General features: G+C 71.0%; 26 protein-coding genes and 2 pseudogenes. 15 read left to right on the top strand and 13 right to left on the bottom strand.

The features are described 5' to 3' along the window. Positions 1-67: 67 nt before the first annotated feature. The 5 genes and pseudogenes from CAP_RS53030 to CAP_RS53020 all read right to left on the bottom strand — a co-directional run bounded on the left by CAP_RS53030 (position 68) and on the right by CAP_RS53020 (position 2,342). Positions 68-514: a hypothetical protein gene (locus CAP_RS53030; protein ID WP_044251041.1), complete on the bottom strand. Its 447-nt coding sequence runs from the start codon at positions 512-514 to the stop codon at positions 68-70. A gap of 57 nt (positions 515-571) precedes the next feature. Next, positions 572-718, bottom strand: a pseudogene (locus tag CAP_RS55930) (FG-GAP repeat protein); the annotation flags it as partial. 224 nt (positions 719-942) lie between these two features. Beyond that, a pseudogene (locus tag CAP_RS55925) lies at positions 943-1,596 on the bottom strand (FG-GAP repeat protein); the annotation flags it as partial. Further along, a complete protein-coding gene (locus tag CAP_RS53025; protein WP_044251035.1) occupies positions 1,593-2,120 on the bottom strand; it encodes a hypothetical protein in 528 nt (175 codons plus the stop codon). The pseudogene CAP_RS55925 and the gene CAP_RS53025, both read right to left, overlap by 4 nt. Before the next feature lie 42 nt (positions 2,121-2,162). Further along, on the bottom strand, positions 2,163-2,342 hold the full coding sequence (locus CAP_RS53020) for a hypothetical protein (protein WP_044251032.1): 180 nt from the start codon (positions 2,340-2,342) through the stop codon (positions 2,163-2,165). A gap of 1 nt (position 2,343) precedes the next feature. Between CAP_RS53020 and CAP_RS40415 the strand changes: the two genes are divergently transcribed. Further along, positions 2,344-3,150, top strand: a complete 807-nt coding sequence (locus tag CAP_RS40415) for a phytanoyl-CoA dioxygenase family protein (protein WP_044251030.1) — start codon at positions 2,344-2,346, stop codon at positions 3,148-3,150. 2 nt (positions 3,151-3,152) lie between these two features. After that, a complete protein-coding gene (locus CAP_RS40410; RefSeq protein ID WP_156041590.1) occupies positions 3,153-3,890 on the top strand; it encodes a nucleotidyltransferase domain-containing protein in 738 nt (245 codons plus the stop codon). A 49-nt stretch (positions 3,891-3,939) separates the two neighbouring features. Here CAP_RS40410 and CAP_RS40405 read toward each other — a convergent pair whose 3' ends face one another. The 3 genes from CAP_RS40405 to CAP_RS40395 all read right to left on the bottom strand — a co-directional run bounded on the left by CAP_RS40405 (position 3,940) and on the right by CAP_RS40395 (position 6,857). Next, complete coding sequence (locus tag CAP_RS40405; RefSeq protein ID WP_044251026.1) at positions 3,940-4,662, bottom strand: hypothetical protein; 723 nt, start codon at positions 4,660-4,662, stop codon at positions 3,940-3,942. Between the two features lie 212 nt (positions 4,663-4,874). Further along, positions 4,875-5,360: a M4 family metallopeptidase gene (locus CAP_RS55470; RefSeq protein WP_269325005.1), complete on the bottom strand. Its 486-nt coding sequence runs from the start codon at positions 5,358-5,360 to the stop codon at positions 4,875-4,877. 543 nt (positions 5,361-5,903) lie between these two features. Further along, the gene (locus CAP_RS40395) at positions 5,904-6,857 is read right to left on the bottom strand and encodes a GlxA family transcriptional regulator (RefSeq protein WP_044251022.1); all 954 of its coding nucleotides are present in this window, start codon (positions 6,855-6,857) and stop codon (positions 5,904-5,906) included. A 246-nt stretch (positions 6,858-7,103) separates the two neighbouring features. On the opposite strand from CAP_RS40395, the gene CAP_RS40390 reads away from it, so the two are divergent. Together CAP_RS40390 and CAP_RS40385 are read left to right on the top strand one after the other, a co-directional pair. Beyond that, positions 7,104-7,829: a DJ-1/PfpI family protein gene (locus CAP_RS40390; protein WP_044251019.1), complete on the top strand. Its 726-nt coding sequence runs from the start codon at positions 7,104-7,106 to the stop codon at positions 7,827-7,829. A 115-nt stretch (positions 7,830-7,944) separates the two neighbouring features. After that, complete coding sequence (locus CAP_RS40385) at positions 7,945-8,451, top strand: hypothetical protein (protein WP_044251017.1); 507 nt, start codon at positions 7,945-7,947, stop codon at positions 8,449-8,451. On the opposite strand, the gene CAP_RS40380 is transcribed toward CAP_RS40385, so the two are convergent. Beyond that, positions 8,442-9,470, bottom strand: coding sequence for a hypothetical protein (locus CAP_RS40380; RefSeq protein ID WP_044251015.1), 1,029 nt, complete (start codon positions 9,468-9,470; stop codon positions 8,442-8,444). The genes CAP_RS40385 and CAP_RS40380 overlap by 10 nt on opposite strands. Positions 9,471-9,536: 66 nt before the next feature. On the opposite strand from CAP_RS40380, the gene CAP_RS40375 reads away from it, so the two are divergent. Together CAP_RS40375 and CAP_RS40370 are read left to right on the top strand one after the other, a co-directional pair. After that, entirely contained in the window at positions 9,537-10,172 is a 636-nt protein-coding gene (locus CAP_RS40375) for a Uma2 family endonuclease (RefSeq protein WP_231511989.1), read from the top strand. A gap of 22 nt (positions 10,173-10,194) precedes the next feature. Then, on the top strand, positions 10,195-11,073 hold the full coding sequence (locus CAP_RS40370; RefSeq protein WP_044251013.1) for a methyltransferase domain-containing protein: 879 nt from the start codon (positions 10,195-10,197) through the stop codon (positions 11,071-11,073). On the opposite strand, the gene CAP_RS40365 is transcribed toward CAP_RS40370, so the two are convergent. Genes CAP_RS40365 through CAP_RS40355 form a run of 3 tightly spaced genes read right to left on the bottom strand, consistent with a single transcriptional unit; the run spans position 11,025 to position 14,991 of the window. Continuing rightward, positions 11,025-11,840, bottom strand: coding sequence for a lysophospholipid acyltransferase family protein (locus CAP_RS40365; RefSeq protein WP_044251011.1), 816 nt, complete (start codon positions 11,838-11,840; stop codon positions 11,025-11,027). The genes CAP_RS40370 and CAP_RS40365 overlap by 49 nt on opposite strands. Continuing rightward, the gene (locus tag CAP_RS40360; RefSeq protein WP_063748831.1) at positions 11,840-12,874 is read right to left on the bottom strand and encodes a 3-oxoacyl-ACP synthase III family protein; all 1,035 of its coding nucleotides are present in this window, start codon (positions 12,872-12,874) and stop codon (positions 11,840-11,842) included. Before CAP_RS40360 ends, CAP_RS40365 begins: the two co-directional genes overlap by 1 nt. After that, positions 12,871-14,991 carry a cyclic nucleotide-binding and patatin-like phospholipase domain-containing protein gene (locus tag CAP_RS40355; RefSeq protein WP_044251009.1) on the bottom strand — a complete coding sequence of 707 codons (2,121 nt, stop codon included), beginning with the start codon at positions 14,989-14,991 and terminating at the stop codon, positions 12,871-12,873. The genes CAP_RS40360 and CAP_RS40355 overlap by 4 nt, the downstream gene beginning before the upstream one ends. A gap of 117 nt (positions 14,992-15,108) precedes the next feature. Between CAP_RS40355 and CAP_RS40350 the strand changes: the two genes are divergently transcribed. Then, positions 15,109-15,951, top strand: a complete 843-nt coding sequence (locus CAP_RS40350; protein ID WP_044251006.1) for an SDR family NAD(P)-dependent oxidoreductase — start codon at positions 15,109-15,111, stop codon at positions 15,949-15,951. Further along, on the top strand, positions 15,948-16,712 hold the full coding sequence (locus CAP_RS40345; RefSeq protein WP_044251003.1) for a Coq4 family protein: 765 nt from the start codon (positions 15,948-15,950) through the stop codon (positions 16,710-16,712). The genes CAP_RS40350 and CAP_RS40345 overlap by 4 nt, the downstream gene beginning before the upstream one ends. Positions 16,713-16,727: 15 nt before the next feature. On the opposite strand, the gene CAP_RS40340 is transcribed toward CAP_RS40345, so the two are convergent. After that, positions 16,728-22,097 (bottom strand): trifunctional serine/threonine-protein kinase/ATP-binding protein/sensor histidine kinase, encoded by a 5,370-nt coding sequence (locus tag CAP_RS40340; protein ID WP_044251000.1) that lies wholly within the window; start codon positions 22,095-22,097, stop codon positions 16,728-16,730. 323 nt (positions 22,098-22,420) lie between these two features. Here CAP_RS40340 and CAP_RS40335 point away from each other — a divergent pair, with 323 nt between their 5' ends. The 7 genes from CAP_RS40335 to CAP_RS51565 all read left to right on the top strand — a co-directional run. Then, positions 22,421-22,738 carry a DUF6312 domain-containing protein gene (locus CAP_RS40335; protein ID WP_044250997.1) on the top strand — a complete coding sequence of 106 codons (318 nt, stop codon included), beginning with the start codon at positions 22,421-22,423 and terminating at the stop codon, positions 22,736-22,738. A 44-nt stretch (positions 22,739-22,782) separates the two neighbouring features. Next, positions 22,783-23,043, top strand: a complete 261-nt coding sequence (locus CAP_RS40330; protein ID WP_044250994.1) for a DUF6200 domain-containing protein — start codon at positions 22,783-22,785, stop codon at positions 23,041-23,043. A 278-nt stretch (positions 23,044-23,321) separates the two neighbouring features. Next, positions 23,322-23,444 (top strand): hypothetical protein, encoded by a 123-nt coding sequence (locus CAP_RS55465; RefSeq protein WP_269325004.1) that lies wholly within the window; start codon positions 23,322-23,324, stop codon positions 23,442-23,444. Continuing rightward, a complete protein-coding gene (locus CAP_RS40325) occupies positions 23,438-25,261 on the top strand; it encodes an ABC1 kinase family protein (protein ID WP_052376814.1) in 1,824 nt (607 codons plus the stop codon). The genes CAP_RS55465 and CAP_RS40325 overlap by 7 nt, the downstream gene beginning before the upstream one ends. Before the next feature lie 118 nt (positions 25,262-25,379). Continuing rightward, entirely contained in the window at positions 25,380-26,882 is a 1,503-nt protein-coding gene (locus CAP_RS40320) for a flavin monoamine oxidase family protein (RefSeq protein WP_052376813.1), read from the top strand. Between the two features lie 138 nt (positions 26,883-27,020). Further along, on the top strand, positions 27,021-34,868 hold the full coding sequence (locus CAP_RS40315) for a type I polyketide synthase (protein ID WP_197041559.1): 7,848 nt from the start codon (positions 27,021-27,023) through the stop codon (positions 34,866-34,868). Positions 34,869-35,034: 166 nt separating this feature from the next. Beyond that, on the top strand, positions 35,035-52,951 hold a 17,917-nt coding region (locus tag CAP_RS51565), incomplete at its 3' end, for a type I polyketide synthase (protein ID WP_197041558.1).

Genomic DNA, 52,951 nt, shown 5'->3' with positions numbered 1-52,951 from the left:
GCCCGCCCCCGCGCCGCCCGCGCCACCCGCGCCGCCCGCGCCACCCGCGCCGCCCGCGCCTCCGGAGCTACCCGCGCCGCCCCCACCCGTGCCCGCATCGCCCACGCACGCCCCCTCCTGGCACACGCCCTCCGGGGCACACGCCCTCCGGGCAGGGCACGCCGTCCACCTCGTCGACCTCGATGCACTGCCCGCTCAGAGAATCGCAGGTGGGCACCCGGCACGCGCCGCTCGCGGGCCCTTCGCACACCGTTTCCCACCAGGCGATGCACTCCCCGTCCTGACAGGTGTCCGCGGTCGTGCAGGCGTCGCCGTCATCGCATGCCTTGCCCGTGGAGGGCCCGCAGCTCCCGTCGTTCGCGGCGCCCGCCGCCACGGAGCACGCCATGCACGCGTCGGCGTCGCACGCCTCCTCGCAGCAGACCCCATCGACGCAGTACCCGCTCGCGCACGCATCCGCGCCGACGCAGGGGTCCCCGATGTCGCTCTTCATCACCGCGTCGAACACGTACACGGAGTTCCGGTTCCGGATGAGCGCGGTCTCGCCATCGATCGTGATCGTGGACCCGAAGTAAGCGTCGGGCGCGCTGTCGTCCGGGACCAGCTTCTGTGTCTGCTGCCAGGCGCCGCCGGAGCGCTGGAACACGTAGGCCGCGCCCGCGTCCGTGTCCGTGCTGTCCTGGCCCGACGCCCCGAGGAGGATGGTGTCGCCATGGATCGCGACGCTGGTCCCGAGCCCGGACAGCTCCGCGGCGTCGGGGGGATGAGCTTCTGCGTCTCCACCCAGGCGCCGTTCTGGGGGGTGCTCTGCGAGTAGTCGCCCACGAGCCGCGTGTCCCCGTCGAGCGCGAGGGCGTCGCCGAACGAGTACACGGCCGTGGAGGGCCGCAGGACTTTCTGCTGCTCGACCCAGGTGTCGCCGGAGCGCACGAAGACGTACACGGCGCGGCTCAGCCCGGAGCCCGGGAGCCGCCCGGTCACCGCGAGCGTGTCCCCGGAGAGCGCCACGGTCAGGCCGATCTTCGCCCCGCTCGCCGCGTCGCTCGGGATGAGCTCCTGCTGCGGGGCCCAGAAGCCACCCGCACGGGCGAACACGTACGCGGCGCCTTCGAGCGCGCCGTTCTGATCGGTGAACCGCGTCGCCACCGCGGTGTCGCCCTGGAGAACGAGACCTCTGCCGAAGCCCACCTGGGACGAGCCGTCGGGCTCCAGGAGCTTCTGCTGCTCGACCCAGACCAGCGGATCGACCACCACCGGGTACGTCGCCCCCGCGTCGTCGACGTGGATCGCCACGGTCCCTTCGACGAGCGCGAGCCGCGCCGGGAGCACCTTCCCCGCCGCGTCCACCACGTGCAGATCGGTGTAGCGCAGCACCTCGTGGCCCGACGCATCCCGCAGCGAGAGCGCGTCCCCCGCGCCGCCCGCGCTTGAGACGCCCGCCGACAGGTCCCCCTCGATCCCCACCTCGATCACCAGCCCCTCGCCGGCCTCGCCCCCCGCCGCCTCTGCCGCCCCCGCACGCGCCGCGCAGGGCCGCTCCTGCACCGTGAAGCCTTGCTCGATCCCCAGCGGCCCGTTGACGTACCACTCCGTCATCCCCTCGCGTCGCGCGCGAAGGTCACCCGGTTGCCGTCCACCGCGGGCGCGACGGCGTGCGCGCGGCGAAAGCCCTCCGCGCCTGCTGCACCCTCCTTCCCGGCACAGCCCCACGCGCGCGCCGAGAGCCCGAAGCGCCACTCCCCGCTGCCGCGCGTCGGCGTGCTGCGCGTCGGCCTGCCGCGCGTCGGCGAGAGCCACACGCCCTCGGCCGACAGCTCCGCAGCCAGCCCCTGCGCGGGGTTCAGGGCGCGCGCGCTGCCCGCCGTGGCCACCACCCCGTACTCCGTCGGAGCCTTCGCCTGCACCGCCGCGATGTACGCCGCGCGTCGGGACGCCTGCGCAGGCCCCTGGTCGACGGCAGGCGGTGCCTCGGCGCCCGACGTGGCCCACGGCGCGCCGCGCCCTCGGGCGTCATCGAGGACGCCGTCCCCGTCTCCCGAGGCGCACGCCGCGGTGACCGACAGCGAAACCAGCAGACCGAGCCCCTGCGCCCCCCGGTGCCACAGCGCAGTCGTGTTCATGCTCCCCGTGGTACCACGCTGGCGCCACCGCCCGACATCCGCTCACGCCTCGCCTTCACCTCCTCGACAGGCGATCTCCACGCGGTCGGCGCGGTCGGCGCGGTCGGCGCGGTCGGCGCGGCGTCGCTTCCCCGGCGTCTGGGTCCGCCCGAAGCCGCCCGGAGCCGCCCGGAGCCGGGCCGTCGCCTTGGCCTGCTCCGGTGAGGGTGGTACGTCTGCCAAGGTGCTTCCGCCTCTCGATCACCGCATCTCCTTGAGCCGGGACCAGATCGCTGCCTTCCGCAGCGACGGCTACCTGGTGATGCGACAGGCAGCGCCGCCCGACGACATCCGCAGGTATGCCTCCGCCGTGGAGGACGCCTCGGCGCGCTTCGCCTTGCCGCGGCGCGCGCCGGCGCTGCGCGACACCTATGCGCGCGCGTTCATCCAGACCTTCAATGCCTGGGCGCAGGACGAGCAGGTCCGGCGCCTGGTGTTCGCGCCTTGCTTCGCGCGCGCCGCCGCCGAGCTGCTCGGCGTCCCCGCGGTGCGCATCCTCTGCGACGAGCTGCTGCTCAAGGAGCCCGGGAGCGGACACACCCCGTGGCACCAGGACCACTCGGCGTGCCCCTTCGACACCGACCTCGGCATCGCCGTCTGGATCCCCCTGCACGACGTCCCGGTGGAGATGGGGGGCATGTACTTCGCCCGCGGCTCGCACCTCCTCGGGGAGCTCGGCCCTCACGACATCTCCGACGCGACCGACGTGGCCTTCGAGGCGGTGGTGAGGGAGCGCGGGCTCCCGCGCGACGAGCTGGGGGCGATGCGCGTGGGAGACGTCTCGTTCCACCACGCCTGGATGGTGCACGGCGCCCACCCGAACCGGACGGACCAGATGCGCGCCGTGCTCGTCGTTCACTACATGGCCGACGGCGTGCGCCTCGGGAAGCCCGGGAACCCCAGCAAGGCGCGCCTCGCGGAGATGCTGGCGCCCGGCCAGGCACCCGGCGACCTCGCGACCGGTGACCTCGTCCCCATCATCCCGTTTTGACCATGCGTCCGTCGCCGTTGCCGCCGTTGCCGCCGTTGCCGCCGTTGCCGCCGTTGCCGCCGTTGCCGCCCTCGTCCCCGCCGCCTCTGCCGACGCCCGCGAACGAGCGCCTCTCTCCCCACGAACGCCGCGTCATCGAAGCCCTCGCCGCGCAGCACGGCTGCCACGCCGCCATCCTCTATGGCTCGCGCGCCCGCGGGGAAGCGCGTCCCGACAGCGATCACGACCTGCTCCTCGTGCGCCGCGAAGGCCCCGCCGAGCGCCTCGTCCGCGACCTCGAAGGCCTCGCCATCGACGCCTGGATCGATCCCGAGGCCTCCCTCGACGTCAGCCGAGATCCGGGCCTCCTCCGCGTCCGCAGTGGCCTCGTGATCCGCGACGACCACGGCTTCGCGGCGGCGCTCGTCCAGCGCGCCCAGGAGATCTTCGCCGCCGGCCCCGGGCGCCTCCCCCCGGGCGAGGTGGAGGCGCTCCGGTCTTGGGGCCAGAAGATGCTCACGCGCCTCGCCGGCAGCGCGCTGGAGGCCGACTACCGGCGCGCCCAGCTCCTCGCGGAGCTTCTGCCCGCCTACTTCCAGCTCCGCGGCGCCTTCTACCTGGGCCCCCGCGAGGCCCTCCGTCAGATCGCGGACGAGGACCCCCGCGCCCGCGACGCTTTCGCGAAGGCCCTCGCCCCCGGCGCTTCCCACGACGCCATCGCCCACCTGGTGCGCGTCGTCATCGAGGAAGCGCCGCCCTGATCGCGCAAGCCGAGGCGCGGTTCTGCCTCGCCTCGGCTCACGCAGAGGATCAGCGCGCCGCCGCGCGGGCCTCGCGCCGCCCCGGCTCACTCGCCTGGGTCACCTTCTTCCGCGTCTTGCGCAGGAAGAACGACTCCACGAAATCACGCTGACCGGGGAACGCCGCCCGGAGCCTGCCGTACGCCTGGTCGAGCGCCTGACGCAGCTCGCGCCGCGCCGCGATCTCCGCGTCCGCCGCCTGGTTTTCCGCAGACTCGGCAAGATCGAGCGCGTCGCGCGCCTCGAAGCTCCGCTCCAGCGCGTCGTCCAGGCTGGTGAGCAGCCCTGCCTTCGCGGTGAAGTCCGGCGCCTCCGCGAGCTGCGTCCGCACCCGCTCCACCAGCTCCGGCTCCTCCCGGGGCCGCGCGCTCTTGATCGCGCTCGCCGTCCGCCCCAGCATCACCGACTTGTACAGCGCGTGATCCCGGCTCCGCTGCGCAGGCCCGTTGAGCAGGCCGTCGCTGCACGCCATCACCCGCATTCCCAGCACCACGTCGCGCACGCCGAACCGCGCCCGCGCCCTGCTCGTCGCCCCCTCGGTCAGCTCTGCCGAGGAGTGCCGCGCCTTCAGGGCCTGCGCCCGCGCCGCAACGCTGGCGCCTACTTCCTGGATCACGGCGCGCTGCTCGGCGCTGATGATCTCCGCATCTCGCCACGCTTCCTCGGCGCCCGTGAAGTGCGCCGCGTACTCAAGATGGGACTCGCTGGATGCCGTACTGGAGGGGAGTTGCATGACGTTCCTCTGGATGTTCGTTCAGGGAAGACCTCTCCCGCCGTGGCTTCGCCCACATGGCGATGCCCGGTGGAAAGGGACGCGGACCGCGCCGCGCTCGTGTTCGACGAGGCGCCGCGAATCCTTATGCACACCCTCTGCAAAAAAACATGCGCCCCCTGTGAGGGAGGCCACGGCAGGTGGGGAGCACGCGTCAGGTGGGGGAGGACACGTCAGGCAGGGAGGGAAGTCCCTTCGTGGAGACTCAATTCACGCCGACCAGCGACCAGGCCTGGCCCACGGCTGCCACCTCGGGGCTCCCGGCCCCGTGGATCGCCGTTCGCCGTGAACCCACCGTCCGTCGCCTGGTGCGGATCGGCCATGTAGCGGAGCGCGTTCCCCGGGGTCCCGGGCGTGAAGGCGTCCTCCCCGATCAGCCAGGTGTTCGCGCTCTCGCCCCGCGCGCTCCGCTCCACCATCGCGCCCATGATGTCCGCGATCGCCTCGTTCAGCGCCCCCGACTCGCCCGAGTACGTCAGGTTCGCCGTGCGCTCGATCACCCCGTGCGTCATCTCGTGCCCGCAGATGTCGAGCGTCACCAGCGGCGTGAACGTCGTCCCGTCGCCGTCGCCGTAGGTCATCACCGAGCCGTTCCAGAACGCATTGTTGTACTTCTTGCTGTAATGAGCGTCGCGGGCGGAAATTCCACGGGTACTCAACTGAGAAATCGTCCTCTTCCGGGCGTCTTGTTTCGCAACGGTCGACAGCCAGTGCGGGGGCTGGAGGAGCGTCGGCCTGCCGCGCGTCGGCAGTGGCGGCGTGGCAGGCGGCGCACCCGCGTCAGGGGAGAGCACGGGAAGTAAAAGTTTGAAGGTATCTGAGCGCTCCAGCATGCGCAGAGATCGTCCCGAAGCGCTGCCGAGGTCTCCAGACCGTCAGGAACGACGCAGCGAGACGTCGCTGAGGTGACCCAAAAAGATGTGCGCCCTTGGCGGCATGTCGCCAAGGTGACCCAAAAAGATGTGCGCCCTTGGTGGCATGTCGCCAAGGTGACCCAAAAAGATGTGCGCCCTTGGTGGCATGTCGCCGAGGTGACCCAAAAAGATGTGCGCCCTTGGTGGCATGTCGCCGAGGTGACCCGAAGCGTTGGGTGCGCTCAGTGGCACCGCGCTGCGGTGTTGAGGCGTCGGCTGGTGCGGAGCTGGGTGGCGGCAACCTGCGCCGACCCGCGCGTTTGCTCCTGGAGCCAGCGGCGTGGCAGGTCAGCCCTGCTTCGGGGCGCTGCCGAAGGCGCGCCGGTAGGCCTGGGGGCTGGTGCTGACGAGGCGCTGGAAATGCTCGCGGAAGGCGGTCGCGGAGCCGAAGCCGACCTCGGCGGCGATCCGCTCCACGGAGTGGCTGGTGGTCTCGAGCAGGCGCTGGGCGCGGCGCACGCGGGCGCGGAGCAGCCACTGGAGCGGCGTCGTGCCCACCTGGTCGCGGAAGCGGCGGTTCAGGGTGCGCACGCTGAGCGCGGCGCGGCGGGCGATGTCGTCGAGCGTGAGCCGGGCGTCGAGGCGCGCTTCCAGCCAGGAGAGGAGCGGCTCCAGCGAGGCGCCGTCTGGGGTCGGCGGCGCGTGTGCGATGAACTGGGACTGGCCACCCGCACGTTCGAGCGGCATCACCGACATCCTCGCGGCGTCCGCCGCCACGGCAGCGCCATGGTCGCGCCGCACCAGGTGGAGGCAGAGATCGAACCCCGCCGCCACGCCCGCGGAGGTCAGGATCTGCCCCTCGTCCACGTAGAGGACGGTGGGGTCGACCTCGATGGCGGGGTAGCGCCTGGCCAGGGTGTCGGCCGCGTGCCAGTGGGTGGTCGCGCGCCGCCCGTCGAGCAGCCCGGTCGCCGCGAGGATGAAGGCCCCGCTGCAGATGGACGCCACACGCTTGCCCCGGGCTGCCGCACTGCGAAGGGCGCGGAGCAGCGCGGGCGGGACCTCCAGATCCAGGTCAAGGATGCCGGGGAGGACGATGGTGTCGGCCCGCGCGAGCGCGCCGAGCCCGTGAGGGACGCGCAGGGTGAAGACGCCAGCGTCCACCTCGCGGGCGACCCCGCACACCCGGACCTGGTACGGGGCGCGTCCGTCGGAGAGGCGGACGGTGTCGAACACGCCGCAGGGGATCGACAGATCGAGCGGGACGACGCCTTCGAGCGCGACGACAGCCACGACATGCATGGCGAAACCATGCCGGATCGGGCCGGTGTCGCCAAGCCATTGCCGCGTCGAAAGCTCCCTGCACGACGGCCTCGCGACCGCTCCGGCAACGGCTGTCGATTGCGGGGAGACACCTGCGATCCGTGGCCAGAAGTCGTCGAAGATTGGCATCATGGCCACTCGCGGGAGAGCCGTCGGAGTGCGATGACCGGGGCGTGGCGATGGACGCCACGTGCGCAACGCGCAACCCAAGGACAGGCGTGACCCATGACGATGGAACCGATGCGTGCGCCGGGAGGCGCCGAGGTGCGGCCGCTCCAGGTCGGGATGGTGCTCTATCCCGGCTTCACCCTGCTGGATCTGGTGGGGCCCCAGGCCGTGCTCGGCCTGCACGGGCAGACCCACTTGCTCTGGAAGACGCGCGACCCTGTGGTCTCGGACTCGGGCCCTGCGATGCTGCCGACGACCACCTTCGCCGCGTGTCCGGAGGATCTCGACATCCTGTTCGTGCCGGGCGGTATGGGCACGGCCGACGCCCTGGAGGACACCGAGATCCTCCAGTTCCTGAGGGATCACGCGCCGCGGGCCAGGTACGTGACGTCGGTGTGCACGGGGTCGCTCATCCTGGGCGCCGCGGGCCTGCTCCGCGGCTACCGGGCGACGACGCACTGGGCGTGTCACGCGCTGCTCTCCGCCTTCGGCGCGGAGCGGGTCGAGGCGCGCGTCGTCACCGACCGCAACCGGGTCTCGGGCGGCGGCGTCACGGCGGGCATCGACTTCGGGCTGACGCTCCTCGCCCAGCTCCGCGGTGAGCAGGTCGCGAAGCTGACCCAGCTCATGGTGGAGTACGACCCGGAGCCGCCCTTCGACGCAGGGACGCCGAGGACAGCCGACCCGGCGCTCGTCGCCCAGGTCCGCGCGCACCTCGACGCGGACGTCCAGCGCATGCTGCGGGTCGCCACGGTGACACCAGGCCACGCCGCGAGCCCTTGATCCCTTGACCCTCGGGTGTCGTGGGGCGCGACGGCCCGCGCGACGGGAGCATCCATGACTTCGAGGCCAAGGTGCTGGCCCGCGGTCGCCGCCCCGTGCATCGAGGTAGGGTCTCGTGGACGTCCAGATCATCTACCCAGAACGTCGCCCTGTCTGGCAAGGCGTCGCGCCTCACGCGGGCTCGAACCCCCTCTGCGCGGTCCCCGTCCTCGACGTCGCGGCCCACCTGGAGGCCTTCCGTCACGGGGGCGCATACATCCTCCCCGAGAGCCACTTTCACCGCTTCGTGAGGGGACGCGCCACGCTCGGGGATCCCACCGGCCAGTTCATGGCCACCTGCGCGACCATGGACGGGATCCTCGCGGCCTGTGCGGGCCGCGTGGCCTTGCTCAAGCGGTGGCTCGGCATCCCGCCCTCGACGTGGAACGAGCCGCTCTACCGCGTCGACGTGCGCGAGCCCCTGCGCTACCGCGCGCGCTTGCCGACCGGGGCCGAGCGCGGCGCCAACGCGGCCTTTCTCCGGGGCGGATTCACGTGCGGCGGCCTGCCCGAGATCGTCACCGATCCCTTCCCCAGCTCCGCCGCAACCATCAGCGCCCTCTTCCCGGGGCCTCAGCGGTAAGGGCCGCCGGCGCTGCCGTGGAGCCGGTTGCGCTCGATCCGCACCCGCGCTTCGTCGAGCGACACCAGCGCTGCCAGCAGGGCGTCGGGCGCCACCGACGAGAGGACGGGGGCGATGGTGAGCGCGCGGTCGTCGATGCTCACCGGTCCGAGCTGCGCGTCGAGGGCGCGCAGCACCTCCCGGACGTGCGCGTCGAACAGCCCTGGCACCCGGGACGTCAGCGTCGGATCTGCGCGCACCAGGAAGCGCCGGTCGAACACCGCATCCCCGACCTTCACGTCCTGACCTCCCAGCCAGGAGCGGACGCCATCGAAGAGGTTCTCCCTCCGGAGCGCGAGCCTGAGGCCCAGCTCCGTCTCGAAGGGCGCCCGCACCGTGAGGTGGTGCTTGCCGTTGCCCTTGCGCGCCGAGCCCACCGCGATGGTGCGGCCTTCGATCTCGCCCCACACCCCGAGGGGCGCCGTCCTGAACGCGAGCCCGTGCGTCGCGGCGAGGGAGGCGAGGGCCTCCGCGTGCCCCCGCAGCGGCGCCGCGGCCGGGACGCTGACGCGCGCCTCGTCGAGGACCTTCAGCGTCTCCACCACCTTGTGGGTCGCCTGCACGATCCAGGGCGCGTCCACGTCGACCCCGTTCCGCTCGGCGATGGCGCATCCCTCGTCGTACAGCCGGACGTCGTACGCGGCGCGGTGCAGGGCCACGAGGTGCGCGCGCAGGTCGGGCGTGAACAGCTCCCGGGCCCGCTCCACGTCGTCGGCCGAGCGTGAGAACTCGAGGTCGAGGTCCTCGCTGCCGGTGGGGATCTGCCCGAGCGCGCCCAGGATCACCTCGCGGCGGCGCATGTGGAGGCCGAGATCCAGGGGCGGCGTGAGCGCGCCGTCGATGCGGAGCTGCACCTCGCGATCGAGGGGGCGGTAAAGCAGCGCGATGGCGTGGCCCTCGATCACGCCCTCGGCCCCGCTGGACCTCTCGGTGAGCCCGAGCGTGGCCGCTGCCCACTTGATCTGCTGCTGGAGATCCACCCCGTGAGGCTACCGAAGGTCGGCGAGCGGCGCAGGGGGAAGGCAGCGTGGTATGATGCGCATGCCTTGGTCACGCCGCTCCCAGCCCCCGAGTCCTTCCGCGCGCGTCCGATGACGCTCGCCGCGTGGGCAGCCCTGCCCGAGGATGAAGCTGGTGAGCTGGTGGACGGGCGGCTGGTGGAGGAAGAGGGGCCGGACGCCGTTCACGAGGTCCTCGTGGTCTGGGTCATCCGCATGCTCGGGGGCTTCATCATCCCGCGCGGAGGCCTCGTGCTCGGCTCGGACGCGAAGTTCGTGGTGAGCGTGCCCCGGGGCCGCAAGCCCGATGCCTCGGCGTACCTCCCCGGCAGCCGCAAGCCCCCGCGCCGCGGCCCGATCGGCGTCCCGCCGGACATCATGGTCGAGGTGGTGTCCCCGAGCCCGCGTGACGCGCGCCGCGACCGCGTGGAGAAGATCCATGAGTACGCGGCGTTCGGGGTGCGCTGGTACTGGATCCTCGATCCCCAGGAGATGACGCTGACCATCTTCGAGCTGGGGACCGATGGTCGTTACGTGCACGCGCTGGGCGCGGTCGATGGCATCGTCACGGAGGTGCCGGGGCTCGAAGGCCTCACCCTCGATCTCGACGCGCTGTGGAGCGAGGTGGACCGGCTCGGGCCGGAGTCCGGCGAGGGGCCGCTCGGCGGTGTAGACACGGTCTGACCAGGTGAGGTTCGTTTCATCGATGAAGCGCGACGACATCCAGACGCTGGCCTGCCCGACCTGCCACGGCGCGCTCTCTCACGAGGGGCCGGTGGTGTCGGGCGAGATCGTGGGCGGGAGCGTGTCCTGCAGCGGCTGCGGCGCGCGGTGGCCGTTCGAGGACGGGTTCCTGCGGCTCTACCGCGAGGCGGAGGTGCGCGGGACCGACAAGCTGATGCGGTACATCTATGACGGGCTCCCCGCGCTCCACAACCCGGCGGTGAAGCTGCTCCTGCCGGTGCTGCAGCTCGGGGGGAGCGAGGTGCAGCTCCGCGAGGCCTACGGCGAGCGGCTGGAGCTTGGTGCACTCGCGGCGCTCGCGCCACGCACGGATGGACGCCCGCTCCGGATCCTGGAGGTGGGGATGGGCGCGGGGGCGAACCTCGGGCTGATGCAGCGGCGCCTGCCGAAGGGGCTCGCCGTGGAGATCTGGGGGCCCGACCTGAGCGCGGGGATGCTGCGGGTGGGGAGGAAAGTCGCGGCGAAGCTCGGGATGACGAACGTGCGCACCCTGATCGCCGACGCGCACGCGCTGCCGTTCCCGGACGCCTCGTTCGATCGGGTGTTCCACGTGGGCGGGATCAGCGGGATGCGCGACCCGCGCCGGGTGCTCGCGGAGATGGCCCGGGTCGCGGTGCCGGGGACGCCCATCGTGGTGGCCGACGAGCAGCTCACCCCGGAGCTGCGGCGGAGCCTCTACCACCGGGTGACGTTCAAGATGATCACCTTCTACGATCCGGATCCGCACTGCCCGCGCGAGCTGTTGCCCGCGGGGGCCGAGGACGTGCTGGAGGAGCAGATCACGCCGTTCTATTACGCGCTGCGCTTCAGGATGCCGGCGCGCCCGCCGACGCGCCCTTGAGAAGGACGCCCCTCGCGTCGTGCGTCGTCGAGGAGCCGCTGCACGGCCCCGGTGACGCGGTGGTGGAGGGCGGCGAGGGCCTCGCGGTCGCGGGGGTCGACGGGTCCGTCGGCGAGGAGGTCGATGCGGGGGCCGATGCGCTGGCGGATCTTCACGGGCAAGGGCGGGGAGAGGGGCCAGAGGCCGAGGGGGCCGACGCCGAGCCACACCGGGAGGCCGTTGGGGACGCCGAGGCGCTTGCCGAGGGCGTAGCCGTCGTTGAGGCCGATGTAGGCGTCGTCGACGCCGTCGGCCGCGATGGGGATGATGGGGAGGCGGTACTTGAGGGCGAGGCGGATGTAGCCGGTGCGCTCGCCCCAGGTGACCTGGTAGCGGTGAAGGACGCTGCGGCAGCCTTCCTTTGTGCCACCCGGGGTGACGAGCACGTGCTCGCCGCGGGCGATGACCTCGGCCATGGAGGGGCCGTCGCCGGTGACGAAGCCGAGGCCGTCGATCATCCACTTGAGCAGGGGCTGCTTGTCGGCGGCGCCGTGGAAGATGGCGTGGGGCATGTAGCCGAGGCGGTCGTGGATCTCGGCGGTGAGCAGGCACATGTCGTGGGCGATGGGGCGGCCGTGGTAGCCGACGAGGAGCGCGGCGCCAGGCTCGGCGACGTGCTCGAAGCCCTCCACCTCGTAGCGGTGGTAGAGGCGCATGGCGCGCCAGTAGCCGAGCCAGAGGGCGAGGGGGGCGGCCTGCGCCAGGGTGGTGAGGGGCGCGGGGATCATCAGGCCTCCTCGGTCAAGGTGGGGAGGGTGCCGCGCCTGCGGGAGGTGAAGCGGTGCATGCCCTCTGCGCCGACCTGCAAGAGGAGGGCGCCGTAGGAGACGCCGGCGCCGACGCTCATCATCAGGATGTGATCGCCGGGGCGGACGTCGCGGGTGCGGAGGAGGCGGTCGAGGCTCGCGGGGACCGAGGCGGCGCCGAGGCTGCCGACCTCGGCGACCATGGGGACGCCGCGCGCAGGGTCGATGCCGAGGGCCTCGACGATGCGCTGGAGCATGGTGGCGTTGGGCTGGTGGGGGAGGACCCAGGCGATGTCGCGCAGGGTGAAGCCGGCGTCGCGGACCACGTCTTCGGCGGTCTTGACGAGGGTCGAGACGGCGAGGTCGCTCATGGTGCGGTTCGAGGCCTTGAAGGTGATGCGCTCGGGTTCGCCGGTCATGCCGGTGCGGGGCATCCAGGCGACGTTGCCGAGGGCGCGGTCGGTGCCGAAGCGGGCGCCGAGGATGCCCTCCGCGGGGCCGCCGGAGCCGACGATGGTGGCGGTGAAGGCGTCGCCGAAGATGACGTAGGGCCTCGGGTCCTCGGGGGTGATGCAGCGGGAGAAGGGCTCGGCGACGACGATGCCCACCGGGCCCGCGCCGGTGTGGGCGCAGCGGGCGGCGAGGTCGAGCGCGGTCAGGAACCCGACGCAGGTGTTGTTGAGGTCCATGCTGTCGCACGTGCCGTGCAGGCCGAGGGCGTCGACGACGTCGCTGGCCATGGAGGGGATCACGTGCTCGCCGCCGGTGGAGGTGACGTAGATGAGGCGGCGCAGGGCCTCGGGGCCGAGGCCCGCGGCGTCGAGGGCGAGGCGGAGGGCATCGGCGGCGAGCGCGCTGATGGACGCCTCGGCGGGCGCCCAGTGGCGCGCGCGCACGCCGGTGCGGGCCTCGATCCAGGCGGGGTCGAGGAGGCGGGCGCCCTTCACGGCCGCCGCGTTGTCGAGGGGGGGGCCCGGCAGGACGGTGCCGGTGCCGAGGATGCGGGAAGGGATCATGCGTGGGTCCGGTTGGAGAGGCACTGCTTGTAGGCCGCCTGGATCTTCTCGATGATCCGCTGCTGCGCGAGGGCGGTGTTCGCGTTCTCCATCACCTTGTCGGCGACCGCCATGTGCCAGAAGGGGACGCGGGAGAACGTGGGAGGGAGGCTGAAGAGGACCTCGGCCGCGTAGCGCCCTTCGAGGTTGCCGGTGCGGTGGAGGAGGATGTAGCCGGAGCGCAGCGCGTCTTCGGCGCGTTCGATGGGGTTCATGTCGTGCATGAGCCTCCCGAGGAGGCCGAGCCACTTGATCGGCTGGCTCGGGACCTCGGGCTTGGCGGAGGGGACGGCGTTCGAGGCGACGACGACGTCGCCGCCCCACTGCTGCGAGGCGGAGACGACGGAGCCGAGGGCGTTGTCGCGGCCCGTGGCGTTCGAGGGGACGAGATCGGTGATGGCGCCGTCGACGTAGCGCGCCTTCGGGGTGGTCACCGGCGCGAAGAGGGGGGAGAGCGAGCTGCTGCAGCGGACGCCGAAGCCGGTGGTGGCGTTGGTGATGACCACGGTGCGCGTGGAGGCGATGTCGGTGGTGACCGGGCGGAAGGGGATGTGCAGCTCCTCGAGGGGCGGGGCGTGGAGCAGGGCGTTGATGGTGAACTCCAGCGCCGAGGAGCTGAGCACCGAGGCGTCGATGCCCATCTGGAGCTTCCAGAGGCTGTCGAGGAGGAGGGCGAGGCCCTGGGGGAGCGCGCCCGGGCCGGCGCCGGCGGGCATGGCGGGCATGGCTGCGTAGAAGGCGCCCACCACGGAGCCGAAGCTCGTGCCGGAGATGCCGTCGATGGGGAGGTTCGCGGCGAGCATCTGCTGGATGAGCGAGACGTGCGCGAAGCCGAGGGATCCGCCGCCGCCGAGCGCGAGCCAGATCTGGCAGCCCATGAGCTTGCGGGCCCACTGGGCCATCACCGCGCTCGCGGAGGGGGCGCCCGGGAGCCTCCGGTTGTGCAGGTCGGGGAGGTCCTTCAAGGAGAGGCGCTTGCCGCTCTTCTCCCACAGGGACCTGAGGTGGGCGACGTCGACGTGGGCGCGGAGGCTGTGCTGCTGCACGTCGCTGCCGAGGTCGATGGGGACGTGCTGGAGGCTGGCCAGGTCGCCGCTCAGGGTGGCGCTGGCGTGCTTCAGCATGCGGAAGGTGGAGAAGAGGGGGTCGGGGTTCGGGAGGATGAGGCGCGCGCGGATGGTCCGCGGCTTCCGCGCCCGGCCAGGGGCGCCTCTGGAGGGGCGCTCGGATCTCGGCCCGGAGACCTCCGGATCGTCGGTGCGGGTGTCGTGCAGGATGAAGGCGGTGTCGACCCTGCCGCCGGTGCAGTCCCGGGTGCCCCGCGGATCGACGGCGGCCGCGTCGATGAAGATGACGTCGTAGAGGGGGAGCTGAGCATCGACGTGCTGGAAGAGGCTCTCCTCCGCGACCCTGAGGTGGTGGAGCGCGCCGGGGCCTTGCTCGATCTGGGGCGACGCGAGCGCCTGAGCCGCCTGTGCGAGGACGTGCACCACCAGGACCTTCAGCCCGGACGCGATGGACGCGACCCCCTGGGCGAGCAGGTCGGTGAGGGCGTCGAGGGGCACGTCGGCCTTGCACGCGCTCTCCACCTGGACGACCTCGGCGCGGTGGCTCACGCCGAAGGCCTGCTGCACCTGGGGCGCGGAGCGCGAGAACGAGGGCCGGGTGGCGAGGATCTCCTTGAACACCTGCGTCGGCCAGAAGTGGAGCTTCGCGCTCTTCTCGCCTTGCACGACCACCGTGGCGGTGCGCGGGGCGCCCCTGAAGAAGGACTCGTCGCCGAGGACCAGGGGGGCGTTCAGCGAGGCGATGGAGACACGCTCGGGCTGGTCCTCCAGGAACACCTGGAGGTGACCGCTCATGAGGAAGTAGAAGCCGTCGGCCGCGGTGCCTTGCTTGAAGACGGTCGCCCCGGGGGCGAGCTCGATCTCCTGCGCGGTGGCCCAGAGCTCGGCGATCTCTTGAGGCCTGATGTTCTCGAGATAATGCGAGCGCCTGAATGCGGCGATGTACTGCGGTTTGAGGGACGAGGTGGGTTGCCCGAGGTTTTCGGGGTCGAGGCGGTGTTCTTGGCTCACGCGGTGTGCTCCTTGATGGGCGCTAATGCGTTGCGGAGGGTCACACTGCACCCTATCGTCAAATGCATCTCGCTGTCACGGGCGGTAGCCACGTCGCGCGAGCTGGAGGACAAGGCGTTGAGCGGCACGGCAGGTGGTTGGGGCGTGGTCCTCGGGGTGTCCGCAGGGTCGGGGGCCGCGATTGCGAGGGCGCTCGCAAAGGACCCGGGCCTCGATATCTTCGGGGTGCACCGGGGTCGCCACCCGGATTCGGCAGGGGCTGTGGCCCGCGATCTGGGGGCGCTCGGGCGCAAGCTGCACTTCCGCATCGGCGAGGCAGGGACGGCCGAGAGCGCGCGCGCGGGGGCAGAGGAGGTGCTTCTGGTCGCGGGCGCCCGGCAGGTCAAGGTGCTGGTGCATTCGATCGCCAATGCGTCCGTGGGATCGCTCGTCACCCGAGGCGTGACGCAGCTCACTCCGCGCCAGATCGAGAAGACCTTCAGCTCGATGGCGCATTCATTCGTCTACTGGGTGCAGGAGCTGGCCGCGCGTGACCTGCTCGCGCCCTCGGCCCGGCTGATTGCGCTGACCAATCCGGTGGTGGGCTCGCTCTGCCCGGGCCTCGGGGTCATCGCGGCGAGCAAGGCGGCGCTGGAGGTTTACGTGCGCCAGCTCGCGATCGAGCTCGGGCCCCTCGGCCACCGGGTGAACCTGGTCAATTTTGGCCTGGTGGACACGCGGGCCGGGAGCGTGGGCTTCCCGTCGGAGGCCTGGGAGCAGGCGAAGGCGCGGGCGGCGGCAGTGACGCCGGCGCGAAGGCTGTGCACTGTAGAGGAGGTGGGGCGGCTGGTATCGGTGCTGACAGGGGACGCTGCCGAGTGGTTCAATGGGGCCACCATCGATTTCACCGGCGGCATGACCCAGAGCTTGCTGGGCATCGTGCTCAATGCGTCAGGAATGGACAGCAACCAGGGGCGGTGAGCGCTCCCGTCGCGGCGCTCGCGGCGCTCGCGGCGCTCGCGGCGCTCAATCCCGCACCGAGACAGGAAGGGGAGGACATCATGTCGGTTCGCATGGCGCAGGCTGCGGAGGCCATCGCCGAGCTTCTGAAGGCGCCAGCCAACTTTCCGGCGGCGATCAGGCTCTCGGACGCGCTGTCGCGGGGGAGCCTGTTCCAGTGGTTCTTCCGCCGGATGCTGGAGGGGCTCACGCCGGCCGAGGTCGCGCACCTCAAGGAGCTCACCTCACAGCCCGTCGACGTGGCGGCGCTGCGGGAGATGCCCGCCGGCTCGTTCGGCTACCACTACGCGCGGTTCGTCGCGCACAACGCGCTGGATCTCGACGCCTACACGGCGGCCTTCCCGCCCTTCGATGAAGCGATGGGGGCGCAGTGGGCGCTCCGGCGCTTCGCCAAGGTGCACGACATGCACCACTTCCTGCTCGGCTTTCCCGTGGACTTCCAGGGAGAGATGGGGCTCCAGGCGTTCAACCTGCGGAACTTCCGGGAGCCGCACGCGTTCCTCTCGCTGCCGATGCTGCCGCTCGTGGTGGCGCGGTACGGGCAGGGGCCGCGGACGGCGCGCGAGGTGGAGCGCGGTTGGGCGATCGCGGGGCAGATCCCCAACCTGTTCCAGGCGCCGCTCGAGGAGATGTTCGCGCTGGATCTCGAGGTGGTGGTGGCGCGGCTCGGCATCCCCGCGCGGCCGCCGACGCCGTGGGACGAGGGCGACGCGCGGGAGTGACCCCGCTGGGGGGGGTCAGGGCGTTGCGCGTCGCGGGAGGGAGACGGTGAACTCGGTGAACTCGCCGCGGGAGGTCTCCATGCGCAGCTCGCCGCCGTGGCCGCGCACCACGATGTCCTGGCTGAGGGAGAGGCCGAGGCCGGTGCCCTCGCCGGGGGGCTTGGTGGTGAAGAAGGGGTTGTAGATGTTGCCGGCGACCTCCGGGGCGATGCCGGTGCCGTTGTCGTGGACGTGCACCTCGATGCGGTCCCGGTGGTGGGCGGTGCGCACCGTCAGGGTGGGGACGTAGCCGGGCGGTGCGCCGCGCCACTTCTCCTGCATGGCGTAGCAGGCGTTGTTGATGATGTTGATGAACACCCGGGTGAGGTCGGGGCCCACGGCCTCGAAGGAGGGCATGGCCTCGTCGAAGACGGTCTCGACGCGGACCCGGAAGGCGGGGTCCTTGCCGGGCATGCCGACCGTCGCGAGCCGGATGCTCTCGGAGACGAGGGCGTGCAGGTCCACCTCCTCACGCAACCCGGGGGCGTCGCGGGCGTGGAGGAGCATGCTGTTGATGATGCCGTTGGCCTTCTTGCCGTGCTCGCCGATCTTCTGGACCACCTGCTTGAGGGAGGTCAGGAGCTCGGCGAGATCGTCGCGGGCCTCGGCGCTGAGGCGGTCGCGCTGGTCGGTGACACCGTCCGAGATCTGGTCGGACAGCTCGCCGGAGAGTTCGGCGAAGTTCTGGATGAAGTTCAGGGGGTTCCGTAGCTCGTGGGCGATGCCCGCGGTGAGGGCGCCGAGGGAGGCGAGCTTGCCCTGGGTGACGAGCTGCTGCTGGGTGGCCTTGAGCTGATCGAGCGTGGTGGCGAGCTCGCGGTTCTTCTCGGCGAGCTGGCTGGTGCGCTCCTGCACCTTGTGCTCCAGGGTGGCGTAGAGCGTGGCGTTGTGGAGGGAGAGCGAGGCCTGGGCCGAGAGGAGGCGGAGGACCTCGATGCGGTCGTCGGTGAAGGCGCCAGCGGTGAGGTTGTTCTCCAGGTAGATGACGGCGATGACCTTGCCCTGGTTGACGAGGGGGACGCACAGGACCGAGCGCGGGCGGCGGCTCGCGACGTAAGGGTCGCGGGTGAAGAGGCCCTCGTTCGCCGCGTCGTGCAGGACCACGCTCTCGCCGGTGCGCTTCGTGTACGCCACGATCGCGGTGGAGATGCCCTCCTCGCTCTCCAGGGGGGCGCCGTGCCGGACGATGACGGCGTCGCCGTCGGGCGCCCACTCGGTCTCGATGCGCAGCTTGCCGTCGCGCTCGAGCAAGAGGAAGCCGCGCTGCGCACCGGCGTTCTCGACGATGATCCGCATGAGCGCCGTGAGGAGGCGTTCGAGCACGATCTCTCCGTTGATGGCGCGGGCGGCCTTCATCACGGCGCCGAGCTCCAGGGTGCTGTTGGCCTGGGAGTCGGTGCCCGTGGAGGTGATGGTCATGACCTCGCGGGAAGAGACGGGCCGCGCGGAGGACAGCGGGGAGAGGAGGCTCGGGTGGAGGCGTTCGAGCTGCGCCACCTTGGCGAAGGCGCCCCAGCGGGTGTAGGCGAAGAGGGCGTCGGCGAGGTAGGCGTCGGCGCCGTGATCCCACCCGAGGGAGCGACAGAGGCCGGCGCAGCGTTCGAGGGAGATGGCCTCCTCGTGCAGGAAGCCCCGCTCGGCGGCGCCGCGCATGGCCTTCTCGTACTCGGCGAGGGCCTCCATGGGGCGGCCGAGGACGCGCAGGCGCTCCGCCTCCACGAGGGCGAGGCGGTGGTCGAAGTTGACGGGCGCACCCTTGGCCCACTGCCCGAGCTCGGCCTGGTTCTGCGCCACCGTCTCCAGGTAGGCGGCGCGGTCCTCGGCGCTGGCGTCCGGCGCGAGCGCGAGGAGCGAGAGCGAGTGGTAGAGGTTGTGGAGGATGACCACCGGGTGGCCCATGAGCCCGGCGCGGTGCTCCTTCGCGGACGCGGAGGCTCGGGCCGCCTCGGCGTGATCGCCGAGGAGGTACGCGAGCATGGCCTTGCACGTGTAGAAGAGGCAGAGCGTGGACACGTTCTGCGCGGCGTGCAGGGCCGGCAGCACCACGTCCTCGTTGATGCGCGTGCCCACGAGGCGGAGCGGGTCCTCCGCGCGGCCGAGGAGGTTCAGGACGAGCTGTCCGGGGATGCTGGCGAAGAGGCGCGAGAACTCGTGCTTGTGGGCGGTGACCAGGTCGATGTAGCGGGCCTGGTCGACGACGAGGCTCTCCAGGGGCTCGCCGGCGATGAGGGGGTGGGTGCAGAAGTTGACGGCGGCCTGGCCGGCGTGGAGGAGATCGCCGGTCTCCAGGCCCCACTGCACCGCCTCGCGCAGCTCCGGGAGGGTGTCGCGGATGTGGATGGTCCAGGGGCGGATGACGACGTTGCGGAGCAGGTACACCTCGGACGCGGCTTCCCGGGCCTGGAACTTGTCGAGGAGCTTGATGGCCAGGGTGGCGTAGGCGTCGGCGCTCACGAGGTCGTTGAGGACGCCGGCGTGGAGGGTGCCGTAGGTGACGTAGGCGACGGGGGAGTAGCGGGAGTTGCCGTGCTGGAGGCACACGCCGGACGCCTCGCAGCAGAGGAGCAGGTAGAGGAGGGGGTTCGCGGTGTACGCGGCGGCGCCGAGGCCGGCGAGGAGCCGCATGACCACGAGCTGGATGGGGTCCTCCATCTCCGGCAGGTCGATGAGGCTCTCGATGGACCGGCCGGCGAGGAGCGCGTGGTTCTTCTGGAGCGCGGCGCCGAGGTGCTCCTGGGTGGGGCTGTACGGCAAGCTCACCCCGAGCAGCTCCAGGGCGTCGAGGCCGGTGCGGATCATCTTCGGGAACTCGTTGCGGGCGTGCTCGAAGAGCATGCGCACTTCGAGGACCTTCACCTTGTCGACGACGTTGCGCGCGCGGGCCAGGGCAGCCTCGGTGAGGGGCTCTGCCTGGTCGAGGTTGGCGTTGAGGTACTCGGTGATCGTCGATTCGAGCTGGAGCGAGAAGGCGAGGTCGTAGTGGTCGTCGAAGGCGTCCTCCGGGAGCAGCCTGACGCCGGTGTCGAAGTAGCGGAGCGCCGGCTCGAAGGCTGCGGAGGTCTTGGCCTTGCGGCCCGCGAGGAGGCTCAGGCGGGCGACGGCGAGGCGCTCGTCCCGGGAGGTGAGGCGCTCGATGCCGAGCTGGTACTGGTTGACGATGGCGAAGACGGCCTCGTCGAGCGCGCTCTCGGGGGTGCTGGCGGTGAGGAGGCGGCCCAGGCCGAGGTGGACGTCCGGCTTGCGGGCGTCCTCGATGAGCGAGTAGGCGGCCTGCTGGACGCGGTCGTGGAGGAACTTGAAGGAGGCCGCGGGGACCTCGTCGCCGGGCTCGGCGAGGCGCGCCGCGACGGCCACCTGGTGGGCCTCGCCGATGGGGAGGAGCAGGCCCTCCTCGAAGGCCTCCCAGAGGTGGGCGGCGGTGGCGGCGGGGGGGTGCTCGTGCACCACGGCCAGGGTGTGCAGGTCGAAGTGGTTGCCGATGCAGGCGGCAAGCTCGAGGGCCTCCTGGGCCCCCGGGGAGAGCTTGTGGATCTTGCCGACCATGAGGTCGATCACGTCGCCCGAGAGGGCGCGCGCGCGGATGGCGTCGAGGTCCCAGCGCGCCGCGCTCCGGGTCTCGTCGAGGGTGACCAGGCCCTCCTGGTGGAGGGATTCAAGGAGCTGGCCGAGGAAGAAGGGGTTGCCCTGGGTCTTGGTGAGGAGCAGCGCGGCGAGGGGCGTGGCGCGCTCGGTCCCGCACCGGAACATCTCGGCGACGAAGCTCACCACGCTGCCGAGGTCGAGGGGGCTCAGGGTGATGGTGGTGACCCGGGTGCCGGCCTGCTGGATGGCCTCGGTGGTGGCGAGGAGCGGGTGGGCCGAGCCGACCTCGTTGTCGCGGTACGCGCCGATGATGCAGAGGTGGCGGAAGTCGGCGTCGCTCATGAGGAGCTGGATGAGCTTCAGCGACGGGACGTCGGCCCACTGGAGATCGTCGAGGAAGAGGATGAGCGGGTGCTCGTTCGCGGCGAAGGCGCGCACGAAGCTCTGGAACACGAAGTTGAAGCGGTTCTGGGACTCGGTCGGGGGCAGCGGCGAGGGCGGCGGCTGCTTGCCGAGGAGCAGCTCGACGGCCGGGATCATCTCGGCGAGCACGGGGGCGTTGGTGCCGAGCGCCGCCTCCAGCCTGGCCTTCCACGCGGCGAAGCTCGCCTCGTTCTCGGCCATGAGCTGCCGCATGAGGTCCTGGAAGGCCTCGATGATGGGCGCGTAAGGGATGTTCCTCTTGAGCTGATCGAACTTGCCCGAGATGAAGTACCCGCGGCGGCCGACGACGGGCCGCTGGATCTCGTTGACCAGGGCGCTCTTGCCGATGCCCGAGTAGCCCGCGACGAGGACCACCTCGGCCTTGCCGTCGCAGACGCGGTCGAAGGTGGCCATGAGGTCGGCGATCTGCGGCTCGCGCCCGTAGAGCTTCTGGGGGATCTGGAAGCGGTCGGGGACGTCGTGGCGGCCAGGGACGAAGCCGTCGATGCGGCCATGCTCGCGGTGCTGGGCGAGGCACTCCGAGAGGTCGGCGACGAGGCCGTGGGCGCTCTGGTAGCGGTCCTCGGCCATCTTCGCGAGGAGCTTGAGGACGATGGCGGAGACGGCCTCGGGGATGGCGGGGCGGACCACGTGCGGCGGGATGGGCGCGCGCGCGATGTGGCAGTGGACGAGCTCCATGGGGTCGGCGGCCTGGAAGGGCACCGCGCCGGTGAGCATCTCGTAGAGGGTGACGCCCAGGGAGTAGAAGTCGGCGCGGTAGTCGACGGCGCGGTTCATGCGGCCGGTCTGCTCGGGGGAGATGTACCGGAGCGTCCCTTCGAGGACGTTCGGGTTGCGCACCGAGGGCGACTCGCGGGGCAGGGTGGTGGAGATGCTGAAGTCGATGAGCCGGATGCGGCGGGTCTCCGGCTGGATGGCGATGTTCGAGGGGTTGACGTCCTTGTGGATGATGCGCCGCTTGTGGACCTCGCCGAGGGCGCGGGCGACCTGGATGCCGATGGACAGGACGTCGGTGAGGTCGAGCGGGTGCGCGGCCATGTAGGCCTGCAGCGACTCGGCGCCGCAGTCCTCGAGGATCAGGGCCGGCCGGTTCTTGTACCAGGCCAGGCCGAGGCACCCGATGATGCCATCGCTGGCGACGGCGCGGGTGCTCTCGTACTCGCGCCGCCAGCGCGCGACGTCGTCGGCCGTCGGGTGCTCCTGCTGGATCTTGATCACGACAGGCGTGCCGTCCTTGCGAGAGCGGGCGCGGTAGACGACCGATCGGTGACCGGCATGGATACGGGCGCCGAATTCGTACTCCGTGGTGATGTTGTCCATCGGATGCCCATCATACGCCTGTCGGCAGGGGTGAGCTGCGCTGGGCGGAACGAGCGCTGGTTCACGTTGCGTCCGCGCAGGCTTGCCCGCGGGTGCTGGAGCTGCCTCTGCGCACGGCCATGGCGTTCACGTGAGCGCGGTCGGGCTGCACCTGTCGACGCCGGCACCCCTGCTGAAGGTCACCTGGATGGGGCAGAGAGCCGCGCACGTCCCGCCAGGAACCAAGCCTCAGGTCTCACACATTTTCCAGATTTCCGGCAGATTTGCGAGCCAGATCGGCGCCGTTGTAATACGCTGCGCTTGGCCAACCTACCGGAGAGATCATGCTGGAGTTCAAGCTGAGCAAAGCGGTCAAGAGGATCGTGATCCCGCAGCAGGCGACCGCAGAGGGGCCGTCGGCGGGTGTGTACGTGCTGAAGCCCAAGAAGAAGCGGAAGAAGCTCTCGAAGAGCTCTCGCTTCCTCGAGAAGCTGCTGAGGCACGGCGCCACTGCCCAGAGGAAAGGAGTGAACACCTACCTCGAGCGGCACAAGCGCTCCAACCGCAAGAAGAAGGACGGGTGGTTGCGCGACCTGTCGAACAACCTGTCCCGAGCCAGCAACAAGGGACGCAAGCGCTTCAAGCTCAGCAAGCTGTTCTGAGGCTTTGCTGGCCCGTCCCAAGGATTGATGGAGGATATCGACCGATGGAGATTGAGACGAACAACAAGGATAACCACGCGTCGGCTCTGCCGAGGCCGACGATCATCGATCTCGGCAAGAAGAGCCGCAAGCGGGTCAAGAAGCTGCGCAAGGGCAAGTCTGGCGGCCTCCTGGCCAAGGTGCAGGAGGTGCTGGAGCAGATGAAAGAGGCAGGCGCGATTTCCGCGTCCGCACAGCCGGTCGTCGTGATCGTGCGCGAGCGTCGGCGAAAGAGCAAATACGGCAAGCTGTGGGGTATGGGCTGACCAGGATCTCCGCATCCTGTCTCACCGGGACGTCGACTCCGACGTCACACGCTCCCCATCCTCATCGCTGTTCTCCCGTGGCCGTCCCAGGCCTGTGGACCGGTGACGTGCAAAGACCCGAAGGGTAGCGACGCCCGGGAGCACCGTGGCCGAGGGGCTCTGTGCTCCGCGTACGCTGTCCGAGAGGGGGCTCGTGCGCGCGTCGTCAAGGCGCGCTGCGAACATGCACGCCATGGCTCCTCCGCCAGGGATTGTACTGGTATCTAGCAATGCTCCCCATGCATGACCGTTGGCCCGACAGACCGGTGGTGGTGATCCACCGCCTCGTGAAGGAATCACGCCGCGACATCGTCGGGGCCCGACCTCTCCAGGGTCAGCGGCGGGGGATCCTCGGATGCTGAAGAAGAGGTTGATCCCCACGCAGCTCGCGTACCGGAAGGCCCCCAAGGAGACCGGTAAGGCCCCCATGAAGCCTGTCGGCAAGTGGCGCCTTCTCTTCGTCGTCCGCTTCCTCGCCGCGACGGTGTGGTACTCGCTCCTCGCCCGCCTGCGGCCACCCGCGGGCCCCGGAGGCAAGTACACGAACGAGTTCATCGCGCAGCGCACCCGCGAGACCATGGAGAGGCTGGGCGGGCTGTGGATCAAGACCGGCCAGATCATCGCGATGCGCCGGGACATCTTCCCGAAGGCCTTCTGCGATGAGCTCTCCAAGCTCCACGACAGCGCGACCGGCTTCCCGGGCGAGGTCGCCTGCGCGATCATCGAGGCGGAGCTGGGCTGCCCTCTGCGGGAGGTGTTCTCGGAGTTCGATACCCAGCCCCTGGCCGCGGCGTCGATCGGGCAGGTCCACGTGGGCCGGATCAGGGCGAACGGCGTGAGGGTCGCCGTGAAGGTCCAGCGGCCCAGCATCGTGGAGTCCTTCCAGAGCGATCTGAAGATCCTTCGCTTCTACCTGACGCTCCTCAAAATCTTCCGGATCATGCCCTGGGGCAAGTGGGAAGAGATGTACTGGAAGCTCAGCCAGACGCTCTCCGACGAGCTGGATTACCGGCTGGAGGTGGCCTCGATCCGCCGCATGAGGAAGACGCTGCGCCATCAGAGGGTCTATGTACCCAAGGCGTTCGTGCAGTACTGCAGCGCGCGCGTCCTGGTCATGGAGTTCATCGACGGCGTGTTGATGTCCGACTACCTGAACGCCCTCAACGCCGAGCCGGAGAAGGCGAAGGCCTGGTGCAAGGAGAACAACGTCGACCCGAAGAAGGTGGGCAAGCGCCTGTTCCTCGGCTTCCTGCAGCAGCTCCTCGAAGACAACCTGATGCACGGCGATCTCCACCCCGGCAACATCATGTTGCTGAAGAACAGCCGGTACAGCCTCATCGACTTCGGCTCGGTGGACTCGCTCGATCGAGGCTTCCTGGAGAAGTACACCCTGGGGCTGACGGTCCTGGCGAAGCGTGACTTCTCCAAGTACATGGACGTGTTCCTGACCATGGTCCCAGGCCTCCCCCACGTCGACCTGGAGACGATGCGCATGGAGGTCGTCCGTGAATTGCAGGCCTGGGAGAGCCTGACGGACGTCAAAGGGATCCCGTACGAGCAGCGGGCCCTGACGGGCGCGAACGTGAGGCTCTCCGCGGTGCTGGGGAAGTACCACCTCCCGCCGCTCTGGAACATGCTGCGCGTGATGCGGAGCGGCATGGCGCTCGACGCGTCGCTGAAATTTCTGATCCCCGAGGTCAACTTCTTCAAGCTGGCGCGGCGCCACTTCGAGGGGCGTCGTGAGCGGATGCTCAAGTACATGGCCTCGAAGAGCAGCCGGCAGGATCTGGTCGGGAGCCTCCACGATCTGATGCGGCTGCCCGCGTCCCTGGGCGAGAACCTGCTCTTCCAGGCGGAACTCATCCGGAAGCGTGCGATCACCTTCCAGGGGCAGATCTCCAAGGCCGCGGAGGTGGGCAAGGCGCTGCTCACGACCCTGTTCAACCTCGGCCTGATCGTCACCATCCTCGCCGTCGCGCGCTACATCAACAAGCAACACGACGTCGGCAGCGAGGCCATCGCTTCGCTGCCGTTGAGGGACATCTTCACGACGATGCCGCAGCTCTCTCGCGGGATGTGGATCCTCGTCATCCTGCTCTGCATCTACCTGCTGCGGAATCTGAGGCGGCTCGTGAGGGTCCTCGGGTTCAGGTCTGTCGGGTCGAACCCCTGGGTCTGATGCAGCGAGGCGCACCAAGAGACGCCCGGTGCGCCCGAGGTGCGCCGGGCCCGCAAGCCGAGATGAACCGATGAAGCAAAGTACCAGTCCTCGCCAGCCCATCACGCGGAGGGCCGTCATGAAGGCCTCCTTCGCGACGGCGGGGGCCCTCCTCGTGGGGTGTGGTCAACGGGGCTGCGCCACGACGGCGGCCGTTCCCCGGGAGACGAGGCGGGTCGATGTCGTCGTCGTCGGCGCAGGCCTCTCCGGGCTGATGACGGCGCGCGAGATGCTGAAGGGAGGGGTGGGGTCGGTCCTGGTCCTCGAGGCGCGCCAGCGCGTCGGAGGCCTCACGGTGAGCCAGCCGATCGCCGATGGCATCGTGGTCGACGGAGGAGGGCAGTGGGTCGGTGACGCCCACACCCGGATCCTCGCGCTCGCCAAGGAGCTCGGCGTCGAGACGACGGAGTCGTACGCCTCGGGGGTGACGGTCTTCTATTTCAACGGCGTGCGCATGGCCGGGACCGGGCAGGTCTTCGATGGTGTGCGCATGCCGGGGACCGGGCAGATCTTCACCCTGGGAGAGCGCGATGAGCTGCGGCAGGTCCGGCAGCAGCTCACGGACATGGCAGCGGAGCTGCCGATCGATGCTCCCTGGGATGCGCCGCGCGCCACCGTGTACGACGAACTCTCGGTGTTCAACTGGCTGCGGGACCACACCAGGTTCGAGGGGGTGCGGCAGACCATCAACTACGCCATCAACTTCACGTTCGGCGCCAAGCCCGAGGATCTCTCCCTCCTGTGCTTCCTCGTCGCCATCCGCGGCTGCGGAGGCCTCGAAAAATTGCTGGCCACCTCGGATGCTCAGGACAGGTCGTTCATGGGCGGCTCTCAGCGCCTCTCCCTGAAGATGGCGGAAGAGCTGGGTGATCGGGTGATCCTGGGCGCGCCCGTGCGGCGGATCGTCGATGATCCTGGCGGTCCTCTGCGTGTCGAGACGGATCACCTCGTGGTGGAGGCGAGCCGCGTGGTGGTGGCCATGATGCCGGCGGATACGCGGCGCATCCGGTTCGAGCCGAGGCTGCCCAAGCTCCGGCGTGGCCTCGCGAGGAACTGGACAGGCGCTCCGGATTACAAGGTTCATGTCGCCTACAAGACCCCCTTCTGGCGTGATCTCCAGCTCAGCGGGACCGTCATTGCAGACAGCTCCGTCGTGGACTTCGTCTTCGACAGCTCGCCGTCCGACGGCTCTGCGGGCGTGCTGCTCGCCTTCGGCGCGGGCGAGGAGCTCCCGAGCGATGTCCGTTCGCGCAGGGATGCCGTCACCGCGGCGCTGGCGACGTACTTCGGGGATGAGGCGCTGACGCCGACGCACTTCGTGGAGATGGACTGGATGAGCGAGGAGTGGTCGACGGGCTGCGCCTCGCCGCTCAAGCCGCAGGTCCTGAGCGTCTACGGTCGGGCGCTGCGCGCGCCGGTGGGCCGCATCCACTGGGCCGGCACGGAGACCTCTTCGGTGTGGAATGGTTTCATGGAGGGGGCCGTTCGGTCCGGAGAGCGGGTCGCCAGCGAGGTGATCGCGGCGCTGCGTGAAGGCGGCATGGCAGTGCCCGTCAAGGCGCCAGAGAGCGCACCCGGTTAGCCTGTCCGACATGCGCCGCGCCCGGTCTTCATGGCCGGCTGGAGGCATCCGAGGGGGGATTTTTCGCTGTATCCGGTGACGTTCAAGCTGTACTTCGACCGGACCTCCCCGAGTTGCACAAGCAGGAAGAGCATCGTGATGGATCATGCAGGCGCGTTGGCAGCGGGAGCGATCCTCGATCCGATTTCGCAGATAGAGGCCTGGCTCGTCGCCCATCTGGCGTCGCATCGGGGTGTCGCTCCCCAGACCATTGATGTGCGCGAGCGGTTCAGCCATTACGGGCTCGATTCGCTGGGGGCGACGGGATTGCTCACCGAGCTCTCGAAGGTGCTGGGGCGCCCGCTCTCGCCGACGCTGGTGTGGGAGTATCCGACCCTCGGGGCGCTCGCGCGCTACATCGCGGAGGGGACAGGGGAGCCGTCCGGGGCCGCGCCAGCACGCGCCACGCGCGGGGCCGCGGGAGACGAGCCGATCGCCATCGTGGGGATGGCTTGTCGCTTTCCGGGGGCTCCGGACGTCGAGGCGTTCTGGCGGCTGCTCTCGGGCGGCGCGGAGGCGATCTCCGAGGTCCCCGCCGACAGGTGGGGTGCAGCGGTGCTGGGCGACGCCGATCCTGGCGCGGCGGCGGTGACGTCGGGTCGAGGCGGGTTCATCGGGGGCATCGATGCGTTCGACCCGCAGTTCTTCAGCATCTCCCCGCGTGAAGCCGATTCCATGGATCCGCAGCAGAGGCTCGTCCTCGAGCTGTCGTGGGAGGCCCTCGAGGACGCAGGCGTCCCGCCCTACTCTCTGCGAGAGAGCCGGACCGGTGTCTTCGTCGGGGCTGTCTTCGACGATTACGCGCTGCTGCAGGACCGCGCGGGCGCCGACGCCATCACGGCCTACACCAGCACGGGGGGCACGAGCTGCATCATCGCCAACCGTGTCTCGTACGCGCTCGGCCTCATGGGGCCCAGCATGACGATCGAGACGGCGTGCTCCTCGTCGCTCGTCGCCGTGGATCTCGCCTGCCACAGCTTGCGGCGCGGGGAGAGCGACGTGGCGCTGGCCGGCGGCGTGAACCTCATCCTCCTCGCCGAGACGACGGCGGCGATGGGCAAGCTCGGCGCCCTGTCGCCCGACGGGCGTTGCAAGGCCTTCGACGCAGCCGCGAACGGCTACGTGCGCGGCGAGGGCGCTGGGATCGTGGTCCTGAAGCGGCTCTCGGACGCGCTGCGTGACGGCGACCGCGTTCACTGCGTGATCCGGGGCTCTGCCGTCAACAACGACGGCCCGAGCCATGGCCTCACGGCCCCCAACCCGGCGGCGCAGCGGGCGCTGCTCGTGGACGCCTGCCGGAGCGCGCAGATCGATCCGGCGAGCGTGCACTATGTCGAGGCGCACGGCACGGGCACGCCGCTCGGAGACCCCATCGAGGCCTCCGCGCTGGGCGCTGTCTACGGCGCCGGGCGCTCGCCCGAGCGGCCGCTGCATGTCGGGTCGGTGAAGACCAACATCGGTCACCTGGAGTCGGCTGCCGGCGTGGCGGGTCTGATCAAGGCCACGCTGGCGATCACGCGCGGCGCCATCCCGCCGAGCTTGCACTTCCAGCAGCCGAATCCTCACATCGATTTCGAGGCGCTCCGCCTGCGCGTCACGACGGCGCTCGTGCCGTGGCCGGCGCCGGAGGGGGAGCCCAGGCGGGCGGGGGTCAGCTCTTTCGGGTACGGGGGCACGGGCGCGCACCTCGTGCTGGAGGGGCTGCCGCGAACCCTGGCGCGCGTGTCGGCGGCTCCCGGGCAGGCGGGGATCTCCGCGCGACAGGTCGCGTGGGCCTTCTCCGGGCAGGGCTCCCAGTGGCTGGGCATGGGTCGGGATCTGGTCCTCGGCGAGCCTGCCTTCCGGGCCATGCTCACGCGCTGCGATGCGTGCATGCAGCCCTACCTGGAGTTCTCGATGTTCGACGAGATCCTGGCGGGGGCCCCGCGCGCACAGCCGGAGCGCGTGGACGTGCTCTGGCCGGTGATCTTCGCGTTCCAGGTCTCGCTCGCGGCGCTCTGGCGCTCGCTGGGGGTCGAACCCTCGGTCGTCTTCGGCCACAGCATCGGTGAGATCGCGGCGGCGCAGGTGGCCGGCGCGCTGACCCTGGAGGACGCGGCGCGGGTGATCTGCCAGGAGGCGCGGCTCGTCCAGCGCATCGCGGGCAAGGGCGTGATGGCGCTGGTCGCACTCGGCTGGCGAGACGCGGAGGCCGCCGTGGCGCCTTACGGGGAGCGCCTGGCCTGCGCCATCGAGGCGAGCCCCACGGCGACCGTGCTGTCCGGCGAGCCCGGGGCGATGGCGGAGATCCTGGCGAAGCTCGGGGGGCTGGGGGTCTCTTGCCGCGCGGTGGGCGTGGGCGTGGCCGGGCACGGGCCCGCCATGGGTCCGATCGCGGCGGACCTGCGCTCCCTGCTCGGAGAGCTTCGCCCGCGCGCGGGGTCGATCCCTTTCGTCTCCGGGATGACCGGCGCGCCCGTGCGCGGCGAGGATCTCGACGGGGACTACTGGGCGCGGCAGCTCCGTGAGCCCGTGCGGTTCGGGCAGGCGGTCGCGCGCGTTCTCGCGGACGCGGGTGAGGCTCCACCGGTCTTCCTGGAGATCGCGCCCCATCCCGTGGTCAAGCAGTCGATCGAGGAGTGTTGCCGAGGGTTTGCACCGGAGGCGCCCGAGGTGCCGGTCGTGGCCTCGCTCCACCGCACAAAGGGGGCGGCGCAGTCCCTCTCCGAGGCGCGGGGGGCGCTCGCGCAGCATGGGGTCGCGTTCCGTCACCCGCAGGATGGGGGGGGGGCCGCGTCTCCGCGCGCGCACCTTCTGCCGCTGTCGGCCAAGGGTCCCGAGGCGCTCGCGTCGCTGGTCGATGCCTACCGCGAGGCGCTGCTCGAGGGCGACGCCTGTCTCGGTGACATCGCGTACACGGCGGGCGCACGGAGGAGCCACCACGAGCATCGGCTTTCGGTGGTCGGTGCGCGCAAGGAGGATGTCGCCGCGGCGCTCCTGGCGTTCGGGCGCGGGGAGGGCGCCGCGGGCCTCGTCGCGGGGAAGGCGCCGGCGGGCCCGCCGAAGGTGGTGTTCGTGTTCCCCGGGCAAGGGTCGCAGTGGGCAGGCATGGGGCGGCAGCTCCTCGCAGAGGAGCCCGTGTTCCGCAGCGTGGTCGCGGGGTGCGACGAGGCGATCCGGCGTGCGGCGGGGTTCTCCGTGATCGAGGTGCTGGAGGCCGAGGACTGCGCGCGGAGGCTCGAGGCCATCGACGTGGTGCAGCCCGTGCTCTTCGCCGTCGAGGTGGCGCTCGCGGCGCTGTGGCGCGCGTGGGGCGTCGTGCCGGACGCGGTGGTGGGCCACAGCATGGGCGAGGTCGCCGCCGCGCACGTCGCGGGCGCGCTGTCGCTGGAGGACGCGGCGGCCGTGATCTGCACCCGGAGCCGCTTGCTCCGCGGGGTGAGCGGTCTGGGCGCCATGGCGCTGATCGAGCTCGGCATGGCGGACGCGGAGCGCACGCTGCTGGGGTACGAGGATCGGCTGAGCGTGGCGGTGAGCAATGGCCCGCAGTCCACGGTGATCGCGGGCGATCCGGGGGCGCTGGACGCGGTGCTCGCGAGGCTCGATGCGCAACGCGTGTTCTGCCGGCGGGTGAAGGTGGACGTGGCCTCGCACAGCCCGCAGATGAACCCCCTGCGCGGCGCGCTGCTCGCCGCGCTGCACGGCGTCGCCCCACGGGAGGCGCAGGTGCCGATGCGCTCGACGGTGACGGCGCAACCGCTGCGCGGTGACGAGCTGTCGGCGGGCTACTGGGCGGACAACCTGCGCGAGCCGGTGCGGTTCGCGGAGGTGGTGCAGCGCCTGATCGCGGAGGGGCACACCCTCTTCGTGGAGATGAGCCCTCACCCCATCCTGGTGCCCTCGGTGGAGGAGAACCTCGGCGCGGTGGGCGCGGAGGGGGCGGCGATCCCGTCGCTGCGGCGAGGGCAGCCGGAGCGCGGGACCCTGCTCGAGGCGGTGGGAAAGCTTTACGTGCATGGCTGCTCGCTGGACTGGCAGCGGATCCACGCGGGGGGCGGGCGCGTGGTCGGGCTGCCGACCTACCGGTGGCAGCGCCAGCGCTGCTGGCTCGAGGCTCCGGTGGGTCCCTCGCGCAGGCCAGGGAGTGCCCGGGCGCTCGACAACGGCGGGGCGGGGCACCCGCTCCTGGGGGTGGCCTTCAACTCCCACGCGCGTCCGGAGGAGCGGACCTGGGAGCGATGCCTGAGCCTGAAGGAGGCGCCGTATCTCGCGGATCATCGCGTGCTGGGTGACGTGGTCTTTCCCGCAACGGGCTACGTCGAGATGGCACTCGCGGCCGGCGCGGAGGCGCTCGGCACGAAGGAGATCGTGCTGGAGGATCTGGAGTTCCAGCAGATGCTCGTGCTCCCGGAGGCGACGGCGCGCGTCGCGCAGCTCGCGCTGGCGCACCGAGGTGCGCGCCGGGCGTCGTTCCAGATTGCCTCCCGGGCCGATGGGGCGGCGGAATGGTCGGTGCACGCAGCCGGCACGCTCCGCGTCGTCGAGGAGGGGGAGGGCGAGGGCCGAGCGCCCGTCACGGCGCTCGCGTCGATGGTGCGGCCAGGATCGGAGCAGTCCGTCGCGACCCACTACGAGCGGATGCAGGAGCGGCAGCTCGTGTACGGGCCTCGGTTCCAGAGCCTGGCGCAGCTCTGGACAGGCGACGACGAGGCGCTGGTGCGGGTGCGCCTGCCCGGCGAGGTGAAGGAGGCCGGCTACCTGCTGCATCCGGCGCTGCTGGATGCATGCCTCCAGGCTTGCATGTGGCTCCTCGGCGCCACCGAGCGCACGGACACCTATGTGCCCGTGGGGATCCGGCGCCTGGTCGCGCGCAGCCTTCCGGCGCGGGAGGTGTGGGCGCGGATCGTGAGGCGCCACGAGGAGGGGGCGCGTGGCGCCGAGCGTGCCTTCGACCTGCGGCTCGTGGACGACGAGGGGCAGGCCCTGATCGACCTCGACGGCGTCCGCCTGCGGCGCCTCGAGACGGGAGCGATGGACGATGCGCTGGCCAGGTGCGTCCACGAGGTCGCGTGGCGGCGCGTGGACCCCCTGCCGGAGGTGATGCTGACGCCGGGGGGCGCGTGGCTGGTCTTCACGGACCGGGGCGGCCTCGGCGCGGCGCTCGGAGGGCTCCTGCGGTCGAAGGGGCAGCGGTGCGTGCTGGTCTCGACGAGCGCTGGGTACGAGCGGTGCGAGCTGGACCGGTACGGGATCGATCCGGCGAATCCGGCGGACTACCTGCGGTTGTTGCGCGAGGCGTTCGGCGACGCAGGGCCGTGCACGGGCGTGGTGCACCTCTCCACCATGGACGCGGCGCCCTTCGAGGCGATGACCGCCGAGAGCCTGTCGTCGGCGCTCGTGCGCGGTAGCGTGAGCGCCGCTCACCTCGTGCAGGCGCTCGTGAAGCATGCCCCTCCTGCGCCGCCGCGGATCCTGTTCGTGACGCGCGGGGCGCAGCGGACGTCTCCTGGCGATCTGGTGTCGGTGGCGCAGGCACCGCTCCTCGGGTTTGCCGGGACGCTCGCGCTGGAGCATCCGGAGTTCGGGTGCACGCGGATCGATCTGGACCCCGCGGCGCGTGGGGGCGAGGCGGAGCTTCTGTGCCGGGAGATGAGGGCGCCAGGCGGTGAGGGGCAGGTCGCCTTGCGGGGCGGTGATCGGTACGTCGCGCGGCTGGTTCGTGGTCGCTTCGAGCCCGACGCGTCCACGGAGGGGAGCCTTCCAGGCGAGCCTGCGCGCAGCCGTCCGTTCCAGCTCACGATCCAGGACCCGGGCGTGCTCGATCGCATGGCGCTCGCCGCGGTACGGCCGGTGGCGCCGGGGCCAGGGCAGGTGGTGATCGAGGTCGAGGCGGCGGGGCTCAATTTCCTCGACGTCCTGCTCGCGCTGGGGGCGATGCCGGACGATGCGCCAGGTGCGGATGGGCGAGGTCCGCGGCTCGGCAGCGAGTGCGCGGGGACGGTGGTGGCGGTGGGAGAGGGGGTGACTGATCTGGCGGTGGGTCAGGAGGTGATGGCGCTCGGCGCCCGCGCCTTCGGCTCACGGATGGTCACGGTCAGCTCCCTGGTGACGCGCCGGCCGGCACACCTGCGCTGGGAGGAGGCGGCGACGCTGCCGCTGGTCTTCGTGACCGCGTATTACGCGCTCGAACACGTGGGGAGGCTGCGGAGGGGTGAGCGGGTGCTCATCCACGCCGGCGCGGGCGGCGTGGGGCTCGCTGCGATCCAGTGGGCCCAGCATGTGGGCGCGGAGATCTTCGCGACGGCGGGGAGCGAGGAGAAGCGCGCCTATCTCCGTGACCTCGGGGTGCAGCACGTGCTCGATTCGCGCTCGCTCCGCTTCGCGGACGAGGTGCACCGGATCACGAACGGGGAAGGGATCGACGTGGTGCTGAACTCTCTGTCCAGCGAGTTCATCCCGGCGAGCCTGGGCTTGCTCCGGGATCACGGTCGCTTCCTCGAGATCGGGAAGAAAGACGCCTACGAGGACCGGCGGGTCGGACTACGGCCGTTCTTGAGGAGCCTGACGTTCTCGCTCGTGGATCTGCGGGGGATGATGATCCGGCGCCCCGCGCTGGTGGGCGAGCTGCTCAGCGACGTGAGGGCGATGTTCGAGGCGGGGACGCTGAAGCCGCTCCCGGTGGAGGTCTTCCCGATCTCGCGCGCGCTGGACGCGTTCCAGTTCATGGCGCAGGCCAGGCACATCGGTAAGATCGCGCTCGCGCTGAAGGATCCCGAGGTGCGGATCGCGCCAGAAGGTCCCGCTGACGTCGCGGCCATCCGCCCGGACGCGACCTACCTGATCACCGGTGGGCTCGGGGGGCTGGGCCTCGCGCTGGCGCGCTGGCTGGTGGACCGAGGCGCGCGACACCTGGCGCTTCTGGGGCGCAGCGGTCCGGGGGAGGAGGCGCGCCGCGCCATCCAGGCGATGGAGGGGGCCGGGGCGCGGATCGCCGTCTTCCAGGTGGACGTCTCGCGCGGTGTCGACCTGGCGGGGGTGACGTCGACCCTCGCGGCGACCATGCCTGCGCTCCGCGGCATCGTGCACGCCGCAGCGGTGCTGGACGATCGCACGGTGCTCGATCTCTCGGAGGAGAGCTTCGCGCGCGTGTTCGCCGCGAAGGCGCTCGGAGCGTGGCACCTGCACGCGCTGAGCGCCGGCCTCGATCTGGATTTCTTCGTGCTGTACTCGTCGGTGATGTCGCTCCTGGGCTCGCCGGGGCAAGGCAACTACACGGCCGCGAACGCGCTCCTCGACGCGCTCGCCCACCGGCGAGAGCGCATGGGTCTGCCCGCGATGAGCATCCAGTGGGGCACGTTCTCGGAGGTGGGCCTGGCGGCGGCACAGCAGAATCGAGGGCAACGCCTCTCCGAGCGGGGTCTGTCGAGCCTCGCGCCGGAGGAGGGGCTCGCGGCGCTCGGGCGGCTCCTCCGGCGGCCACGGGCCCAGGTGGGGATCGCCCGGCTCGACGTGCAGCGCTGGATCGCGTCACACGGCGGTTCGGCAGGCTCGCCCTTCTGGGCGGAGGTGCTGGAGGCAGCGAGCCTGGCGCCGCCGGGGAGGCCGGAGGCCTCGGAGATCCGCGCGGAGATCGAGCGCGCAGCGCCCGAGGACGCCATCGCGCTGCTCACGCGCTTCCTGGTGAAGGAGGTAGCGCTCGTGATGCGGCTCGATCCTTCCCGGATCGAGGCGACGTCGCGCCTGAGCCGCCTCGGCTTCGATTCGCTGATGACGCTGGAGCTTCGCAACCGCGTGCAGGCGGCGATCGGCGTTCAGGTGTCGAGCTCGGTCCTGCTCCAGCATGACAGCATCGGATCGGTCGCGTCGTACCTGAGCGAGCGCCTCACGGTGAGGCACCTGCTCGGCGCTGTACGCGCGCAGGTCGACGAACCCGACGGCGGTGAGGACCTGGAGATCTTGACGCTATGAACGCCGGGCGCCTCTCGCGGGTGGGCTGGTGTGCTCGGCGTAGAGCACTTGATTGACGGGCACTGACGGTCGCTGCCTGTGCTGATCCTGCACCCTTCGTGTGGGCTCCGCGCGGATGCGATCCGCAGGGACAGTGGTGTGCGTGAAGTTGCAACGGATGGAGATCATGGACCGAGATACCCTCGACGATGCCGTCGCGATCATTGGGATGGCTGGCCGCTTTCCGGGCGCGCGCGACGTGGACCAGCTCTGGCGCAACCTGCGCGATGGCGTCGAGTCGGTGACGTTCTTCACCGAGGAGGAGCTGCTGGCCGCCGGGATCGATGCCGCCGTCCTGAAGGACCCGGCCTACGTCCGGGCGAGCGCGATCCTCGAGGACATCGATCTCTTCGACGCTTCGTTCTTCGGCATGAAAGGGCGGCAGGCCGAGGTGACCGATCCTCAGCACCGTATCTTCCTGGAGTGCGCGTGGGAGGCGCTCGAGAGCGCCGGGGTCGATCCCTTCAGCTACGAGGGGGCCATCAGCGTTTATGCGGGCGCCAGCGTGAGCAGCTACCTCCTCCGCCAGCTCCTGACGATGCCAGGGCTGATGGCGAAGGGATCCGCCGGCTTCCTGACGCTGGTCGCGAATGACAAGGACTACCTGGCGACCCGCGTCGCCTACAAGCTCGACCTGAAGGGGCCGAGCGTCAGCGTGCAGACCGCGTGCTCCACGTCCCTCGTCGCGGTGCACATGGCCTGCGCGAGCCTCCTGGCCCGCGAGTGCGACATGGTGCTGGCGGGCGGTGTGACCGTGAGGATCCCGAACCCGGCCGGGTACCTTTACGAGGAGGGGTACATCACCGCGCCCGACGGGCATTGCCGCGCCTTCGACGCGAAGGGGCAAGGGATCGTCCCCGGCAGCGGCTGCGGCGTCGTGGTGCTGAAGCGTTTGCGGGAAGCGATCGAGGACGGGGACTTCATCCACGCGGTCATCCGCGGGTCGGCCGTCAACAACGACGGCTCGGCGAAGGTGGGCTTCACCGCGCCCAGCGAGGTTGGCCAGGCCAACGTGATCGCGGAGGCGCTGGCCATCGCCGGCGTGGACGCGCGGAGCATCCAGTATGTCGAGGCGCACGGGACAGGTACGGCGCTCGGCGATCCCATCGAGATCTCCGCGCTCACCCAGGCCTTCCGTGCGAGCACCGAAGAGCGGCAGTTCTGCGCCATCGGCTCGATCAAGACCAACATGGGTCACCTGGAGTCGGCCGCGGGCGTCGCTGGCCTGATCAAGACGGTCCTCGCCCTCCGGCACCGAAAGCTGCCGCCCAGTCTGCACTTCGAGACCCCCAACCCGCTCCTCGATCTGGAGCGCAGCCCCTTCTACGTGAACGCCAGGCTCACGGACTGGGTCTCCGGTCCGACGCCGCGGCGGGCCGGCGTGAGCTCGTTCGGGATCGGGGGGACGAACGCCCACCTCGTGCTGGAGGAGGCGCCGCCGGTCGCGGCTCCAGCGAAGCCGGCCGAGGCGAAGCTTCTGCTCTTGCCCCTGTCTGCGAAGAGCCCTGAAGCGCTCTCGGCCCTGGCCAGGGCGTACGCGCCTTTCCTGGCAAGCGGCGACGCGGGCAGGCTCGAAGACATCGCGTACACGGCGGCCCTGCGGCGCCATCACCACGAGCACCGGCTCGCGGTGGTGGGTAGGAGCGCGGGAGAGCTGTCGACGGCGCTGGGAGCGTACGGGCGCGGGGAGGTGTCGTCGGGGGTGGTGGAGGGAGAAGCAGGAGCGAGCGCGCCGAAGGTGGTGTTCGTGTTTCCGGGTCAGGGGTCGCAGTGGGCGGGGATGGGGCGGCAACTGATGGCGGAGGAGCCTGTGTTCCGGCGGGCGCTGGAGGCGTGCGACGGAGCGATCCGGAGAGAGGCCGGGTTCTCGGTGTGCGAGGTGCTGCAAGCGGAGGACAGCGCGGAGCGTCTGGAAGCGATCGAGGTTGTGCAGCCGGTGCTGTTCGCGGTGGAGGTGGCGCTGAGCGAGCTGTGGCGCGGGTACGGTGTGGAGCCGAGCGCGGTGGTGGGTCACAGCATGGGGGAGGTAGCGGCGGCGCACGTGGCAGGTGTGCTGACGCTGAGGGAAGCGGTGGTGATCATCTGCCGGCGCAGCCGGCTGTTGAAGAAGGTGAGCGGGCAGGGGGTGATGGCGCTGTGCGAGCTGTCGCTGGCGGAGGCGGAGAGTGAGCTGGTCGGGTACGAGGGTCGTCTGAGCGTTGCGGTGAGCAACGGACCGCGGTCGACGGTGGTTGCAGGCGAGCCGGAGGCGATGTCGGAGCTGCTGGGGCAGCTTGAGGAGAGGCAGGTGTTCTGCCGGCGGGTGAAGGTGGATGTGGCGTCGCACAGCCCGCAGATGGACGCGCTGATGGCGGAGCTGGTGAGTGTGCTGGGTGAGGTGACGCCGAAGGCGGCGAGCATCCCGATGTGGTCGACGGTGACGGGGGGGTGGGCGCGAGGAGAGGGGCTGAGGGCCTCGTACTGGGCGGACAACCTGCGCAAGCCGGTGCTGTTCGGGGGCGCGGTGCGAGGGCTGCTGGAGGCAGGGCACACGGTGTTCGTGGAGATGAGCCCGCACCCGATCCTTGTGCCGTCGGTGGAAGAGAACGTGCGGGAGAGCGGGCGGGTGGGAGTGGCGCTCGGAGCGATGCGGCGGCACGCGGAGGAGCGGCGGAGCCTGCTGGAGGGGCTAGGGGCGTTGTACGCGCGCGGGTACGCGCTGGACTGGAAGAAACAGCGGGCCGAGGGAGGGCGGGTGGTGCTGCTGCCGAGCTATCCCTGGCAGCGTGAGCGGTACTGGTACCACGCCGACGCTGCCGAGGTTGACGCGGAGGATGCGGCTGGTGCGTCTGCGCCGGCGCCTGCGCTGGCGCCGTCGGGGCGGCTTTACGAGGTCCTCTGGCAGGAGGTCACTTCTCCGGCAGAGCGGGCAGAGGGCGTTGCGCGCGCTTCCGTTTCAGGCTCGTGGCTCGTGCTTCATCAGGGGGCAGCGCTCGCCGAGGCGCTCGTGTCGCGCCTGCAAGACGCAGGGGCGCGGTGCGTGACGGGCGATTTGGCCGCGCCCCCGGAGTCGTACGCGGCGGCGCTCGATGGAGCTTCCCCGGAGAGGCTCGCGGGTGTCGTGTGCGTGTGGAGCAGCGACGCGGGTGGCTCACCGGCGGAGGGCGCTGAGGCCCTGAGCGTGGCGGCGCTGGCGATGTTGAAGGCGCTGCTGCGGCGTGAAGGTGCGGCGCCGCCGCGGCTGCTGTGGGTAACGGAGGGGGCGCAAGCGGTGCGGCCCGGTGAGTCGGCGGCAGTGGCCGAGGCTTCGCTGTGGGGGCTTGGCCGCTCGGTGATGCAGGAGAGCCCGGAGCTTGGCTGCGTGCTGGTGGATCTGGAGCGCGGAGCGCGCGACGCCGTGGAGGTGCTCCTGCGCGAGCTCGGGCGCCCCGATGACGAGACGCAGATCGCCTGGCGCGGGGGGAGGCGGTACGTGTCGCGCCTCGTGGAGGCGCCGCCGGGCAAGGAGCTCCGGGAGCGGCCGCGCATCACGGCGGAGAGCACGGTCCTGATCACGGGCGGCCTCGGCGCGCTGGGGCTCCAGGTGGCGCGCTGGCTCCGGGAAGAGCACGGGGTGCAGCACCTCCTGCTCGCAGGGCGGCGCGCACCCGAGGGGGAGGCGCGCGCGGCGGTCGAGGCGCTGCGCGAGGCGGGGGCGCAGGTGACGGTGACCCAGCTCGACGTCACCGACGCGTCGCAGGTCGAGGCCGTGATGCAGCTCGTCCCGCAGGAGCTGCCGTTGCGTGGGGTCATCCACGCGGCTGTCGTCCTCGACGATGGGGTCCTCGCGAAGCAGGACGCCGCACGTTACCAGCGGGTCCTTGCGCCGAAGGTGAGGGGAGCGTGGAGCCTGCACCAGGCGACGCGTGGCGTGCCCCTCGACTTCTTCGTCCTCTTCTCCTCTGCCGCGTCGATGCTCGGCTCGGCAGGGCAGAGCAGCTATGCGGCGGCAAATGCGTTCATGGACGCCCTCGCGCACGCACGTCGGGCGGAGGGATTGCCGGCGCACAGCTTGAACTGGGGGCCGTGGGCCGAGGTGGGGCTTGCCGAGGCGCTCGATGAGCTTCAGCAAGCGCGCCTCCGGAGGCAGGGGCTCGGGATGATCGCGCCCGCGCAGGCGCTCGTACTCCTCGGGCGGGCGCTGGCACGGCCGGAGGCGCAGCTTGGCCTGCTGTCCCTGGACCTGGAGGCGGTGCGGCGCAGCTCTTCCGCGAGCGCGCCGCCCCCCTTCTGGCGGGCGCTCGTCCAGCCGCCGCGCGCGGTCATGGTCACCACGGGCTGGGTCGGGGGGTGGGCTGCGCTTCCTCCGTCGGCGCAAGGCATGGCGATGGAAGCGGCAGTGCGGGAGGACGTGGCGCGGGTGCTGTCGCTCGGTTCGGCGAGTGACACCCCCGTCGATCGTCCGCTTCAGGAGCTGGGGCTCGACTCTCTGATGGCCCTCGAGCTGCGCAACCGGCTCTCCGCGCGCATCGGCAAGCCGCTGTCGGCGACGGTGGTCTTCGACCATCCGACGGTGGAAGCGCTCTCGCGCTTCTTGATCGGTCGCATCGGCGGCCCTCTGGAGAAGGTCATCGCCGCGCCCTCACCGGTGCCGGTGATGCGTGACGAGCCGATCGCCATCGTGGCCATCGGCTGCCGTTTCCCTGGCGGCGTGCGCGATCCCGAGAGCTTCTGGGACCTGCTCGAGCGCGAAGAAGACGCCATCCGTGAGGTCCCGAAGGAGCGGTGGGACATCGAGGCGTACTACGATCGGGATCCCGACGCCCCCGGCAAGATGACGACCCGCTGGGGCGGTTTCCTCGAGGGCTCTGACCTCTTCGATCCTGGCTTCTTCGAGATCTCGCCCCGCGAAGCAGCGGCGCTCGACCCTCAGCAGCGCTTGCTCCTCGAGGTGAGCTGGGAGGCGCTCGAACGCGCCGGTCGAACGCCGGCAGAGCTGATGGGCAGCGACACCGGCGTCTTCGTCGGGATGTGCACCCACGATTATCAGATCATGGCGCGGGGCGGCGCCGACACCATCGACCCCATCGCGCTCCTGGGGACGGCGCACAGCATGAGCGTCGGGCGGCTGTCGTACTGGCTCGGGCTCAAGGGCCCGAACATGCCTGTGGACACCGCATGCTCGTCGTCGCTGGTGGCCCTTCACCTGGCCTGTCAGGCCTTGCGGAACGGCGAGTGCTCGCTGGCGCTCGCGGGCGGCGTCAACCTCATCCTGATCCCCGAGCACACCGTCACGCTGAGCAGGACCCGGGCGGTCTCGCCGACGGGACGGTGCCGGGCCTTCTCGGCGGACGCGGACGGCTTCGTTCGCAGCGAAGGGTGCGGCGTCCTCGTGCTGGAGCGCCTCTCGGACGCGGTGCGGAGGGGGGATCCCATCCTGGCCGTCGTGCGCGGTTCAGCGATCAACCAGGATGGTCGGAGCAATGGCCAGACGGCGCCGAACGGCCCTGCACAGGAGGCGGTGATCCGGCGGGCCCTCGCGCAGGCGGGCGTCTCGCCCTCCGCCGTGGCCTACGTGGAGACCCACGGGACAGGGACGCAGCTCGGCGATCCCATCGAGGTGCAGGCGCTCGGGGTCACCCTGGGCGAAGGCCGCGCGCCGGACAGTCCCGTGATCCTCGGCTCGGTGAAGACGAACATCGGCCACACGGAGGCCGCCGCGGGCGTCGCGGGGGTCATCAAGGCTGTGCTCGCGCTGCAGCATGCGCACATCCCGAGGACGCTGCACTTCACCGCACCGAACCCCCACATTGCGTGGGACGAGCTACCCGTGAAGGTCGCGGCCGAGGCGTCATCCTGGCCCTCCTCCGGGACGCCTCGGATCGCTGCCGTGAGCTCGTTCGGGCTCAGCGGGACGAACGCCCACGTGGTCCTCGAGGAGGCGCCGGATCGAGGGATCATGGAGGACGCCCCCGCGGAGGAGGCGTTCCTCGTGCTCCCCCTCTCGGCGCACGCGCCCGAGGCGCTCGCTGCCTTGGTAACGGCGTACGGTCACTTCCTCTCGGAGGAGGGCGCGGGCGCGTCACACGCACTCCGCGACATTGCGTACACCGCGAGCGTCCGGCGCGGCCACTGGCCGCACCGCCTGGCCGTGGTGGGCAGCTCCCGGGCCGACATCGGCGCCGCGCTCGATGCGCTGGTGCGCGGCGAGGCACCTGCAAGCGTCGCGCGCGGGTGGACGTCGCGGGCTGCCCGGTCCGGGGTCGTGTTCGTATTCTCCGGTCAGGGATCGCAATGGGTGGGGATGGGCCGCGCGCTGATCGCCGAGGAGCCTGTCTTCCGCGCTTCGATCGAGGCCTGTGAGCCGCTCGTGCAGCGCCACGCGGGCTACTCGCTCCTGGGCGAGCTCGCAGCCGAAGAGGGTACAGCTCGTCTTGGTGAGACCGAGGTAGCCCAGCCGGCAATCTTCGCGATCCAGGTGGCGCTCTCCGCGCTGTGGGCGTCGTGGGGTGTCGTGCCGGAGGCGGTGATCGGCCACAGCGTCGGGGAGGTGGCGGCGGCGCACATCGCTGGCGCGCTCGACCTGGAGGAAGCGATCCGGCTCGTGTGCCTCCGCGGCCGGGTCATGCAGCGCGCGACGGGACTGGGAAAGATGGCGTCCGTGGAGCTGCCTTTCGAGGAAGCCGCGCGGGCGCTGCGGGGTCACGAGGAGCACCTGACCATCGCGGCGATCAACGACCCTCGCTCGGTGGTGCTGTCGGGGGACGCGACGGCACTCGCGGAGGTCCTCGCGCAGCTCGAAGGGCAGGGCGTGCGCGGGCAGACGCTGCGCGTGGACTACGCCTTCCACAGCCCGCAGATGGATCCCCTGGTCGACGCGCTCAAGCACGCCCTCGGTGCGCTCCGGCCGCGCCCGTGCGCGCGCGCGATGTACAGCACCGTGGAGGGCGGCCTCGTCGCCGGTGAAGCGCTCGATGCGACCTACTGGGCGAAGAACGTCCGCGCGCCCGTGCATTTCGCGGGCGCGGTCGCTGCCGCGATCGGCGACGGGTTTCGCACCTTCGTGGAGGTGGGCCCGCACCCGGTCCTGTCGCTCCACGTGGAGCGCGCTCTCTCGGAGGGGGGCGTGGAGGGGCGCGCCATCCCCACGCTGCGGCGCGACCAGGAGGGGCGGAGGAACCTGCTCATGGCCTTCGCGGCGCTCTATGCGCATGGCCACGCGGTCGATTTCAGCCAGTTTTACCCCGAGGGCGGGCGCGTCGTCGCGCTGCCGGCGTATCCATGGCAGCGAAAGAGGTACTGGCTTGAGGATGCGCCCGCGCTCCGGGGCGCGCACCGTGATGCACTGCCGTCGGGGCACCCGTTGCTCGGCGCGCGGATCCCGGCGGCTGAAGCGAAGGCGCTCTACGAGGCGACGCTGGGTACGGAGACGCTTCCCTATCTGGCGGATCACCGGGTGTTCGGGCAGGTTGTGGTGCCTGGAACGGCGCTGCTGGAGCTGTCGCGGGCGGCTGCGGAGGCGTCGGGCCTCGGGGCGCGGGCGCGCGTGGAGGGGCTGGTGGTGCGTGCACCTCTGGTGCTCCCGGAGCGGGGAGCGGTGCGCGTGCACGTGGTGGTCTCCGAGCCGAGCGAGGGTCGCGGCGAGGTCGCGGTGTACAGCCAGCCGCTTTCCGCGCGGCCGGACGAGCGATGGGTGGAGCACGCTCGAGGCCAGCTTCGCGTGGCCACTGGCGGCGCGCCAGGCCAGGTGGGGGATCTCGGGGCAGTGCGCGCCCGGTGCGGCAGCGCGGTCGCGGTGGCGGAGCTGTACACGGCGTTCGGCGAGCTGGGTCTGGCGTACGGTCCCACCTTTCGCGGCATCGAAGCGCTGTGGCGAGGCGACGGTGAGGCGCTCGCGCGGGTCGGGTTGCCTGCCGGTACCGACGGAGACGAGGGGGCCTACGGCGCGCACCCCGCGCTGCTCGATGCGGCGTTGCAGTCGCTCGCCGCGGCGCTCGGGCCTCAGATCGGGAGTGAGGCTTATCTGCCGTGGGAGATCGGTGCGTTCACGGTGTGGCAGCCAGGCTTCTCTTCTGCGTGGATCCATGCGCGGCTGAGGGGCACGCCAGGCGGGAGCGGGGAGGTGATCTGCGGCGACGTCGTGGCCCTGGACGATCGTGGCGAGGTGCTGGCGGAGTTGACCGAGGTGCGCTTCAAGCGCGCAGATGCGGCGGCGCTCCGGCGGGCGATGGCGTCGGCGCCGCTCGAGCACCTCTACGAGATCACCTGGCAGGAGACCCATCCGCTGGGAGAGGTGGCGGTGCCTCCGGGGGTGTGGCTCGTGATGAGCGACGAGGACGACCGCGCTCAATTCTTCCTGGAGGGCCTCCGGTCCCGGGGAGCGCAGGGCGCCGCGGTGAGGCTGACGAAGCAAGCCGGAGAGATCGACGCGGCGCTGGATGCGGTCGGCCCGGAGGGCCCCGCGGGCATCGTGTGCCTGTGGGGTAGCACCGAGGGCGGCTCATCGGCGGAGCATGCCGAGGCCGCAAATGTGATGGCGCTGGAGGTTGTGAGGGCGCTGCTGCGGCGCGAGGGTTCGGCGCCGTCGCGGCTGCTGTGGGTGACCGAGGGCGCGCAAGCGGTACATCCCGGCGAGACCGTGTCGCCGGCGGGGGCATCGCTGTGGGGGCTCGGGCGCTCGGTGATGCAGGAGCATCCGGAGCTTGGCTGCACGCTGGTGGACGTGGAGTGCGGGGCGAGCGACACGGCGGAGGTGCTCTGGCGTGAGCTGGGACGCCCCGACGACGAGGACCAGATCGCGTGGCGGGGGGGCAAGCGACGCGCAGCGCGGCTCTCCAGGGTCTCCGCCACGCTGGGCCTCACGATCCCGGACACGCCGTCGTACCGTCTGGAGACGGCCAGGAAGGGACTGCTCGATCATCTACGCCTGGTTCCGGCCGAGCGACGGGCGCCTGGTCCGGGTGAGATCGAGATCGCGGTGAAGGCCTCCGGGCTCAACTTCCGGGATGTCCTCCGCGCCCTGGGCAGGGATCCGGGGGAGGGCGTGGAGATGGGAGGGGAGTGCGCCGGGATCATCACGGCGGTGGGGGAGGGGGTGCAGCACCTCGCGGTGGGGGATGCTGTGATGGCGGTCGCGCTGGGGGCCTTCCGTCGGTTCGTGACGGTGGACGCGCGCCTCGCGTGCCCTCCGCCGGCGGGGCTCTCCGCGGCGCAGGCGGCGGCCTTGCCGATCGCGTTCCTGACGGCGTGGTATGCGCTGCACGATCTCGGGCGCCTGCGGCGCGGGGAGCGGCTCCTGATCCATGCCGCGGCTGGCGGGGTCGGGATGGCGGCGGCGCAGATCGCCCGGTGGATCGGCGCCGAGGTCTTTGCCACGGCGAACCCCAGCAAGTGGGACGCGGTGCGTGCGATGGGGATCGCGCACGTGGAGAGTTCGCGGACGCTCGCGTTCGCCGACACCTTCCGGGCGTCGACGCAGGGGCGCGGGGTGGACGCGGTGCTGAACGCGCTCACGGGCGACTTCGTGGATGCGAGCCTGTCGTTGCTCTCCGCAGGCGGTCGGTTCCTGGAGATGGGGAAGACTGACATCCGCTCGCCAGAGGCCGTGAGCGCAGCCCATCCAGGTGTCGACTACCGGGCCTTCGACCTGTGGGAAGCGGGTCCGGAGCGGATCCAGGAGATGCTCCGTGCGATCTCCGACGGCTTCACCGCGGGGCATCTACGCCCGCTGCCGGTACGCACGTTCCCGATCACCGACGCGGAGAGCGCGCTCCGGTTCATGGCGCAGGCGCGGCACCTTGGCAAGATCGTCCTCCTGCCCGCCGCTGCGAAGGACGCTCCTGTCACACGGGAGAGCACGGTGCTGATCACCGGCGGACTCGGGGCGCTGGGCCTTCAGGTGGCGCGCTGGCTCCGGGAAGAGCACGGCGTGCAGCACCTCCTGCTCGTCGGGCGACGGGCGCCTGAGGGAGCGCAGGGCGCGGCGGTTGCGGCGCTGCGCGCGATGGGGGCGCGCGTCACGGTGGCCCAGCTCGACGTTGCGGATGCGGACGCGGTGCGGGCCCTCGTGGCGGCCGTGCCTGTGGAGCTACCGCTCCGGGGCGTCATCCATGCGGCTGGCGTGATCGACGACGGTATGGTCGCGCAGCAGACCGAGACGCGGTTCTCCGGGGTCTTCGCGTCCAAGGTGCGTGGCGCCTGGAACCTGCACGAGGCGACGCGGGGCGTGCCGCTCGAGTGCTTCGTGCTTTTCTCGTCGGGCGCCTCTCTGGTCGGTTCGGCTGGGCAAACGAGCTACGCCGCGGCCAACGCCTTCCTGGATGGCCTCGCCCACGCGCGGCGCGCAGAGGGGCTCCCTGGCCATAGCTTGAGCTGGGGACCATGGGCCGGAGGGGGGATGGCCGAGACGCTGAACGACGTCCAGCGCGCGCGCTACCAGCGCATGGGGATCGGCGCGCTCGCCCCGGCCCAGGGGGTCACGCTCCTGGGGCGCGCGCTCTCGCGCCCCGAGGCGCACCTCGGGATCTTGCCGCTGGACCTGCGGGTGCTCGGTCAGGCGTTCGGAGGCAAGGTCGGGCCGCTGTGGAGGGCGCTGGTCAGTCCGCCATCCAGCGGTGTGGCCGGTGGCGGGAGCACCCGAGCCGTGGGCCCTTGGGCGGCGCGTCTGGCGGCGCTGTCTCCCGAGGCGCGTGCGGCGGAAGTGGAGGCGGCGGTGCGGAGCGAGTTCGCGAGGGTCCTGTCCCTCGGCTCCGCCGGCGCGCTCACGGCCGATCAACCGCTCCGGGATCTGGGGCTCGACTCTCTGATGGCCCTGGAGCTGCGGAACGCACTCTCCGCCCGCGTCGGCAAGGCGTTGCCCGCCACCCTGCTCTTCGATCGACCCACCGTGGCGGCGCTGCGGCAATACCTGCTGGAGGAGGTCCTGCGCGTCGATGCTCCGAAGGCCAGGCAAGCCGTGGCTCTTCCTCGCGCCGCGCTGCAGGAGGAGCCGATCGCCATCCTCGGCATCGGCTGCCGGATGCCGGGTGGGGTGCGTGACCCCGATGGCTTCTGGCGGCTGATCGAGGGGGAGGTGGACGCCATCCGGGAGGTGCCGAGGTCGCGCTGGGACATCGATGCGTTTTACGATCCGGATCCGGACGCCGCCGGCAAGATGGTCACGCGCTGGGGTGGCTTCATCGACGACATCGAGCGTTTCGACCCGGTGTTCTTCGGTATCTCACCGCGCGAAGCGACGAGCATCGACCCCCAGCAGCGGTTGCTCCTGGAGACCACCTGGGAGGCCCTTGAGCGCGCAGGCTTCAGGGCCGACGCTCTGGCTGGCAGCAACACCGGCGTCTACGTTGGCATCTGCGGCAACGACTACCAGTCCATGATGCTCGCCCGCGGGGCCGAGCGCTTCGATCCGTACTCGCTCCTGGGCTCGGCGCACAGCGCGAGCGTCGGGCGGCTCTCGTACTGGCTCGGCCTCCAGGGGCCCAACCTGGCAGTGGACACGGCGTGCTCCTCGTCTCTCGTCGCGGTGCATCTGGCCTGCCAGGCGTTGCGATCCGGTGAGTGCACCATGGCGCTGGCCGGGGGCGTCAACCTGGTGCTGACACCGGAGACGACGGTGTACTTCAGCAGGATGCGCGCGATGTCCCCCACGGGCCGCTGCAGCGCGTTCTCCGCGCAGGCTGACGGCTACGTGCGCGGGGAGGGCTGCGGCGTGCTCGTGCTGAAGCGACTCTCGGACGCAGAGCGTGACGGGGATCCGATCCTGGCGGTGATCCGTGGCTCCGCCGTGAATCAGGACGGCCGTAGCCAGGGTCTGACGGCGCCGAACGGTCCGTCGCAGGAGGCGGTGATCCGGCAGGCGCTGGCCCAGGCGGGCGTGAGCCCGGCATCGGTCGGCTACGTGGAGGCGCACGGGACGGGGACGCCGCTCGGAGATCCGATCGAGGTGCAGGCGCTCGGCGCTGCCTACCGTGAAGGGCGCGCGGCAGAGACGCCGCTCTGGATCGGCTCGGTGAAGACGAACATCGGCCACACGGAAGGCGCCGCGGGCGTGGCTGGGATCATCAAGGTGGTGCTCTCGCTCGCGCGCGGGCGCATCCCCCGTAGCCTGCATTTCACGGAGCCGAACCCGCACGTGGCGTGGTCGGAGCTGCCGGTGCGGGTGGCCTCGGAGGCGGTTCCCTGGGAGGCGAACGGCGAGCCCCGGGTGGCGGGGGTGAGTTCATTCGGGTTCAGCGGGACGAACGCGCATGTCCTCATCGGAGAGGCGCCGCGGCGTCGGCAGGTCGAGGTGGCTGCGAAGGAGGCGTCGAGCCACGTGCTGCCGCTGTCCGCGAAGAGCCCGGAGGCGCTGCGCGCGCTGGCGAGATCGTGGAGTTCGTTCCTGTCGACATCGGACGCGCGGCTGGAAGATGTCGCCTACACGGCGGGCGTGCGCAGGACGCACCACGAGCACCGGCTGGCGGCGGTGGGGAGGAGCGGGGAGGAGCTGTCCGCGGCGCTCGGCGCGTACGGGCGCGGGGAGGTGTCGTCGGGGGTGGTGGAGGGGCAAGCAGGAGCGAGCGCGCCGAAGGTGGTGTTCGTGTTTCCTGGTCAGGGGTCGCAGTGGGCCGGGATGGGGCGGCAATTGATGGCGGAGGAGCCTGTGTTTCGGCGGGCGCTTGAGGCCTGCGACGCCGCCCTCCGGCCGCATACGGGCGCGTCGGTGATCGAGGCGCTCGGAGAGAGCGAGGAACGCTCGCTGCTCGGCGAGACGGCGGTTGCACAGCCGGCGCTGTTTGCGGTCGAGGTGGCGCTTGCTGCGCTGTTCAGGTCATGGGGGGTCGTGCCAGCGATGGTGATCGGCCACAGCGTGGGCGAGCTGGCCGCAGCCCACGTCGCCGGGGTTCTGGATCTCGAAGAGGCAGCGCGCCTCGTCGTGCTCCGGGGTCGCATCATGCAGCGCGCGACGGGGCAAGGAAGGATGCTCTCGGTCGCGCTGAGCGAGGACGATGCGCGTGACGCGATCGGCGGGATCGCGGCGCAGGTGGGGATCGCTGCGGTCAACGCACCTCGGCAGGTGGTCCTCTCGGGGGAGGCGACAGCGCTCGACGCGGTGGCGGAGAGGCTCGCGGCGCAGGGGGTCTCGTGCAGGGATCTACGGGTGAACTATGCCTTCCACAGTCCACAGATGGATCCGCTGCAGAGCGAGTTCGTCGAGGCCGTCGGAAAGCTCACGCCTCAGCGCGCGACGATCCCGATGATGAGTACCGTCACCGGAGAAGCCGTCTCGGGCCAGGAACTCGACGCCGCTTACTGGGGGCGAAATCTCCGCGGGACAGTGCGCTTCGAGCAGGCCATCACGGCGTCGCTGGCGGGAGGGCACTCCCTCTTCGTGGAAGTGGGTCCGCACCCGGTCCTGTCGCTCGACGTGGAACAGTGCCTCGCAGCGCGCGGGAATGCTGGCCACATCGTGGCGACGCTGAGGCGCCGAAAGGACGAGCGCCAGCGCGTCCTGCAAGCGCTCGGCCTTGTGCATGTGCACGGGGTTCCTGTGTCGTGGGGACGGCTTCACCCCGCAAGGGGTCGAGTCGTCGCGCTGCCCACGTATCCCTGGCAGAGGACGCGCCACTGGATCGATGCAGCGCGCTCGACGGAGAGGCATGGCGTCGCGACCGGGCACCCGCTGCTTGGCTCCCACACGCCCTCTGCTTTCGCGGAGGCTGTGTTCGAGGTGGAGCTGAGCGCGGCGACGCTCCCGTACCTCGCGGACCACCGCGTCTTCGGCGACGTCGTCGTCCCAGGTGCTGCGCTGGCCGAGATCGTGCGCGCTGCGGCGGCGACCCGCTACGGGTGGGAGCAGGTCCGGGTGACGGACCTGCTCCTCCAGGCGCCACTGCGCTTGCCCGGTACAGGGAGCCGCCGGGTGCAGGTGGTCCTGCCCCGCAGGGATGCCGAGGCCGTCGAGGTGTCCATCTACAGCCGTGCCGGCGACGCGGCACCCGAGGCGCGGTGGACCCTTCACGCTCACGGGTACGCAGGGCTTGCCAAGGGCATCGAGCAGGCAGGGATGCTCGATGTGGGCGCGATCCGCGCGCGCTGCCGGACGGGCATGGTGGTGGACGACATCTACGAGCGCTTCGCAGCTTCGGGGCTCGGGTATGGACCGGCCTTCCGAGCGATGACGGAGCTTGACCGCGGCGAGCACGAAGCGCTCGCGCGCGTCGTGCTACCGCAGGGGGCGCGGGACGATGCCGAGGCGTACGGGATGCATCCTGCGCTGCTCGACGCATCACTTCATGCGCTTGCAGCCATCGTGGATGTACCGGTCGGGCACACGTATTTGCCGTTCGAGTTCGGCGAAGTCCTGGCCCTCGCACCTGGCGTCACCGAAGCGTGGGTACATGCCACGATCGAGCGTGAGATCGCGTCGGATGCGGAGACGATCGAGGCCACCGTCACCGTGGCCGACAGCGCGGGGAAGGTGGTGATCCGCCTGTCGCGCCTCCGGCTGAAGCGCGCCGGTACGGCCGTGCTGCGCGACGTCCGTGGAGAGCCCGTGTCCGGGGAGCACCTCTACACGGTTCGCTGGCGTGAGAAGCCTGTCGCGGGCGACGTGGTCCAGCCCTTGGGCAGATGGCTCCTGCTGAGCCGCGACACACCGGCTGCGCACAAGATTGCAGCGCGCCTGAGGGCCTCTGGCGCGACCTGCCTTTCGGCGAGCATTGACGCGCCTCTGGAGGCGCTGGCGGAGGTGCTCGATCCGGCGTCTGCGGCGCCGTTGCAGGGGGTCATCTGCCTCTGGTTCGAGCCGGTGACAGGCGAGGGGGAGAACTCCTCGGCGACGCGCGCCGAGCGCACCTCGATCGCGGCCTTGCGCATCGTGCAGGCGCTCGCGAAGCACACGGCGCCACTGCGGATGCTCTGGGTGACCGCGGGAGCGCAGGAGGCGGGGGCGGGTGACCTGTCCGCTGTGAACCAAGCGCCGCTCTGGGGGCTCGGCCGTGTGGTCGTGCAGGAGCATCCCGAGGTCGGTTGCGCGCTTGTCGACCTCGATCCTGGCGCGGAGGATCACGTCGACGTGATCTGGAGTGAGCTGTCCCGTGCGCATGGCGACGCGGAGGTCGCATGGCGGCGCGGCAAGCGTCACGTGCCGCGGCTGGTCGAGGCACCTCCTGGGCAGAGCGCGCGTGACCGAGCGCTGCTTCGGGCAGAGAGCACGGTGCTCGTCACGGGCGGGTTGGGGGCCCTGGGCCTCGAGGTCGCACGATGGCTCTGGGAGGAGCATCGGGTGAGGCACCTCCTGCTCGTCGGCCGGAGGTCGCCTTCGGCAGAGGCGGTCGCGACCATCGCGCGGTTGCGCGCCGAAGGAGCGGGTGTGACGGTCGCCCAAGCGGACGTCACGGACCTTCCCGCGCTGCGGGCGCTCCTCGACAGCGTGCCCGCGGAGTACCCTCTGCGCGGCGTTATCCACGCGGCCGGCGTGCTCGACGACGGCGTCCTTGCCGAGCAGACGGCGGCGCGGTTCGAGCGCGTCATGGCGCCGAAGATCCGCGGCGCATGGACCCTCCACGAAGCGACGCGGGGCACGCCGCTCGATGTGTTCGTGCTCTTCTCGTCGGCGACCTCGCTGTTCGGCAACGCGGGGCAGGCCAACTACGCCGCAGCGAATGCGTTCCTTGACGCCCTCGCGCATCACCGTCGCGCCGAGGGCCTGCCGGCCCACAGCCTGCACTGGGGACCCTGGGAAGGCGGCGGGATGGCGGCTGGCCTGGCCGGTGCGGCGCTGGCGCGCCTTGCTCGGATGGGGGTGGGCATGATCGCGCCGGCTCTCGGTCTCTCCCTGCTCGGGGAGGCGCTCCTCCGTCCGGACGCCGAGCTTCTCCTGATGCCCATCGACCTGTCCGCCGCGCAGCGGTCGTTCGGCGCTGAGATCCCTCCCTTGTGGCGCGAGCTCATCGTACCGAAGGCGGTCAACAGATCTCCCCGCACGGCGGGGTTCGATGCGCGGCTCCTCGGGCTCGACGCCGCGGCGCGCCGGGCTGAGGTCGAGGGCATGGTGCGGGCGGAGATCGCGAAGGCGCTGTCGCTTCCGTCGACCAGCGACGTCCCGGAAGATCGACCCCTCCAGGAGCTGGGGCTGGACTCGTTGATGGCGGTGGAGCTCCGCGGCGTGCTGTCCAGGCGGCTCGGGACGCTGCTGCCCTCGACGCTGGCCTTCGATTACCCGACGGCGCGTGCGCTCTCGCGCCATCTGCTCGAGCGGTTGCAGATCGACGAGACACCGAGCGCCGCACCTGTGAGGCCCTCGGCGCCGCGGGAAGAGCCTGTCGCCATCATCGGGTTCGGTTGTCGCTACCCGGGCGGTGTTCGCAATGCGGAGACCTTCTGGACCTTGCTCGAGCAAGGCGTGGACGCGATCCGTGAAGTGCCGCGGGAGCGCTGGGACATCGACGCGCTCTACGATCCCGATCCCGACGCCCCCGGCAAGATGATGACGCGCAGCGGGGGCTTCCTCGACGACATCGACCGGTTCGATCCTGCGTTCTTCGGCATCTCCTCGAGGGAAGCCCAGAAGATGGATCCGCAGCAGCGGCTCCTCCTCGAGACGAGCTGGGAGGCGCTGGAGAGTGCAGGGCTCGTGTCCGAGCGGATGATGAACAGCGACACCGGCGTGTTCGTGGGCCTCATGTACCACGACTACGGAGCGCTTGCCGGGAGCACTCCCGAGGCGTTCGACGGCTACGTCGGGACGGGCGGCTCTGGGAGCATCGCCTCGGGGCGCATCTCGTACTGGCTCGGCCTCAAAGGGCCGAGCCTCACCGTGGACACGGCATGCTCCTCCTCGCTGGCGACCATCCACCTGGCTTGCCAGAGCCTGCGGTCCGGCGAATGCAGCGTCGCGCTGGCAGGTGGCGTGGCGGTGATGCTCACACCGGCGGCGCACGTGGAGTTCAGCCGCTTGCGCGGCCTCGCCCGTGACGGCCGGTGCAAGAGCTTCGACGCCTCGGCGGACGGCGTGGCCTGGAGCGAAGGCTGCGGCATGGTCGTGCTCAAGCGCCTCTCGGACGCGGAGCGGGACGGCGACGCGATCCTGGCGGTGATCCGCGGCTCCGCGGTGAACCAGGACGGCCGCAGCCAGGGCCTGACGGCGCCGAACGGCCCGTCGCAGGAGGCGGTGATCCGGCAGGCGCTGGCTCAGGCGGGCGTGAGCCCGGCGTCGGTCGGGTATGCGGAGGCGCACGGGACGGGGACGCCGCTCGGGGATCCCATCGAAGTTCAGTCGCTCGGCGCCGTGTACGGCGCTGGCAGGGCGTCCGACGATCCGGTGCTGATCGGCTCGGTCAAATCGAATTTCGGGCACACGCAGGCGGCAGCCGGTGTGGCCGGCGTCATCAAGACCGTGCTGGCGATGCAGCACGGGCTGATCCCCCGGAGCCTGCATTTCACGGAGCCGAACCCGCACGTGGCGTGGTCGGAGCTGCCAGTGCGGGTGGCCTCGGAGGCAGTGCCCTGGAAGGCGAACGGCAAGCCTCGGGTCGCAGGGGTGAGTTCCTTCGGCTTCAGCGGGACGAACGCCCATGTCGTTCTCGAGGAGGCGCCGCGGAGAAGGCAGGTAGAGGCGGCTGCGAAGGAGGTGACGAGCCACCTGCTGCCGCTGTCCGCGAAGAGCCCGGAGGCGCTGCGCGCGCTGGCGAGGTCGTGGAGCACATTCCTGACGACATCGGACGCGCGGCTGGAAGACATCGCGTACTCGGCGGGCGTGCGCAGGACGCACCACGAGCACCGGCTCGCGGTGGTGGGTAGGAGCGCGGGAGAGCTGTCGACGGCGCTGGGAGCGTACGGGCGCGGGGAGGTGTCGTCGTGTGTGGTGGAGGGAGAAGCAGGAGCGAGCGCGCCTAAGGTGGTGTTCGTGTTCCCGGGTCAGGGGTCGCAGTGGGCGGGGATGGGGCGGCAACTGATGGCGGAGGAGCCTGTGTTCCGGCGAGCGCTGGAGGCGTGCGACGGAGCGATCCGGAGAGAGGCCGGGTTCTCGGTGTGCGAGGTGCTGCAAGCGGAGGACAGCGAGCGTCGTCTGGAGGCGATCGAGGTTGTGCAGCCGGTGCTGTTCG

The organism is Chondromyces apiculatus DSM 436, assembly GCF_000601485.1.
Lineage (GTDB): Bacteria > Myxococcota_A > Polyangia > Polyangiales > Polyangiaceae > Chondromyces > Chondromyces apiculatus.
Note: the sequence above shows the minus strand (reverse complement) of the source record. Positions and strands in the feature narration are given on the sequence as shown.

What these genes read in the sequence shown, in the direction of transcription:
- CAP_RS53025 (WP_044251035.1), bottom strand. Translation starts at nt 2,120, where the DNA reads ATGAACACGACTGCGCTGTGGCACCGGGGGGCGCAGGGGCTCGGTCTG.
- CAP_RS40410 (WP_156041590.1), top strand. Translation starts at nt 3,153, where the DNA reads ATGCGTCCGTCGCCGTTGCCGCCGTTGCCGCCGTTGCCGCCGTTGCCG.
- CAP_RS40405 (WP_044251026.1), bottom strand. Translation starts at nt 4,662, where the DNA reads ATGCAACTCCCCTCCAGTACGGCATCCAGCGAGTCCCATCTTGAGTAC.
- CAP_RS40395 (WP_044251022.1), bottom strand. Translation starts at nt 6,857, where the DNA reads ATGCATGTCGTGGCTGTCGTCGCGCTCGAAGGCGTCGTCCCGCTCGAT.
- CAP_RS40390 (WP_044251019.1), top strand. Translation starts at nt 7,104, where the DNA reads ATGACGATGGAACCGATGCGTGCGCCGGGAGGCGCCGAGGTGCGGCCG.
- CAP_RS40370 (WP_044251013.1), top strand. Translation starts at nt 10,195, where the DNA reads ATGAAGCGCGACGACATCCAGACGCTGGCCTGCCCGACCTGCCACGGC.
- CAP_RS40365 (WP_044251011.1), bottom strand. Translation starts at nt 11,840, where the DNA reads ATGATCCCCGCGCCCCTCACCACCCTGGCGCAGGCCGCCCCCCTCGCC.
- CAP_RS40360 (WP_063748831.1), bottom strand. Translation starts at nt 12,874, where the DNA reads ATGATCCCTTCCCGCATCCTCGGCACCGGCACCGTCCTGCCGGGCCCC.
- CAP_RS40340 (WP_044251000.1), bottom strand. Translation starts at nt 22,097, where the DNA reads ATGGACAACATCACCACGGAGTACGAATTCGGCGCCCGTATCCATGCC.
- CAP_RS40335 (WP_044250997.1), top strand. Translation starts at nt 22,421, where the DNA reads ATGCTGGAGTTCAAGCTGAGCAAAGCGGTCAAGAGGATCGTGATCCCG.
- CAP_RS40330 (WP_044250994.1), top strand. Translation starts at nt 22,783, where the DNA reads ATGGAGATTGAGACGAACAACAAGGATAACCACGCGTCGGCTCTGCCG.
- CAP_RS55465 (WP_269325004.1), top strand. Translation starts at nt 23,322, where the DNA reads ATGCATGACCGTTGGCCCGACAGACCGGTGGTGGTGATCCACCGCCTC.
- CAP_RS40325 (WP_052376814.1), top strand. Translation starts at nt 23,438, where the DNA reads ATGCTGAAGAAGAGGTTGATCCCCACGCAGCTCGCGTACCGGAAGGCC.
- CAP_RS40320 (WP_052376813.1), top strand. Translation starts at nt 25,380, where the DNA reads ATGAAGGCCTCCTTCGCGACGGCGGGGGCCCTCCTCGTGGGGTGTGGT.
- CAP_RS40315 (WP_197041559.1), top strand. Translation starts at nt 27,021, where the DNA reads ATGGATCATGCAGGCGCGTTGGCAGCGGGAGCGATCCTCGATCCGATT.